The following is a 57,671-nucleotide window of genomic DNA, read 5'->3' on the forward strand; positions in this document are numbered from 1 at the left end:
ATTGGAGCGGACCCGGAGGTTGGCCACCGGGTGGGAGGGGACGTGGTGGGGTGTCCCCGCAAGTGGTGGCGACGAGTATGTACAGGCAGCCGAAAAGCCGACCCGCACTTGTCGCCGCCCGAGGAGACACCCCGGCACGGCACCGACCCCCACCAGCAGGCAGCCGAAAAACCGACCCGCACTTGTCGCCGCCCGAGGAGACACCCCGGCACGGCACCGACCCCCACCACACACCAACCCCACAACCACCGGCACAAACCAACAACCACGCGGCGCCAGCCGCGAACTACCGGTCCATACGCCGCGCCGAAGCCACCGGCCCGCACCCGAAGAACGGCGCCAAGCCACCCCCCTGCGTGCAACGGCACAAAAATCAGCGCGGGACCCTACGGCACCCACCACACCGGCCAACCGTCCCGCGCAACACCCCCGACGAAGGGGGCTCGCCCGAAAGACCCCCCACACAACCCATTGACGCGGCTCGCGCGCGCTCAATAGATTCACGCCAGCATTTCGAACGTGTGACGAAATATCGAACATCGTAAGGGGTCAACTGCCGTGCGCATCACCGGAATCAGTACCCACGTCGTCGGGACACCATGGCGCAACCTGACCTACGTACAGGTGCACACGGACGAGGGGCTCACGGGGGTGGGCGAGACCCGGATGCTCGGGCACACCGACGCGTTGGTGGGCTATCTGCGGGAGGCCGAGGCCAACCACATCGCCGGGTCCGACCCGTTCGCGGTCGAGGACCTGGTGCGCCGCATGAAGTACGGCGACTACGGCCGCGCGGGCGAGATCGTGATGTCCGGCATCGCGTGCGTGGAGATGGCCTGCTGGGACATCAAGGGCAAGGCACTGGGCGTGCCGGTCTGGCAGCTTCTCGGCGGCAAGGTGACCGACAAGGTCAAGGCGTACGCGAACGGCTGGTACACCACTGAGCGCACGCCGGACGCCTACCACAAGGCCGCCACCGCCGTGGTGGAGCGCGGTTACCGCGCGCTGAAGATCGACCCCTTCGGTACAGGACACTTCGAGCTGGACCACGAGGAGACCGCCTACGCGGTGTCCCTGATCGAGGCCGTAAGGGACGCGATAGGCCCCGGTACCGAGCTGATGCTGGAGATGCACGGGCGCTTCAGCCCGTCGACCGCCGTGCGGCTCGCCAAGGAGATGGCGCCGTTCCGCCCGGCCTGGCTGGAGGAGCCGGTGCCGCCGGAGAACCTCAAGGCGCTGGCCAAGGTCGCCGAGAAGGTGGACCTGCCGGTGGCCACCGGCGAACGTATCCACGACCGCATCGAGTTCCGCGAGCTGTTCGAGTCGCAGGCGGCCGACATCATCCAGCCCGACGTCGGCCACATCGGCGGCATTCTGGAGACCCGCAAGCTGGCCGCGACGGCCGAGACCCACTACACGCTGATCGCCCCGCACAACGTCGGCGGCCCGGTCCTCACGGCCGCATCGCTCCAGGTCGCGGGCTGTACGCCCAATTTCAAGATCCTGGAGCACTTCAACGACTTCGCCGACGCGGAGATCAAGAAGGTCGTCAAGGGAGCCCCGCAGGTCGTCGACGGCTACTTCGAACTGTCCGATGCCCCGGGTCTCGGGGTCGAACTGGATACCGAAGCGGCGGCAGAATTCCCCCAGCAGCAGGCCCGGTTCGATCTGTGGGCCGAGGGCTGGGAGAAACGGGACCCCAAGGGCGGCGAGCGGTGAGGGAAACGGCGCTCGGGCCCGTACGGTCCTTCGGACCGGCGGGCCAGGAGGCCCGCCCGGCGAAGGGAGCACCGGTGGAGACGACTTCGGCCGACGCGCACGACCCCGACGCACACGAACCCGGCACGCCACCCCCGGGCGGCGCACGCGCTCTCGTCATCGACAAGCCGGGCACCCACCGGCTGGTGAGCGGGCCACGCCCCTCCCCCGGGCCCGGTGAGGTGCGGATCGCCGTCCACGCGGCGGGCATCTGCGCCAGCGACCGCGAGGTGTACGACGGCACCAGGGCGGCGGGCTATGTCCGCTACCCCGTCACCCCCGGGCACGAGTGGGCCGGGACCGTGGACGCGGTCGGCGAGGGTGTGGACCCGGCGCTCGTCGGGCGCAAGACCGTCGCGGAGGGCTTCCGTGCCTGTCTGCGCTGCGGGCGTTGCCGCGAGGGCGAGACGAGCCTGTGCGAGAGCGGCTACGACGAGACCGGCTTCACCCGCCCCGGCGCCTTCGCCGACGCGCTGGTGATCCCGGCCCGGCTGCTGCACCCGCTGTCCGACGACGCCGATCTGAGCGCGGCGGCCCTGCTGGAGCCGGCGGCCGTGGTCGCCGCAGCGGTGCTCGCGGGCGGGCCGCTGCCCGGCGACCGCGTGGCGGTGGTGGGCGCGGGGACGCTGGGGCTGCTGGCGGTGCAGATGCTGGCCGCGTACTCGCCGGGCGAACTGGTCGCCGTCGACCCACGGGTGCGGCGGGCCGAGCAGGGGCTCGGCATGGGCGCGACGCGCGCGGTGACCCCCACGGAGGCGGCCGGTGAGGCGGGGCGCTACGACCTCGTCGTGGAGACAGCGGGCGCGCCCAGCACCGCGGACGACGCGTGTCTGCTGGCGCGGCGCGGCGGACGGGTCGTGCTCACGGGGATGTTCGAGCCGGGCGCCCGGGGCATCGATCCCGTGCATCTCGCCGTCAGCCAGCTCACGGTGCGCTCGGTCTTCGGCGCCCCGTCGTCGGCCTGGTCGCACGCCGTGCGGGCCTTCGACGCGGGGGTCATCGACCCGGCTCCGCTGATCACGCACGAGCTGCCGCTGACCCGGTTCGCCGAGGCGATCGGGCTGGTGGGCAGCGGGGATCCCGGCGTCGGGAAGGTCCTGCTGCGGCCCTGACGGACCACGGCGCCCCGGGCCTCGCCTGGTTCCGGGACCTCCGGTTCCGGGCCCCTCCTCCCGGACCCGGGGCGCCGCCCGTCCGCACCGCCTCGTTCCGGCCCCGCAGCGGCGGGACCGGAACCGGAACGGAACCCTCAACCGAATAGCGTCCGAAGTACCGAACAGTCATGATGCGCGGCCCTTCCGGGTGCCGCGCCTCCGAACAACCTCTCAGGAGCACTGTGACCACCGCCCCCTCCGGCCCCCGTCAGCCCGGCGCCGCCGCGCTCGCCGCACTCGGCGTCGCCGCGCCCGGGCCCGAGCCCGCCGACGCCTCCCCGCACGCCTTCCCCGACGGCGGCACCTGGCGCACCGAGATCCCGTCCTGCGAGGGCCCGGAGGCGCTGGCCACCGTGCTCAAGGAGGCGGCCTCCCTCGATGTGCCGGTCCACCGCATCAGCCAGGGCAGCGGCGTGTGGATGCTGACCGACGCCGAGATCTCCGAGATGGTCGACGCCTGCGCGCAGCGCGACATCGAGCTGTGCCTGTTCACGGGCCCGCGCGGCACCTGGGACATCGGCGCGGCGACCCGCAGCGACTCGCGCGGCGGCGGCCTGCGCGCCCGTGGGCACGACGCCGTCGCGGGCTGCGTCGAGGACGCGCTGCGCGCCACGGAACTCGGCGTGCGCTGCCTGCTGGTGGCCGACGAGGGCGTGCTGTGGACGCTGCACCAGATGCGCGAGCGGGGCCTGCTGCCCGCCGACACCACGCTGAAGGTGTCGGCGCTGATCGGCCCCGTCAACCCGACCGCGTTCAGCGTCCACGAGGGCCTGGGCGCCGACTCCATCAACATCCCCTCGGACCTGACGCTCCAGCACCTCACGGAGATCCGCCGGGTCAGCAGGGCACCGATGGACTTCTATCTGGAGGCGCCCGACGACCTCGGCGGCTACGTGCGGATGTACGAGGCGGCCGAGCTGATCCGGCGCGGCGCCCCCATCTACCTCAAGTTCGGCCTCAGCAAGGCCCCCGGCATCTACCCCTACGGCGCCCACCTGCGCGACGTCACCCTCGACACGGCCCGCGAACGCGTGCGCAGGGGCAGGCTCGCGCTCGATCTGCTGGCCAGGCTCGGCGCCGACGGCGGGATGTCGCCGCTGGGTTCGCGGCTCCCTGGCGAGCTGCGGCGCTTCCCGCTCCCCGAGAGGAACTGACGACATGGGCACCCGCACACGTACCACCCCAGGACGCTCCCGCGCCCGCACCGGCACCCGTACTCGTACCCGGTCCCGCACGGCCCCGGTCGCCGCCGTCGCCGTTGCAGGGCTGCTCGTCGCGTCGCTCGCGGCCTGCGGCCAGGAGGCGAAGGGCGGCAGCCGCTACAAGTCGGAGAAGACGGGCAAGGGCGGCACCATCGGCCTGGCCATGCCCACCAAGTCCTCCGAGCGGTGGATAGCCGACGGCAAGAACATGGCCAAGCAGTTCCAGGCGGCCGGCTACAAGGCCGACCTCCAGTACGGCGACGACAAGGTGGAGAACCAGGTCGCACAGCTGGAGAACATGATCGCCAAGGGCCACCGGCTCCTGGTCGTCGCCGCCATCGACGGCTCCGCGCTGACGGACGTGCTCCGCCGCGCCAAGGAGGCGGACATCCCCGTCATCTCCTACGACCGCCTCATCCTCGGCACGCCCAACATCGACTACTACGCGTCCTTCGACAACGAGCGCGTCGGCGAGCTGCAAGGGCAGTACATCGTCGACAAGCTCAAGCTGGACGAGGAGTCGAACAAGGACGAGGAGTTCAACGTCGAGCTGTTCGCCGGGTCGCCCGACGACAACAACACCAAGTTCTTCTGGGACGGCGCGATGAAGGTGCTGCGCCCGTACATGAAGAAGGGGCAGCTCAACGTCCTCAGCAAGCAGACGAAGATGAACCAGACGACGACCCTGCGCTGGGACGGCGGCACCGCGCAGAAGCGGATGGACGACCTGCTCAGCAAGAACTACGGCTCCGAGGACGTGGACGCGGTCCTCTCGCCGTACGACGGGATCTCCATCGGCGTCATCTCGGCCCTCAAGAGCGCGGGCTACGGCTCGGGCGACAAGCCGTTCCCCGTCGTCACCGGGCAGGACGCGGAGCTGGCCTCCATCAAGTCGATCCTCAAGGACCAGCAGACGCAGACCGTCTACAAGGACACCCGCAAGCTGGCCAAGCAGGCCGTCGCGATGGGCGACGCCGTGCTGACCGGCAAGAAGCCCGAGGTCAACGACACCAAGACCTACGACAACGGCAAGAAGATCGTGCCCGCCTACCTCCTCAAGCCCGTCAGCATCGACAAGACCAACACCGACCGTCTCGTGGAGGACGGCTACTACAAGGCGGGGCAGCTCAAGTGAGGCGGCCCGTACTGGAGATGCGCGGCATCACCAAGACGTTCCCCGGGGTCAAGGCGCTCTCTGACGTCAACCTGACCGTCGGGAAGGGCGAGATCCACGCCGTCTGCGGGGAGAACGGCGCGGGCAAGTCCACGCTGATGAAGGTCCTCAGCGGGGTGCACCCGCACGGGACGTACGAGGGCGAGATCCTCTTCGAGGGGAAGCCCGTCGCCTTCAAGGACATCCGGGCCAGCGAGCGGCACGGCATCGTCATCATCCACCAGGAGCTGGCCCTCGTCCCCTACCTGTCCATCGCGGAGAACATCTTCCTGGGCAACGAGCACGCCACCCGCGGTGTCATCAGCTGGAACGAGACCCTCCGGCACGCCGACAAGCTGCTGAAGCGGATCGGGCTGCCCGAGAAGCCGCAGACGCGCGTCGCGGACATCGGCGTGGGCAAGCAGCAGCTGGTCGAGATCGCCAAGGCGCTCTCGAAGGAGGTGAAGCTGCTCATCCTCGACGAGCCGACGGCGGCGCTCAACGACGAGGACAGCCGCAAGCTCCTCGACCTCATCCTGGAGCTGCGCGCGCAGGGCATCTCCTGCATCGTCATCTCGCACAAGCTCAACGAGATCCGGCAGGTGGCCGACTCCGTCACCATCCTGCGCGACGGGCGGACCATCGAGACCCTGACGGTGCGCGAGACCGAGGAAGCGGCGGCCGAGGTCTCCGAGGACCGCATCATCCGCGGCATGGTGGGCCGCGATCTGGACCACCGCTTCCCCGAGCGCACCCGCTACGAGGGCGAGGACGCCGGGCGCACGGCGCTGTCCGTCTCGGGCTGGACGGTGCACCACCCCATCGACCACCAGCGCAAGGTCGTGGACGACGTGTCCCTGGAGGTGCGGCGCGGGGAGATCGTGGGCATCGCGGGGCTGATGGGCGCGGGCCGCACCGAGCTGGCGATGAGCGTCTTCGGGCGCAGCTACGGCCAGTACGCGGGCGGCACGGTGCACGTCGACGGGCGCGAGGTTTCGACCCGTACGGTGCCGGAGGCGGTGGCGCACGGCATCGCGTACGTCACCGAGGACCGCAAGACCTACGGCCTCAACCTCATCGACGACATCAACCGCAACATCTCGCTCGCCTCCCTGCGCGGGCTCACCCGGCGCGGCGTGGTGGACGACCACGAGGAGCGGCGGGTCTCCGAGCGCTACCGGCGCTCGATGAACATCAAGGCGCCCACCGTCCACGAGCAGGTCCAGCGGCTGAGCGGCGGCAACCAGCAGAAGGTCGTCCTCAGCAAGTGGATCCACGCCGATCCCGAGGTACTGATCCTGGACGAGCCGACGCGGGGCATCGACGTCGGCGCGAAGTTCGAGATCTACACGGTCGTCGACCAGCTCGCCGCGCAGGGCAAGGCGATCGTCTTCATCTCCTCCGAGCTGCCGGAGCTGCTGGGGATGTGCGACCGCGTCTACACGATGGCGGCGGGACGGCTCACGGGCGAGGTCTCCCGCGAGGACGCCTCGCAGGAAGTGCTGATGCGCCTGATGACCAAGGACAAGCCGGAACCGGGCACGACGAGCGACAAGAGCTGAGGCCGACCCATGACGACCGTGACCTCCGAGAAGCCGGAGCAGACGCCCGGGGGCCCGAACCCCGGCGGCGGGGACAACAGAGAGAGCGCGGGTTCGCTGCTGCTGCGGACCGTGCGGAACAACATGCGCCAGTACGGCATGCTCGTCGCGCTCGCGCTCATCGTCGTGCTGTTCCAGATATGGACCGACGGCGCGCTGCTGCTGCCGAACAACGTCTCCAACATCGTCCAGCAGAACAGCTACATCCTGATCCTCGCCATGGGCATGATGATCGTCATCATCGCCGGGCACATCGACCTGTCCGTCGGCTCGCTGGCCGCCTTCGTGGGCGCCGCTGCCGCCGTGATGATGGTCAAGCACGACATGCCGTGGGTGCTGGCCCTGGTGGTCTCGCTGCTGATCGGTGCGGCGGCCGGTGCCTGGCAGGGGTTCTGGATCGCGTACGTCGGCATCCCGTCCTTCATCGTGACGCTGGCGGGCATGCTGCTCTTCCGGGGTGCGACGCAGATCCTGCTGGAGGGCCAGTCCGTCGCGCCCTTCCCCAAGAGCTTCCAGGACATCGCCCAGGGCTTCATCCCGGAGATGGGCCCGTACACGCAGTACCACAACCCGACGCTGCTGATCGGCCTCGTCGTGATCGCCTTCGTCCTCTTCCAGGAGTGGCGCGACCGGCGGCGGCAGCTCGCCTACGAGCTGGACGTGCTGCCGTTCAAGCTGTGGCTCCTCAAGTGCGCGGCGATCGTCGCGGCCGTGGTGGCCTTCACGCTCACCCTGGCCAGCTACCACGGCGTCCCCGTCGTGCTGCTGATCATGTGCGCGCTGCTGATCGGCATGGGCTTCGTGATGCGCAACGCGGTCATCGGCCGCCATGTGTACGCGCTGGGCGGCAACAAGGCGGCGGCCAAGCTGTCGGGCGTGCGGGACAAGCGGGTCACCTTCCTTGTCTTCGTCAACATGGGCGTACTGGCGGCCCTCGCGGGCTGTGTGTACGCGGCACGGCTGAACGCGGGCACGCCGCAGGCGGGCATCAACTTCGAGCTGGAGGCCATCGCGGCGGCGTTCATCGGCGGCGCCTCGATGAGCGGCGGCGTCGGCACGGTGCTCGGCGCGGTCATCGGCGGGCTCGTCCTCGGCGTGCTGAACAACGGCATGTCGCTGGTCGGCATCGGCACGGACTACCAGCAGGTCATCAAGGGGCTGGTGCTGCTGGCGGCGGTGGGCTTCGACGTCTGGAACAAGCGGAAGGTCGGTTCCTGACGGCCGCTTCCTGACCGAGCCCGGAGGGGGTGCGGCCCGGGGGCCCGGGCCGCACCCCCCTCGCAGCGAAGCAGCGAAGTGAAGTAGCGAAACCTTGGTCGGACCCCGTGCCAACACGCGCCGGACGCGAAAGAGTTGGCTCACCCACTTCCGAACAGAAGGGCGCTCTATCCACCATGACCACAAGAAGACGCACAGTTCTGGCAGCCGCGGGCGCCGCGGCTGCGGCGGGCGCGACGGGCGCCGCCGGTACGGCACACGCGGCGCCTCGGCGCGGCGCCGAGGGGCAGGGGAACGGTCCGGTGAACGCGGCGAAGGCGAAGGAGCACTTCGGCACCCTTGAGGACGGCACCGAGGTACACCGCTGGACCATCGAGAACGGCGGCACCCGGCTGCGCGTCATCAGCTTCGGCGGCGCCGTCCAGTCGCTGGAGATACCGGACCGCCACGGCCGCCGCGCCAACATCTCCCTCGGGTTCGACAACCTGGAGGGGTACGTCAAGGACACCTCCCACTTCGGCGCCCTCATCGGCCGGTACGGCAACCGCATCGCCAAGGGCCGCTTCACCCTCGACGGGAAGACGTACCAGCTCCCGCTGAACGACGGCCCGAACAGCCTGCACGGCGGCGACAAGGGCTTCGACCGCAGGGTGTGGGACGTCGAGCCGTTCGAGAAGGGCTCGGACGTCGGGCTGACGCTGCGCTACACCAGCGCCGACGGCGAGATGGGCTACCCGGGCAAGCTGAAGGTGCGCGTCGACTACACGCTCGCCTCCGGCGGCGAGTTCCGCATCGACTACGAGGCCGTCACCGACAAGGCCACCGTCGTCAACCTCACCAACCACACCTACTTCAACCTCGCCGGAGAGGGCAGCGGCGACGTCTACGGCCACAGGCTGGAGCTGGACGCCTCCCGCTACACGCCCGTCGACTCCACCCTCATCCCCACGGGCGAGCTGGCGAAGGTCGCCCGCACGCCCTTCGACTTCCGCCGCGCCAAGGCCATCGGGCAGGACATCCGCGTCCCGCACGAGCAAGTGCTGTTCGGCAAGGGCATCGACCACAACTTCGTGCTGGACAAGGGCATCACGCCCCGTCCCGAGCGCTTCGTGACCGTGACCGAGCCCACCTCGGGCCGCGTGATGCGCATCGCCACCACCGAGCCTGGGGTGCAGTTCTACACGGGCAACTTCCTGGACGGCTCGGCCGTCGGCACCTCCGGCGCGGTCTACCGCCAGGGCGACGGCTTCTGCCTGGAGACCCAGCACTTCCCCGACTCCCCCAACCAGCCCGGCTTCCCCTCCACGGTGCTGCGTCCGGGCGAGACGTACCGCAGCAGCACGCTGCACTACTTCGGCATCCGCTGAGCCGGATCCGGCCACCCGCGACGGGCCGCCCGCCCCCACGGCGGGCGGCCCGTCGCCGCGTGTCAGCCCAGCCGGATCACGTTCCAGGACAGCGGCTCCAGGCTCGCCCGCAGCACCCCGTCCCGCAGCTCGGTGCCCTCGCGGGCGTGCGGGGTGACGCGCTCGGGCTCCGCGAGGGTGTTGCGGGCCTCCGGGTCGGCGTCGGCGAGGGCCGTGTGCTCCAGTACACGGGTGAGCCCCAGCCCGTGCAGCGCCGCCTCCAGGGGGAGTTCGGCGTGCTGGTCGCGGTTGACGGCGAAGACGGTGACCTCGCCGCTCGCCTCGTCCCGTACGGCCGTGACCTGCAGCAGCGGCACCTCCCCGTACCGCTCCGTCGGGTACGTCGGCGAGTCGGCCCGCACCTCGAGCACCGTGCCGCGCCCGTGCCTGGACGCCTGCGCGAAGGGGAAGAAGGTGGTCTGCCGCCAGGCCGGGCCGCCGGGCTCGGTCATGATCGGCGCGATGACGTTGACGAGCTGCGCGAGGCAGGCGACGGTGACCCGGTCCGCGTGCCGCAGCAGGGCGATGAGCAGCGAGCCGAACACGACCGCGTCGGTGACGGTGTAGACGTCCTCCAGCAGCCTCGGCGCCTCCTGCCAGTCCTCGACGGGGTGGGGGTTGGGCCGGGACTGGTACCACACGTTCCACTCGTCGAAGGAGAGGTTGATCCGCTTCTTCGACTTGAGCCGGGCGCCGACGTGGTCGCAGGTGGCGATGACGTTCTCGATGAAGGACTCGGTGTCCACGGCCGAGGCGAGGAAGGAGCCCCGGTCGCCGTCCTTCTCCTCGTAGTAGGCGTGCAGCGAGATGAAGTCCACGTGCTCGTAGCACTCGGCGAGGACCTCGGCCTCCCAGGCGGCGAAGGTCTCCATGGCCTGGTTCGAGCTGCCGCAGGCGACCAGCTCCAGATCCGGGTCGATCTGCCGCATGGCCCGCGCGGTCTCGGCCGCGACGCGCCCGTACTCGGCGGCCGTCTTGTGCCCCGTCTGCCAGGGCCCGTCCATCTCGTTGCCCAGGCACCACAGGCGGATGTTGTACGGGTCCTTGTCGCCGTGCGCTATCCGGCGGTCGGACAGCTCGGTTCCCGAGGGGTGGTTGGCGTACTCCTGGAGCTGGATGGCCTCCGCCACCCCCCGGGTGCCGAGGTTGACGGCCAGCATCGGTTCGCCGGACACCTTGCGCACGAAGTCGGTGAACTCGGCGAGCCCGAAGCGGTTGCTCTCCGTCGAGCGCCAGGCCAGATCGAGACGGCGCGGGCGCTCCTCCCGCGGTCCCACGCTGTCCTCCCATCGGTAGCCCGAGACGAAGTTGCCGCCCGGATAGCGCAGGGTGGTGACCCCCAGCTCCCGCACCAGCTCCAGGACGTCGGTGCGCAGTCCTTCGGCGTCGGCCGTGGGGTGGCCGGGCTCGTAGACGCCCGTGTACACACAGCGGCCCAGGTGCTCGACGAACGACCCGAACAGGCGCGGGTCCACGTCGCCGACGGTGAACGCGGGGTCGAGGGTGAAGCGTGCGGTGGCGCTCATGGGGTCCCTTCGGTGCGGGGTGTGCGGGGGTACGTGGGGTGTGCGGGAGGAGCGTGATCCGGCGAGACAGGGAGGGCTCAGTAGACGGTGGGCCAGCCTCCGGACCAGCTCATGAGGTTGACGCCCAGCTTCGGCGCGCCGTTGTCGTTGCCGTCGTAGTAGTGGTAGACGAGCAGGTCACCGTCCGAGTCGTGGAGGACGTCCTGGCCGCCGGGGCCGATGATCCTGTCGTGCGTCTCCAGCACGGGCGTGCCGCCGCCGGACGTCAGCGCCTTGCCCGAGCGGTCGGTGAAGGGCCCCGTGGGCTTGGTGGAGCGGCCGACGCGGATGCTGTACGTGCTGGACGTGCCCGCGCAGCACTTCCCGTAGGAGCTGAACAGGTAGTAGTAGCCGCCGTTCTTGACCATGGTGGGACCCTCGATGCCGCCACTGGCCGAGGCGACGCCCGCCATCGAGGAGTTGAGGCGCTTGCCCGTGGCCGGGTTCAGCTCCATGACCTTGATGCCCGTCCACCAGGAGCCGAACGTCATCCACCAGCGGCCGTCGCTGTCCACGAGGAGGTCGGGGTCGATGGCGTTGTGGTCGCTGCTCGTGCTCGTCGAGTAGACGATGCCCTTGTCGGAGAAGCTGCCGGGCGCCCCGGTGGAGCTGGTGGCCAGCCCGATGGCGGACTTGTTGGAGCCGAAGCTGGAGACGGCGTAGTACATGTAGTAGGTGCTGCCGACCTTGGTGATGTCGGGCGCCCAGGGGCTCCGCTCGGGCGAGTAGGCGCCCCACCAGCTCAGCGGCTGCGAGAAGGCGGAGCCCGCGTTCTTGAAGGCGGTGCGGTCGGGGGAGGTGCGCGCGTCGAGACGGTTGTTGGAGCCGTAGAGCACATAGCCGCTGCCCACCTTGGCCATGGACGGGTCGTGGATGCCGATGTCGCCCGTCACCACGCCGGGGCCCGGGTAGGCGGCCGACGCTGTGCCGGGGACGAGGGCGATGACGGTGCCCAGGACGGCGGCTGCCAGCGGGGCGCCGACGAGCGTGGCGCGTCTGCGGCGGCGGGAGCGGCCGGAGGGACCTGAGGGGTTCGAGGTGCGTCGTCGTGCGCTGAGGGTTCGCATGGGGTGCACTCCTTCGTGCGGACGGGGTTCCTCGCTTGGTGGTTCCTCGCTAGGTCGCCGCCGCGCGGCCCGGAGTTGCCGCGTCGCGGTGACCCGGTGATGACTACCGGCCCGGCGGCTACTGGCCCGCGAGGCCCGTGTGCGCGACCCCGCGGACGATCTGGCGCTGGAAGAGGGCGAACACGACGAGCAGCGGCAGGCCCGCGATCACCAGCGAGGCCATGACCTGCGAGTAGCGGACGCCGTAGCTGGACTGCACGTTGACGAGTCCGACGGGGAGCGTCATGCCGTTCGGGTCGGTGGTCACCAGGAACGGCCAGAGGAAGTTGTTCCACGTCTGGATGAAGGTGAAGATCGCGACGGCGGCCAGGATGGGCCTGGACAGCGGCATCACGATCGTCCAGAAGACCCGCCAGCGCCCGGCACCGTCGCAGAACGCGGCCTCCTCCAGCTCGCGCGGCACGCCCTCGAAGAACTTGACGAGGATGAAGACCATCGCGGGCACGGCCACCTGCGGCAGGATCACGCCCCAGTACGTGTCCACCAGGCCGAGCGCCAGCATCTCCGCGAAGAGCGGCGCCATCAGCACCTGCGGCGGCACCATGATCCCGGCCAGTACCAGCCCGTACAGCACCCGCCGGCCGCGGAACTCGGTGCGCGAGAAGCCGTAAGCGGCCATCGAGCACAGCAGTACGGTCAGCACGGTCGTCATCGCGGAGACGTAGAAGGTGTTGAACATCCACTGCGGCAGGTCACCGGCCTCCCACACCTTCTGGTACGCCTCGAAGGTGACCGTCGAGCCGATCCACTGGAGCGGGGTCTTCACCTCCTCGCCCGCGGGCTTCAGCGAGGTGGCCACCCCGTAGGCGAGCGGCAGCACCCACGCGACGGCCAGCACCACCGCCACGCACAGCATGGCGAGGCGGCCCGGGGTCCAGCGGGCGCGCCTGCCCCGCTCGGCGAGCCGTGTCGTCCGGCGCTCGGCGAGAAGTGTCATGCGGCGTTCTCCTCACGGGACCTGCGGGCAAGGCGGAGCTGGATCAGCGAGACGAGCACGATCAGGGCGAAGAAGATGTACGAGACGGCCGAGGCGTAGCCGATCCGGTAGCCCGTGAAGCCCTGCTGGAAGACGTACTGGAGGATCGGGCGGGTGGAGTCGTCGGGGCCGCCCTGGGTCATGATGTAGACCTGATCGAAGATCTTGAGCGAGGCGAGCAGCTGGAGGATGACGACGACGCCCGTCGTGCGGCGCAGCATCGGCAGCGTGATGTGCCAGAGCTGCTGCCTGCCGGTGGCCCCGTCCAGGTCGGCGGCCTCGTAGAGGTGCTGCGGGATGGCCTGGAGCGCGGCGAGGTAGAGCAGGAAGTTGAAGCCGACGGTCCACCAGACGGTGGTCAGCACGATGGAGAGCATCGCGTAGCGCGCGTCCGTCAGCCAGCCGATGCCGGGGTGCAGCCCGGCCGAGGCGAGGAGCTGGTCGGCGAAGCCGAAGTCGGACGGGTAGATGATCCACAGCCACAGCAGTCCGACGACGCCCGAGGGCAGCAGGAAGGGCGCGAACCAGCTCAGCCGCCACAGCCAGCTCACCACCCGCAGATGGTGCGCCAGCAGCGCGAGGACCATGCCCATCACGACCAGCGGCACGGTGGACAGCACCGTGAACCAGACCGTGTTCCACAGCGAGGACCACACGTCGGGGTCGGCGAGGGCCTCGGCGTAGTTGTCGAGGCCGACGAACGAGCCGCCGGTGCCGGTGATGTTGTCGTCGCTGAAGCTCATCTTCACGCCGAGCAGCAGCGGCCAGACCAGGAAGAGCCCGTAGACGAGGAGGAAGGGCGCGGTGAAGGTGAGACCGTGCTCGGTCCAGCGGCGGCGTATCCCCTGGGGGCGTGCGGCGGCGGGGGGCCGCCCGGGGCCGCCCGGCACCGGGTCGGGGAGTCCGTCCGGCATCGCCGCGGTGGGCGTGGGAGCGGTCATGCAGTCTCACCTCCGCGGGAGCGGCCTGCGCCGGGGGCGCCGAGCGGGCTGGGGGTGTCGAGGAGTTCGCGCAGCCGGGACTTCGCCTCGTCCAGCGCCTCGCGCGGGGTACGGGAGCCAGTCAGCACGCCGGAGAAGACGGCGCCCAGCGCCAGCCACATGGAAGAGGCGGAGCCCGCGAACCAGGCGGGCGGGTCGAGCGCGACGTCCTCGATCACGGAGCGGTAGGCGGACTGCGGCTCCAGCTTCAGATAGGCCGGTTCCTTCAGCGTCGGCAGATACGCGGGCACGTGCCCGCCCTTGGCCCAGTCGGTGCTGTGCCGCATCATCCAGCCGACGAAGGCGTGCGCGGCCTCGTTCGGCGGGCCGCCCCTGTCCTTCTGGTGGGGCAGCACGAACGCGTGCGCGTCGGCCTGCACGGTGGGGCGGCCGAAGAGGTTGGGGACGCGAGTCATGGAGAAGGGCAGCTTGCTCTCGGTGAAGGTGGTGACCTCCCACTCGCCGTTGAGGTAGAAGCCGGTCTCCCCCGCGTTGAAGACGGCGACCCCGCCGTTGTAGTCGACGCGCCGCACGGCCAGGCCCTCGTGGGTGAGGGTGCGCATGAACTCCAGTGCCCGGAGCGCCTTCTCGTCGTCGATGGTCATGCGGGTGCCGGTGGGGTCGAGGAGGGTGCCGCCGGTCTGCGAGTAGAAGGTGGCGAAGATCCGCCAGGGGCCGACGACATCGGGCCCGAGGGTCTCGGTGACCAGCGCGGGCCGCTTGGTGACCTTGGTGATCGCGCGCAGCGCCTCGGTGAACTCCTCGGTGCCGCGCAGGGTCTTCAGCTTGCCTGAGCCGTCGAGCAGCCCGGCCTTCTCGCAGATCTTGGTGTTGTAGAACAGGACGATCGGGTGGGTGTCGAGCGGTACGGCGTACTGCTTGCCGTCCACGGCGCCCCGGCGCCAGATCTGCTCGGGGAAGTTCCCCGGTTCGACGCCGTGTTCGGCGAGCAGGTCCAGGTCGAAGGGGTCGAGGAGACGGCCTGGCCCGAACCCGGGGAGCCGCGCGAGATGCAGCGCCGCGACCTCGGGCGCCCGCCCGCCCGCGCCCGCCATGCCGAGCTTCGTGTAGTAGGGGGCGCCCCACTGGAGCTGGGCGACCTCCAGGTCGAATTCGGGGTGCTCCTTGCGGAAGACGTCGAGCATGGCGCTCATGTTGACGCCGTCGCCACCGCCGAAGAGGTGCCAGTAGCGAAGCTGGGTCTTCCCTGCGGCGACGGAGGCGGGCGCGGCGCAGCCCGCCGTGCCCAGGGCCCCGGCGGCCCCGAAGGCGCCGAGCCCGGCGAGTCCCGCGGCCTTGGCTGCGGTTCCGAGCAGACGCCGACGGCTGGGCGCCTGACGGGGAGTTGAAGTCATGCGGCTCTTCCCCGGAGTGGTGGACAGGTCTCGGTGGTGCGGGGTGCTGCGGGGTGCTGCGGCGTGCGGATGTTGCGGTGCGCGCGGGGTGTGGCGGCGTGCAAGGTGTCGCGGCGTGCGGGCATGCGGGGGTACGCGATCAGAGATACGGTGCGTTCGATATCCCGTACGTCGATCGGTTTTCCGAACGGGAACGTAGAATCGAAGCGCTCCTACGTCAATGCTTTGCGCAGAAACGGGGTCGCGAGGGCGTCAGAGGGAAGGCGGCCGGGCCCAGTTGAGGGTCGCCATGCTCATCGCCGGGCCCGCAGGTGGCGGGTGACGAGCCCCGCCACGCACAGCGTGGTGACCGCCCCGAAGACGAGGTGGATCTGTGTGGAGGCGGCGGCGAACGAGGCCACCATGTTGCCGACGGTGCTGACGACGAGCACCAGCCACAGTGCCGCCCGGACGACGCCGCCCCCGGTGACACTGTCGCGCGGTGCGCTCGGGCCGGCCGGGCGCGGGTTCTGGGCTCCGCCGTCGAGGCGGTGGGGGTCCGTGCTGGTCATCGCTGTCCCTCTCCTGAGTCCCGAATCGTCGGGTCCTGCTCTGGTCCTGCTGGTCCTGCTGTCGTGCCGCCAAAACTACGGACCGGGACCCGGCCGGCCGAGCCCGCCAGCCGCCCGACTGGGGGTACAGCAGGCGGTACCTCTACGCTCCTCCTCTACGGCGAACCGGCCGCCCCGAAGGGGCTGTCGGTGACAGGTACGGAGAGGGGAGCGGGTGCGGATGCCGCCATCCATCCGGGCCGCCACGGTCCGGGCCACCCTGGTCCGGGCGGCGGGCGCGGCCGTCGCCGCGCTCGGGGAACTCGTCGGCGGACTCCGTACGGCATTCCTCGCGCTCCTCGTCCTCGTCTGGGTGGCCGTGACCGCCGTGACGTCCCTGGTGGGCGTCGGACTGCTCATGGCTCCAGTCGTGTTGCGCGCGCTGCACGCGCTCGCCGGACGCGAACGCCGACGGCTCGGCCGCCGGGGCCCCGAGGTCATCGGCCCTGACCCGGCGCCCAACCGGCTGCGGCTCGCGCTCGTCGACCCGACCACCCGGCGCGAGCTGCGCTGGCTGGTCCGCCACGCCTCGCTGGGTCTCCTCCTCGGCCTGTGCGGCGCGCTGCTCCCGGTGCTGGCCGTGCGCGACGTGGCCTTCCCGCTGTACTGGCGCCTGCTGCCGGAGGGCTCGACCAGTACCTCCCTCGGCATCGGGGTCGCCGAGACCTGGGCCGACGCGCTCGCCGCCGCCCTCGTCGGGCTCGGCTGGACCGCCATCATCCTGGGCCTCACCTCCGGCATGGCACGGCTCCAGGCGCGGCCGGGGCGCACCCTCCTCGCGGCCAGGCCCGGCACGGACCTGTTGCTGCGCGTCGCGGAGCTGACCGCCACCCGGGCTGCTGCCCTGGACGCCCACGCCACCGAGCTGCGGCGCATCGAACGCTCGCTGCACGACGGCACCCAGAACCGGCTCGTCACGGTCACCGTGCTGCTCGGCGCCGCGCGCCGTATGGTGGCCCGCGACCCGGCGGGCGCCGAGGAACTCCTCGAACGGGCCCAGAGCGCCGCCGAGCAGGCCCTGTCAGAACTGCGTTCGGTCGCCCGGGGCATCCTGCCGCCCGTGCTGGCCGACCGTGGGCTGGCCGGGGCGCTCACCGGGCTCGCGGCGAGCTGCCCGGTGCCCTGCCGGATCGACGTCGAGGTGCCCGAGCGGTGCGCGGCCTCCGTGGAGGCGACCGCCTACTTCGTGGTGGCCGAGGCCCTGACGAACATCGCCAAGCACAGCGGTGCACGGCAGGCGTCGGTCACGGTCCGCGGCCGGGGCGACCGGCTGCACCTGGACGTCACCGACGACGGCCGGGGCGGTGCCGACGAAGAGGGCGGCTCCGGGCTCGCCGGCATCCGCAACCGGATCGCCGCCCACGACGGCGCTCTCGAACTGGCCAGCCCGCCCGGCGGCCCGACGACTCTCAAGGTGGAACTGCCATGCGGATTGTGATCGCCGAGGACGACCCGCTGCTGCGGGAGGGGCTCGCGTTGCTGCTGCGCGCCGAGGGCATCGACGTGGTGGCCACGGCCGGTAGCGTCGACGGCGTTCTCGACGCCATCGACACCCACAAGCCGGATGTCGCCATCCTCGATGTGCGGATGCCGCCGACGCACACCGACGAGGGGATCGTCGCGGCGGTCGAGGCCCGGCGGCGACGGCCCGATCTGGCGGTCCTCGTCCTGTCGGCGTACGTCGAGCAGTCCTTCGCCACCGATCTGCTCTCGGGCGGCATCACCGGGCTCGGCTATCTGCTCAAGGAGCGGGTCGGGCGGGTCGAGGAGTTCCTGGACGCGCTGGGCCGGGTCGCGGACGGCGGCACGGCCATCGACCCGGAGGTGGTCGCGCAGCTCTTCACCCGCAGCCGCCAGGACACCCGCCTGGAGCAGCTCAGCCCGCGTGAGCGCGACGTGCTCGGACTCATGGCGGAGGGCCTGGGCAACAGCGCCATCGCGAAACGGCTCGTGGTCACCGAGGGCGCCGTCCACAAGCACATCCGCAGCATCTTCGCCAAGCTCGGCCTGTCGCCCGCCGACCAGGTGGACCGGCGGGTCGCGGCGGTCCTGCGTTACCTCGACGACGCGCGACGCCGCTCCTGACGCCCCGTCACGCTACGGCTCCGCTGACTCTTCCGCCCGCGCCTCGCGGGTAGTGCCTGCACTACCCGCAGGTGGGCAGCAGTTGGGTTGGTGACGCACTCCGCGTACACGGGAATCTGGAGGCATGAAGCGACGTACGGCAGTGCTCATTCCCTCGGTCCTCTGCTCCCTCGGCGCGCTGGCGCTCACCACGCCTGCCATCGGGTCCACCACACACACTTCGTCGGCCACCGTCTCGCGGGCATCGGCCTCGCGGCAGCACCACGGGAGTGTGGTCGACGCCATAGACCGCAGCGCCCACACACTCAGGACCACACGGCCCACGGGTTCTCTGCGGGACCTGGACGCGCTCGGCCGCATGATCAAGGACGCCGACGTGGTGGGACTGGGCGAAGCCACCCACGGTTCACAGGACTTCTTCCGTATGAAGCACCGCGTCTTCCGCTACCTGGTGGAGAAGAAGGGCTTCCGGACCTTCTCACTGGAACTGCCCTGGAGCAGCGGCGTGCGGCTCAACGAGTACGTGGTGGACGGGAAGGGCGATCTCGACGAGATAGTCCGGGAGGAGTTCCAGGGCACCTACCGGAGCTGGAACAACCAGGACTACCGCGACCTCCTCACCTGGATGCGCGACTACAACCGCCACCACCCCGACGACCCGGTGCGGTTCATGGGCAACGACATGGGCTACGCCGGCCCGGAACTGTACGGGCGCGTCACCGACTATGTGTCCCGCAGATACCCGCGGCTGCTCGAACAGGTCACCGAGCTCTACCGCGGTCTGGCCCCGACCACCGACGCCGCCACCTACAGCGAGGCATACCTCAAGCTGCCGCTCGACGAACGCCAGGAGCGGGCCGAACGGACCAGGAAGGTCTACGACCTCCTGCGCACACAGCCCTCCGGCAACGGTGACGGACAGGAGCACCTGTGGATGGTGCAGCACGCCCTGGCGATCCACCAGATGGCCAGGGGCATGTCCTTCGACCTCGATGATGACGCCGAGATCGCGAAGATGATGAAGCTCCGCGACCAGGTGATGGCCGACAACGTGCGATGGTGGCACCAGCACACCGCGGACCGGATGCTGTTGTCGGCCCACAACACCCATGTGTCCTACGACTCGTTCGACGCGCGCTACCCCAAGACCCAGGGTTCCTTCCTCCACGACGCACTGGGCAGCGAGTACGTCAGCGTCGGCTTCAGTTTCTACGAGGGCGCCTTCAAGGCGTTCGGCACCGACGACAACGTGATGCGCACCTACCGCGTGCCCGGAGCCCCGCAGGGCTCCAACGAAGAGACCCTGGACAGGTCCCGCCGGGAGGACTACATCCTGGACATGCGCACAGCCCCCAAGGCGGCGCGCGCGTGGCTGGACGAGGAACGCGCCACGTGGAACATAGGCGCCGGGTGGCCCGACCCTGTGCGGTACACGGCCGCGCCCGGCCGGGCCCACGACATCCTCATCCACCTCCACGACATCGAAGCCACCACCTACTTGGGCACTCCCTGACCTCCCGCCCGCTCCAAAGGGCCGACGCGTAAAGGGCCACCCCGGCCGGATGGCGGGGTGGCCCTTCGGGACGTGAGGCGGAGGGTCAGGCGACGTCGAGGGTGACCTCGATGTTGCCGCGGGTGGCGTTGGAGTACGGGCAGACCTGGTGCGCCTGCTCGACCAGTTCCTTGGCCTTGGCCGCGTCCACGTTCGGGATGTTCGCCTCAATGGCCACCTTGAGACCGAACCCGCCCTCGGGGGTGCTGCCGATGCTGACCTTGGCCGTCACCGTCGAGCCGGAGATGTCCGTCTTCTCCTTGCGCGCGACGACACCGAGCGCGCCCTGGAAGCAGGCGCTGTACCCGGCGGCGAAGAGCTGCTCGGGGTTGGTGCCCGCACCGCTGCCGCCCATCTCCTTGGGCGGGTTGACCACGACATCGAGCTGTCCGTCATCGGTGGAGACGCGGCCGTCGCGGCCGTTCTCCGCCGTGGCGACAGCGGTGTACTTGACGTCGATGGACTGGATGGACATGAATCCTCCTGTTGGATGGCGTGACCAGGGGCCTCGCGCCCACGACTCCACTGGCCGCTGCCGAGCCTAGCCGCCCCTCGGCACTCGCCCGGGGGCCGCCCCTCGCGGACGAGCCGGAGAGGCGGACCCGTGTGGTCACTCGCCCAGGGAGACGACCATCTTGCCGGTGTTCTCGCCCTTGAGCAGGCCGAGGAAGGCGTCCACGCCGTTCTCCACGCCCTCGACGACCGTCTCGCGGTACTTCAGCTCGCCGGAGCGCACCCAGGCGGAGACCTCTTCGACGAACCTCGGCTGGAGGTCCTCGTGGTCACCGACGAGGAAGCCCTCGATGCGCAGCCGCTTGCCGATGAGCATGGCGAGGTTGCGCGGGGCCGGAGTCGGCTCGGTGGCGTTGTACTGCGAGATCATCCCGCACACGGCGATCCGGCCGTGCAGGTTCAGACGGCCGATGGCCGCCTCCAGGTGGTCACCGCCCACGTTGTCGAAGTAGACATCGATACCGTCCGGGGCCGCGGCCTTGAGCTGATCCTTGACGGGGCCGTTCTTGTAGTTGAAGGCGGCGTCAAAGCCGTACTCCTCGGTGAGGACCCTGACCTTCTCGTCCGAACCGGCCGAGCCGATGACGCGCGAGGCGCCCTTGAGCTTGGCGATCTGGCCGACCTGGCTGCCGACGGCACCGGCGGCGCCGGAGACGAAGACCGCGTCGCCCTCCTTGAAATCGGCCACGCGCAGCAGCCCCGCGTACGCGGTGAGGCCCGGCATGCCGAGCACCCCGAGGTAGGCGGAGAGGGGCGCCGCGTCCGGGTCCACCTTCGTCGCGTGCTTGGCGGGGAACGTGGCGTACTCCCGCCAGCCCGCGAAGTGCAGCACGTGATCGCCGGGCGCGATGCCCTCGGCCCCGGACGCGAGCACGACGCCGACCGCGCCGCCCTGCATCGGCCGGTCCAGCTCGAAGGGCGGCACGTACGACTTCACGTCGTTCATACGCCCGCGCATGTACGGGTCGACGGAGAAATACAGGTTCCGCACCAGGACCTCGCCCTCGCCGGGCGCGGCCACGGGCGCCTCGCGCAGGGCGAAGTCGGCGGGCGTGGGCCAGCCCTGCGGCCGGGCGACCAGGTGCCACTCACGGCCGGTGGCGGGCAGGGATGCAGTGTCGGGCGAGGTGTCGGTCGAGGTCATGGGGCTGCCTCCAGAATAATGCTTCAGATACTGAAACAACCATGCTCCTCGATATTTCATGTTGTCAAGCAAACGGGTACCCTGGGTGTCATGGCTCGCAGTACCCGCTCACGGAGCACCGACCCGCTCACCCGTGAGGTCGTGGACCTCATAGGTTCGGTCGTCGCGCGCTATTACGCGGAGTACGAGCTGGCGGCGGCCCACCACTCCCTCACCGGCGCCCAGGCCCGCGTCCTCGCGCTCCTCTCCCGGGAGCCCACGCCCATGCGCAAGGTGGCCCAGCAGCTCAAGTGCGAGCCGTCGAACGTGACGGGGATAGTGGACCGCCTCGAAGTGCGCGGGCTCGTCGAGCGCCGTCCGGACCCCGCTGACCGCCGCGTCAAGGTCGCCGCCGCCACGGACGAGGGCCGCGCCACCGCCGACCGCCTGCGCGAATCCCTCGATTTCGCCCGCGAACCCCTCGGCGAGCTGACGAACGCGGAGCGGACGGTGCTGCGGGATCTGCTGAAGCGGATGCTGGGCGAGGACGCGGAGGACTGAGAGCCGACCGGATCACGCCTCGGCCCCGGGAAGCCGCGCCCCGGCGTTGTCCGGTAAGGCTGCCCCCGGAAGCTTCCGCAGGGCACCCGCGAGGGCGATGGGGCCGGGGAGGCTCCTGGGCCGGTCCCCGCCTCCCGTATGCGCGTGCATGAGCTGCGCAAGAGCATGGCCTCGGCCATCTTGCCGCGGGACCAAAACTGTTGGTGACGGCCAGTGATCGCATTCCTACGATGAGTGCCGGTGCGTGCGATCTTGACGGGCCCCACCTCCGGGCCCGGCGCACCGGACTCCCAGGGCCGGCTGGCCGGAGTGAGGTTCACCGGGACCACAGCCGACGCGCCGCTGGACGGGCGGGAGTTCACACTGGGCACCGTCACCATCGACAACTACGTGCGCGAAGGTCTGATGAGCTTCGAGCGCATTCCGCTGCGCCTGGACATCCAACTGGAGGTCGAGGGCGGCCCGACGCAGACGTTCAAGCCGTACGCGGAGTACCACGCCGTCAACGACCAGGACCAGGACAGCGCCGACACGCTCGCGCTGCACCGCTATCCCACCTCGGAGAGCTTCACACTCGACGGCGTGCCCTACGCCCTCGTCCTGGCCGGCTTCGCCGCCGAGGAGGACCGGCCGCTGCCCGACGCGCTCCATGTGCCCGAGGGCCGGAGCAGCACGGCCGAGCTGCGCGGCATGCTGGTGCGGGCCGACCGGCTCGACGTCGCGATCCGCACCGTGCGCTTCAAGGGAGAGGTCGCCGGTTCGCAGGCGGACGAGTACATCGAGATCGTCAACCGTTCCGCGATCATGGCCCCGGCTGACGGCTGGGTGGTCAACGCGGGCGACTTCGGCCAGGAGTTCACCTTTCCCAGCGGCACCGGCGCCCTGCTCCCCGGTGTGCCGCTGCGGATCTACACCAACGAGGTCCACCCCGAATGGGGCGGCCACAGTTTCGCCAGCAAGAGCGCCATCTGGAACGACAAGGGCGACACCGCCGAGATCCGCAACACCAAGAACACCGTCATAGCCCGCTACGCCTACGGCGCCGCCGCCGACTGACACCCGCGCCCACGCACCCCTGCACCGAAAGGATTTCACGTGGCTGGAACCGTCGTCGACGTGACAGACAGCGACTTCGAGACGAAGGTGGTCAAGTCCTCCGGCCCTGTGCTCGCGGTCTTCCGCGCCGAGTGGAGCGCGGTGTGCCGGGCCCTGGACCCGGTACTGGCGGACGTGGCCCAGGAGTTCTCGGGTCGTCTGACCGTGGCCCGCCTCGACATCGACCAGAGCCCACAGACGCCCCCGCGCTACGACGTCACGGCCATCCCGGCCCTGTACGTGTTCAAGGGCGGGAAGATGGTCGCCACGCGCATCGGCCCCTCCACCAAGAACAACGTGGTCGAGCTGGTCACTCCGCACCTGTGAACCGGCACCGGCACGTCCCGCGCGGCCACGGGACGTGCCGGCCGTCGTCCGCTCCGGCCCTGCTAGCCCGCGAACACGGGCTGCGGCAGGCCCTGCCCCGCGTCCGGCAGCACCAGCAGGGAGCCCGCCAGCGGCTGCCGCGCCGGGTCGGCGCCCGTCAGCGCCGTCGTGACGTACAGATCGCGCAGCCCGGGGCCGCCGAACGCGCAGGCCGTGGGCCGCCGCACCGGCAGCGGAACGGTGCGGTCCAGGGCGCCGTCCGGCGTGTAGCGCCGCAGCGCGGCCCCGTCCCACAGCGCGACCCAGACGCACCCTTCGGCGTCGACGGTCAGGCCGTCGGGGTAGCCCGCGCTCTCCTCGATCTCGGCCAGCGGGCGGCGGCGCGCGACGTCCACGTCGTGGCCGTCGAAGGGAAGGACGTCGATGCGTCCTGTGGGGGTGTCGATGTAGTACATCAGCCGCCCGTCCGGGCTCCAGCCCGTGCCGTTGCTGATGGTGACGTCGGGCAGCACGGTGCGGACCGTGCCGTCCCCCGTCACACGGGCGAGGACGCCGCCGCCCGCCGCCTCGTCGTAGCGCATGCTCCCCGCCCACAGCGCGCCGTCGGGCGCGACCGCCGCGTCGTTGCCACGGCGCCCGGGGACGGGGTCCCTGTGCAGCCAGGAGAACGCGCGACGGGGCACGGCCCCCGCGTCGGCGCCCGTGCCCGCGTCCGCGTCCTCCGGGCCGAACAGCCCGATGCCGTCGCGGAGGTTGACGACGAGGCCGCCGCCCTCGCGGGGCTTGGCCGCGCCCACGTGCTGCTCCGTCACCAGGACCGTACGGGCGCCGGTGGCCGGATCGAAGGTGTGCACCCGCGAGGTGAGGATGTCCACCCAGATCAGCCGCGCACGCGCGGCGTCCCAGGTCGGCCCCTCCCCCAGCTTCGCGTGCGCCCGCACGGCGACGTCCAGTGCGCGGGGTGTGCGGGGTGGGTGTGTGCCGCTCATGCGCTCTCCGTAAGTCGTCAGGCGGCCCGAGGGCCGGAGGTGTTCAGGGGCGGCGACGGTGCCCGAGCCGCTCGGACAGCTCGCTCGCCCCCTTCACCGCCAGCTCCTCCAGCTCGGCCAGCCGCTCGTCGCTCCACCGGATCATGGGCACGGAGATGCTGAGCGCCGCGACGACCTGGCCCGCCGAGTTCCGTACGGGCGCCGCCACGCAGCTGACGTCCGGGTTCGACTCGCGCTGCTCCACGGCGACTCCGCGCCCCCTGATCTCCGTGAGCGCCTCGCGCAGCGCCTCGGGCGAGGTGATGGAGTTCGGCGTCATCGCCGCCAGGGGCTCGCCCGCGGGCAGCCGCGCCTCCAACTCGTCCTCGGGGAGCGACGCGAGGAGCATCTTCCCGACGGAGGTGCAGTGCGCGGGCAGCCGCCGCCCGGCGGCGGAGACCATGCGGACGGCGTGCGTACTGTCCACCTTCGCGATGTAGATGACGTCCATGCCCTCCAAAAGGGCGACGTGGACCGTCTCGTCACAGGTCTCGGCGACGGTACGGGCCACTTGCTGGCCCTCGGCTGCGAGGTCGAGCTGTTCCGCGTAGCGGCTGCCGAGCTGGTACGTGCGGACGCCCAGGCGGTAGCGGCCCGGCTGGTCGGGCAGCGGGACGAGGTAGTGACGGGCCGCGAGCGTCGTGACCAGCTCGTGCACGGTGGTGCGTGGGAGCTGGAGCTTACGGGTGATTTCGGGCGCGGAGAGGGTTCCGTCGCCGTCGAGAAACAGCTCCAATATGTCCAGAGCCCTGGTTACGGCTGGTACGAGACGTCCCATGTTCCGCGTCTCCCCTTGTAGCTGATGGCAACTGGCGGCAGTTCGATATCCCGACACCTGATCGGTATCGCGAACGTACCCTAACGCGGTTTCGGTTGGAAGAAACGGGGGTTCTGGTTGTCGGGGGGTGTTGCGCGGGACGGTCGGCCGGTGTGGTGCGCGCCGTAGGGTCCCGCGCTGATTTTTGTGCCGTCGCACGCAGGGGGGTGGCTTGGCGCCGTTCTTCGGGTGCGGGCCGGTGGCTTCGGCGCGGCGTATGGACCGGTAGTTCGCGGCTTGCGCCGCGTGGTTCTTGGCTTGTGCCGGTGGTTTGTGGGGTTGCTGTGTGGTGGGGGTCGGTGCCGCGGTGGGGTGTCTCCTCGGGCGGCGACAAGTGCGGGTCGGCTTTTCGGCTGCCTGTACATGTCGCCACCACTTGCGGGGACACCCCACCACGTCCCCTCCCACCCGGTGGCCGACTGCACGCCGGTGCCCCCTGCGGTCGTTCCCATGCTGTGGACGGCACGCCATTGTTGTGGGCAAGCGTCCCGCTCGGCGAGGGGGCACCTCCCAGCGGTAGCTGGGGGAGGGTGGGCACAACCCGTGCCACCGGCCCGCAGCACGCCAACGAAACCCCAGGGGGCACCGGGCTACGCACCCCCGACAGGGGGTGTTGCGCGGGACGGTTGCCCTGTGAAGGGGGGGACCGGAGGTCCCGCGCTGGGGGCGTGCCGCAGCACGCCGAGGAGCCGACCCCAGCCGACCCGGGGTGGAGGTGGGCCACCGGCGGGACGGGGACGGGGTGGGGTGTCCCCGCAGGTCGAGAAAGTCACCGGCCTAAAGCCGACAACGAAACCTTCACGCCGAGGAGACACCCCACCCCGGCACCGGACACCCCCCACCCACGCACCCACAACCACGGTCGCAACCCAGAATCACGCGGCGCCAGCCGCAAAGCACCGCACCACACGCCGCGCCGAAGCCACACAGCCGCACCCGAACACGGCGCCCAGCCACATGACGGCACCCCGCCAGGCGACGGCACGCCAAAGTTGTGGGCAATCGTCCCGCTGGCGAGGGGGCACCTCCCAGCGGTAGCTGGGGGAGGGTGGGCACAACCCGTGCCACCGGCCCGCCACACGCGAACGAACCCCCAAAGGGGCACCCACACCAGGCGCACCCCGACCAGAAACACGCACCCCCTGTGGCCTTCACCCCGCACCCCGTGAGGGGGCACAGCCCGGTGAAGGGGCAACCCTTCGTTTCCTTGCGCCCCGCGAAGGGGTTACGTGCGGAGATGGTCCAGGCGGCGGAGGATGACGCCCTCGCGGAGCGCCCAGGGGCAGATCTCCACCTGCGGCACCCGGAACAGATCCATCGCGCCCTCGGCCACCAGCGCCCCGGCGAGCAACTGCCGGGCGCGCCCTTCGGAAACCCCGGGCAACTCGGCCCGCTCCCCCGCCGGCATCTCGGCCAGCTTCGGCACCCACTCGTCCAGCGCCTTGCGGTCCAGTTCCCGCTGCACGTAGAGCCCTTCCGTGGAGCGGGCGGCCCCGGAGAGCCGGGCGAGCTGCTTGAAGGTCTTGGAGGTGGCCACGACGTGGTCCGGCGGGTTGAAGCGGCTGAACTCGCCCACCACGCGGGCGATTTCGGCCCGCACGTGACGGCGCAGCGCCCGTACGTCCGACGGATCGGGCGGGTCGCCCGGCAGCCACGCGGTGGTGAGGCGGCCCGCGCCGAGGGGGAGGGAGGCCGCCGCGTCGGGTTCCTCGTCCAGCCCGTACGCGACCTCCAGCGAGCCGCCCCCGATGTCCAGCACCAGCAGCCGCCCCGCCGACCAGCCGAACCAGCGCCGTGCCGCGAGGAAGGTGAGGCGGGCTTCTTCCTCGCCGGAGAGGACCTCCAGCTTCACGCCCGTGGCGTCGGTGACACCGGCGAGGACGTGGTCGGCGTTGCTGGCCTCGCGTACGGCGGAGGTCGCGAAGGGGAGCAGGTCCTCGACGCCCATGTCCTCGGAGACGCCGAGCGCCTCGTTGACGGTGGCCGAGAGACGGTCGATGCCTTCGGGGCTGATCGCGCCGTCGTCGTCGAGGAGTTCGGCGAGTTTCAGTTCCGCCTTGTGCGAGTAGGCGGGCAGGGGTCGCGCACCGGGGTGCGCGTCCACGACGAGAAGGTGGACCGTGTTCGAGCCCACGTCCAGGACACCGAGTCTCATGTACAGCACGCTATCCGGCTTTGCGCGTACGGGCCGAGGCGGTTCCGCACAGAGCCCGCCGGTCCGGTACCCGGCGACGCACCCCGCTCCCCGCGTTCTCCTCGCCCTCTTCCGTCTCGTGGCGGATCCCCGTACCGTGCGCCCTCTTTGGCGCGGCAGCGTCGCGGTACCGTCGCGGCGCGTCGGCCCGGCGCGAGGGCTCGACGCGGCGGCCCGGCGCTTACGCTGGGGGCGTGGGTAAGACGAAAGCGGCGAAGCGTAAGAAGCAGGACGGTTCGAAGGCCGTACGGACCGTGGAGGCAGTGCGGGGCCCGGGCACGCCGGAGCCCCGTAGCGAGGAGACGGGGCTGGACTTCACGAGGGCCTGGGTGGAGTTCCCCGATCCCTCGGACGACGAGCAGGTCTTCCGCTGCGACCTGACCTGGCTGACCTCGCGCTGGAACTGCATCTTCGGCCAGGGCTGCCAGGGCATTCGTCCGGGCCGGGCCTCGGACGGCTGCTGCACGCTCGGCGCGCACTTCTCCGACGAGGACGACGAGCGGCGCGTCGCGGAACACGTCGCCAGGCTCACGCCGGACACCTGGCAGTTCCACGAGGTGGGCACGTCGACGGGGTGGGTCGAGGAGGACGAGGACGGCGACCGTCAGACGCGCCGCTGGGAGGGTGCCTGCATCTTCCACAACCGTCCTGGTTTCTCGGGCGGCTACGGCTGCGCCCTGCACACCCTCGCCCTCGGTGAGGGCCGTGAGCCGCTGGAGACGAAGCCGGACGTGTGCTGGCAGTTGCCGATCCGGCGTACGTACGAGTGGGTCGAGCAGCCGGACGGCGAGCAGGTGCTGATCGTGTCGATCGGTGAGTACGACCGCAGGGGCTGGGGTTCCGGCGGGCACGATCTGCACTGGTGGTGCACGTCGGCGCCGTCGGCGCACGGTGCGGGCAAGCCGGTGTACGAGTCGTACAGGCCGGAGCTGATCGAGCTGATGGGCGAGGCCGGTTACGGGCAGCTCGCGGAGCTGTGCGAGCAGCGGATCGCGTCCGCCGAGGCCGTCGCCTCGGCCATGCACGTGGCGCCGGGCTCGCGCACGAGCCTGCCCCTGCTGGCCCCGCACCCCGCCGACCCGCCGCCCGCGACACACGCCACCGGGACCGAGGCCGGAGCCGGGACCGGCACCGGGGCCTGATCCTCGCGCTTCGCGCCCGCCGCCGTCAGCCCGACGAGGGGGAACCGCCCGGATCGCCGGGGCCCGTGCTCGGGTCGTCGGCGGGCGGATCCGAAGGGGACGGGTCCTCGGACGAGGGCGGGTCCGTGGGCGACGGATCGCCGGACGGGGGCGGCGAGGGGTCACCGCTCGGTGGCGGCGAGCCCTGGCCCCGCCCCTCCAGCGTGACGACGGCGCCTGACGGCGCGAAGCGGATACCGGCCGACCAGGCACGGGAGGGCTCGCGGGACCTGTCGACCGAGACGCGGAGCGTCGTGGACTCGCCGGGCCGCAGCACCCCGCTCGTACGGCTCAGCACCAGCCAGGGCGCCTCGGCGGAGGCCGACCAGCGCACCGGGGAGCCGCCGCGCGCCGTGAGCGTGATGAGGGTGCTGCGCCCGGCGGAACGTGCGTCCACCGCGAGCTGCGCCGTGCCGCCGCGTGTACCGGTGCTCGTGCCGCTCGCGGACGGCGTGCCCGAGGCGCTTCCCGAACGGCCCCGGTCCGCGCCCTCGGCCTTGGCGGCGGCGCCGGAGGTGCCCTTGCCGTGCTGCGGGGGCGTGCCGTCACGCCCGCCGTGTGCGCCGCGCTCGGTGCCGCCCTGTGCCGCGTTCTCGTACGGATAGCCGTCCAGGCCCGCGCGGTCCTCGCGCTCGCTCGCGGAGACGCTGGCGCCGTCCGACTCGCCCGTGAGGGGCGCGCCCCGGTAGGCGGCCCACAGGGCGAGGACGGGCGCTGCGAGGACCGTCGCGACGACGGTGGTAGTGACGGCGCGGCTGCGGATGCGGTCCCGGCGCGCGCTGCGGTCCTTGACCTCGACGGGGAACCCGTGCCGGTCGAAGCGCGGCCCGTGCTGGAAGCGGGCGCGCCGCACCGCGACCATGGCGGCGCGCACGGCGGGGCGCGGGGCCTCCAGGACGGCGAGGGTGCCGGTGCCCACGGGGGCTGTGCCGGGCCAGGAGACGCCCGCCATGGCGCGCTCGGCGGCGCGCCGGCAGTCCCCGCACTCGTCCACGTGCCGGACCAGCTCGCGCCGCAGCGCCGTGCTGAGCAGCAGGTGGTCGTCCCCGGCGAGCCGCTCGACGGCGGAGCAGCTTTTCGACTTGACGACGGCGAGCGCTGCGCGGGTGCGCTCGACCTCGCAGGCGGCGTTGGAGAGCAGGGCGCTGGCCGCGTCCAGGCCGAGCGACAGCACGGCGGCGACCTCCTTGGGCGGCAGCCCGTGCCGGACGGCCAGCTCCAGGGCCTCGCGCTGCTCGGGTGCCGTGCCCGCCGCCTCGGGCCAGGCCAGCGCGGCCAGTTCGCGGCGGCGCTGGGTGGCGGCGGGCCCTGAGAGGTGGGATCCGGGGGTGGCGCCCGCGTGTTCCGGCCGCTCCGAGCGCTCGGTCTGCTGGCGCTGCTCGGTGAGGCGGCGCAGGCAGGCCCAGCGCGCGAGCGCGTACAGCCAGGGGCGGTGCAGGGCGTGGTCGGACGGCGTACGGCCGCGTTCGTGCTGGCGCTCGGCGAGGGCCAGGGCCTCACCGAGCGCGGCGGTCGCGGTGTCGTGCTCGCACATGACCGACAGGCAGTACGTGAACAGGCCGTCCAGATACGGTTCATAGCGCTCGGGGCCGCCCGCGTCCTGCCCCTCGCCGCCGTCCCGCGCGCCGCCCGCGCCGGTCCCGGCCGCCACGCCGTCGGTGGGCGGCGCCGTGGGCCCCACGGACGGCCCCGTCGGCCCCGTGGGTCCGCCGGGTCCGACGGACCCGGCGCCGGTCCTGGCGGTCCCAGCGGCCCCGGCCGCACCGGGGCGCCCGGACCCCTCGGATCGCTCCGGCCGCTCCTGATGGCCCACGCGGGAGGGCTCGGCGAAGTGGCCGGGGCGCCCGGTGCGCTCGTGCTGCCTCGGCCGGCGCACTGGATGCGCCCGGTGTGCGCCGGTGATGTCCGTGGGGTGCTCGCGCCTGCTGTTCATCACTCGGCGACGGTAGGCGGATGATGGCGCTTCACCGGACCCGCTTGCACAGGTTTAATCCTTACGGGTGACTATCTCCCTCGAAAGGGGACAGGACAGGCGCGTTCCGTGGATTCGCCCCCATCTGGGCCTCCGCGCCCCGGGCCTCACGCGGGTGCCAGGGCCGCGCTGTCGGTGCGGGCGGCTACGGTGACGCGCATGGCCACCCGTAAGCCGTCCGCCAAGGACCGCCCCACGTACCGCTGCACCGAGTGCGGCTGGCAGACCGCGAAGTGGCTCGGCCGCTGCCCCGAGTGCCACGCCTGGGGGACGGTCGAGGAGGCGGGCGGCGCCCCGGCCGTGCGGACGACCGCGCCGGGCCGCGTCTCCGCCGCCGCGCTGCCCATCGGCCAGGTGGACGGCAGACAGGCCACGGCCAGGGACACGGGCGTGCCCGAGCTGGACCGCGTGCTCGGCGGCGGCCTCGTGCCGGGCGCCGTGATCCTCCTCGCGGGCGAGCCCGGCGTCGGCAAGTCCACGCTGCTCCTGGACGTCGCGGCGAAGGCGAGCAGCGAGTCGCTGCGCACCCTGTATGTGACGGGCGAGGAGTCGGCGAGCCAGGTGCGGCTGCGCGCCGACCGCATCGGGGCCATAAGCGACCACCTGTACCTCGCCGCCGAGACCGATCTGTCCGCCGTGCTGGGCCATCTGGACGAGGTCAAACCCTCCCTGCTGGTCCTGGACTCGGTGCAGACGGTGGCCTCGCCCGAGATCGACGGCGCGCCCGGCGGCGTCGCCCAGGTGCGCGAGGTGGCGGGCGCGCTCATCCGCGCGTCGAAGGAGCGCGGCATGTCCACGCTGCTCGTCGGCCACGTCACCAAGGACGGCTCCATCGCGGGTCCCCGGCTGCTGGAGCATCTCGTCGATGTCGTCCTCCAGTTCGAGGGCGACAGGCACGCGCGGCTGCGGCTGGTGCGCGGCGTCAAGAACCGCTACGGGACGACGGACGAGGTCGGCTGCTTCGAGCTGCACGACGAGGGCATCACCGGGCTCGCCGATCCGTCGGGCCTCTTCCTCACCCGGCGCGACGAGCCGGTGCCCGGCACCTGTCTGACGGTCACGCTGGAGGGCCGCCGTCCGCTCGTCGCGGAGGTGCAGGCGCTGACGGTCGACACGCAGATCCCCTCCCCCCGGCGCACGACCTCCGGGCTGGAGAACTCGCGGGTCTCGATGATGCTCGCGGTGCTGGAGCAGCGCGGCCGGATCAGCGCGCTCGGCAAGCGCGACATCTACACCGCCACGGTCGGCGGCGTGCGCCTGACCGAACCGGCCGCCGATCTGGCCGTCGCGCTGGCCCTCGCGAGCGCCGCCAGCGACACTCCGCTGCCGCAGAACCTCGTGGCGATCGGCGAGGTGGGTCTCGCGGGCGAGGTGCGCAGGGTCACCGGTGTGCAGCGCAGACTGGCGGAGGCGGCGCGCCTCGGTTTCACGCACGCGCTCGTCCCGTCGGACCCGGGAAAGGTGCCCCCGGGGATGCGGGTGAAGGAAGTGGCCGACATGGGAGAAGCGCTGCGGGTGCTCCCCGGACGCGCCCCGCGCGGTGCGCCGAAGGGTGCCTCCAAGGGCGCCCCGAGGAGTGCCCCGGAGGACGGCGCCGGGGCGGAAGGGGCGCGACCCGAGCGAAGCGCCGCGCAGGGGGCGTAGGGCCGCCGGTAGACTTTGCCCTGGTCTCGCCCGTACGTACGCACGACCGAAGGAGTGCAGTGGCAGCCAACGACCGGGCAGCAGCTCCCGGCAGGGCCGGTGGGAGTTCCGGTGCGAGTTCCGGTGCCGATGGCCTGATGCGCGCCACACTGAGCGCGGTCGCGCCTGGTACGGCCCTGCGCGACGGCCTTGAGCGCGTCCTGCGCGGCAACACCGGCGGGCTCATCCTCCTCGGCATGGACAAGAACGTCGAACCGCTGTGCACCGGCGGTTTCATCCTGGACGTGGACTTCACCGCCACGCGCCTGCGCGAGCTGTGCAAGCTGGACGGCGCCCTGATCCTGGACCGGGACATCACCAAGATCGTGCGCGCTGGCGTGCAGCTCGTGCCGGACGCGTCGATCCCGACGGAGGAGACGGGCACCCGGCACCGCACCGCGCAGCGGGTGTCCATCCAGACGGGCTATCCCGTGGTCTCCGTCAGCCAGTCCATGCGCCTCATCGCGCTCTACGTGGACGGTCAGCGCAGAGTCCTGGAGGACTCGGCGGCGATCCTCTCCCGCGCGAACCAGGCCCTCGCCACCCTTGAGCGCTACAAGCTGCGTCTCGACGAGGTCGCCGGGACCCTCTCCGCGCTGGAGATCGAGGACCTGGTGACGGTCCGGGACGTCTCGGCCGTCGCGCAGCGCCTGGAGATGGTGCGCCGCATCGCGACGGAGATCGCGGAGTACGTGGTGGAGCTGGGCACGGACGGCCGGCTGCTCTCCCTCCAGCTCGACGAACTCATCGCGGGCGTGGAGCCGGAGCGCGAGCTGGTCGCCCGCGACTATGTGCCGCAGCCCACGGGGCGCCGCTCCCGCACGGTGCCCGAGGCGCTGACGGAGCTGGACCGGCTCACCCACTCCGAGCTGCTCGAACTCCCCACGGTGGCCCGTGCGCTGGGGTACAGCGGTTCGCCGGAGACCCTCGATTCGGCGGTCTCGCCGCGCGGGTTCCGGCTGCTGGCGAAGGTGCCGAGGCTGCCGGGTGCGGTCATCGAGCGGCTGGTGGAGCACTTCGGAGGGCTCCAGAAGCTGCTCGCCGCGAGCGTCGACGACCTCCAGACGGTGGACGGCGTCGGCGAGGCCCGCGCCCGCTCGGTGCGCGAGGGGCTGTCGCGGCTGGCGGAGTCCTCGATCCTCGAACGCTACGTCTGACGGCTGGTTACTGCTGAACGGGTGAGGGGCTGAGGAACCGGATACTTCCGGTTCCTCAGCCCCTCACCCGTTCAGCGGCCCGTCGGCCGTCGGTCCGTCAGCCCTTCAGCTTGAACTCGGTGCGGACCGTCTTGAGGCCGTTCACCTCGACCTTCACCTTGTACGTGCCGGGCTTCGCCGACTCCGGGCTCGGCGTGCCGCAGCCCTCGGTGCTGGCCTTGCGGAGCCAGGTGAGGGTGCGCATCGACTCGCCGTCGCCGGGGACCTCGGCGAGGAACGGTGCGGCGGTGCCCGGGCAGTCGTCCGAGGCCCAGAACTTCTTGTCGTCGGGCCCGGTGATGGTGACGACGGAGGCCGTGCGACCGAGGTCGATCTTGCAGGTGTCGCCGCTCTCGTTCTTGGCGACCAACTGGAACTGCGGCTTCTCGTCCGACGCGTAGGTCTTCTTGACGGTGCGCAGCGTCACCTCGACGTTGGAGGGCCCGCAGTCCGGCACCTTCGTGTCGGCCGGGAGCACGCCCGCGCGAACGGAGCCGCCACCCGAGCCGCCCGAACCGCCCGAGCCACCGGAGCCGTCGGCGATGTCGCCGCCGGAACCGGCGCTGCCGCCGGTGCCACCGGCCCCGTCCGCGCCGGTGGAGCCGCCGTCGCCGCTTCCGGAGCCGTCGCCCGCGACCCAGCCCGAACTGCCGTTGCCGCCGGAACCTGCGGTGCCGTCGCCACCTCCGTCCGAGCCGCCGCCGGAGCCCTCGGAGCCGCCGCCGTCCTCTCCGCCCTCGCCCACCTCGTCGCGCCCGCCTGGGCGCTCGCTGATGGCCGGGCCCGAGTCGGTGGGTCCGGGAGTGATGGAACTGGCCGGTCCGTTGCCGCCGCTGCCCTTGCCCTGGTCGTCCTTGCCGCTGTCTCCGTCGCCCAGGCTCAACGCCCAGACGACGAGCAGGACCAGCAGCGCGAGGACGGCAAGGGCGACGGCCCTCCGTCGCCAGTAGATGGAGGAGGGAAGCGGCCCGATCGGATTGCGCAGAGATCCCACGGCGAAAACCTTACGAGACATCGCCCTCCCGAAAGCGCCGTACCCGCCGCAGGAGGCGGCAACTTTTGTGATGAGCGGGCGAGATGTGACCCGGATGGCCCAGCCCGTGGTCGGAAACGCCCCTCGGATGGCCCCTTGATGACCGTCGGTGACCCGATGTGACGGTACGGGCGGGCTTCGCCCCCGGCCCTGCCCGTCAGCCTGACAGGCCCGCCTCATAGGCGACGATCGCCGCCTGGACGCGGTTGACGGCCCCCAAGCGGTCGAGGATGGCGCTCACATGGCCCTTGACCGTGCCCTCGACGAGGTGGAGGCGACGGGCTATCTCCGCGTTGGAGAGGCCGGAGCCCACGAGCGCGAGCACCTCGCGCTCGCGCGCGGTGAGCGGCTCCGTACGGGCGCGGGCCGCCGCCGCGCGGGCGAGGCGGCCCCCGGGCCCGCCGCCCAGCTCGGTGATGACGTGCCGCGCGACTTTCGGGGAGAGGTAGGCGCCGCCGTCCGCGACAGCCCGTACGCCCGTGAGCAGTTCGTGCGGGTCCCCGGACTTGAGCAGGAAGCCACCGGCGCCGCCGCCGAGGGCACGGGCGATGTAGGCGTCCTCGGCGAACGTCGTGAGCATGGCGACGGCGGTGCCTCTCCCCTCCGGGGTCCGGGCCTGTGTCCGGACGATCTCCTCGCAGGCGGTGAGGCCGTCCAGGCGCGGCATCCGGATGTCGAGCAGCGCCACGTCCGGGCGGTGGGCGGCCACCAGCTCGACGGCCTCCCGCCCGTCGGCCGCCTCCGCGACGACCTCCACCTGTGCGTCGGCGGCGAGAATCGCCCGCACCCCGGCTCGCACCAGGGCCTCGTCGTCCGCGAGCAGCACCCTGATCCGACGCGGTGCCTGGGACTGGCCCGGCGGGTCCGCCGGGTCCGGCGCGTCCTGTGGTGGTGGGGTCATTTCGGCACGCTTCCTGGAGAGGTGGCTGGGGCGTCAAGGGCACGGTTCAGGGCGTCACGTATGAGGGCCTTGTCGACGAGGCGGCCGTCGCGGAAGCAGAGGCGGTAGTCGTCGACGCCGACGAAGAGAGCGCCGGACACGCGGTAGTACGCACACCGTGCGCCCTGCGGCCTGGCCGGGCCGCGTTCGGTGGGTGCGTCGGTGACCTCCCGGGCGGGCAGCACGGCGCGGACGTCGGTCTCCGTCGCGCCGAGGCGCAGCCGTTCGTAGGCGGCGGGCTCCAGGACGGAGTGCGTCGCCGTGTACGCGTACCAGGCGAGGACGGCCGCCACGACCACGGCGGCCACCGCGCCAGCGCCGCTGACGGAGAGGGCGACGGCGCGCCGCACCGCCCGCCGCTGCCGCGCGTACTGGTGGGCCGCCGCGCTCTGTCCGTGCCCCCACCGCCGCTCCTCCGGCCGTGGTGCGTGGGCCGCGCGGACCGGCACGAGCACGGGCACGGTGGGGGGCGCGTCGGCTCTCGCGGGCCGCCGCCCATGCCCTGCGGCGTCGGCACCTGCTGCGTCGGCCGGTATGCGGGCCTCGACGCGGAAGCCGCCGTCGGCACGCGGCCCCGCCCCGTCCCCGTACTCCTCCCTGTCCGCCTCCCCGTACTCCTCAGTCGGATCGCGGAGGACGCCGATGATCTCGTGGAGCCGGTCCGTGGCCTCCGCCGCCGCCCCGCGCAGGCGCGCAGCCGACGCGCTGTGCTCGGCGGAGAGGCCAGGTGCCACCTGGAGCGCCCCGGCCCGCAGCGCGATCAGGCTCAGTTCGTGGCCGAGCGCGTCGTGCATGTCCTGGGCTATACGGGCGCGTTCGCGCAGCCGCGCCCGCTCCGCCGCGGCGCGCTGCTCGCGCTCCAGGCGCTCGGCCCGCTCCCAGCCCGCGGCGACCAGCGCCCGGTGCTGACGCCGGTACCGCCCCACCACCCAGGGGAAGACCGCGCCGAAGACGAGAGCGGCCAGCATCACCAGGCAGCCCAGCAGCGGGTCGTCGGGCGGCGCCGCGTCGTCCTCCGTACGGAGGAGCACACCCGCCACCCCAGCGCCCGCCGTACCGGCGAAGGCGAGCAGCGCGGGACGCGCCTCCTCCGCGCGGCTGCCCAGCACACAGCTCAGTGCGGCCAGCGCGGGACCGTAGGAGACGGTGAACAGTCCGGGCGAGGCGGCCAGGCCCAGCGCGGCCGTCACCAGCCACCCCGCGAGGGGCCACCGGCGCGCGAGGCCGACGGCGAGGGCCAGCGCGGCGGTTCCCGCGGCCGTCAGCCACCAGGGCGCGGGCGCGTCAGACACGTCAGCGGCGAGACGATCGCCGTACACGACGCACGCCGCGAGCAGCCCCCACAGCCCGACGTCCCACGCCACGCCCCCGCGCCACGCGCCCCACATATCCCCCGCGCTCCCTCTGTCCCCCGTATAGCGATCCCCCGCACGGCGATTTCCCCCCACCACCGCTCACCCGTACGAAAGTACCGACCGCCACTGACAATCGCCCCTGACGAAGGTCAGGCCCCTGTCCGGCCTGGGCCGGAGGTCAGGCGCGAGGCCCGTGCCCGGCCCACAGGCCGCCCGGTTGCGCGCGCGTGGACGTTTCTCCGGCGGGCGCGTCCGTGCCAGGATCGTGCGTGCCATGACTGCGACCACCGAGACCCCCCACGCCGCGACCGCCGCCACCGCCACCGCTGCCGCCACCGACGCCGACGCCGCGCACGCCGAGTCCGCCGAGCAGACGAAGCAGACGGAACAGACGGACCGCGCCGACTCCATCGAGAAGATCGCCCGCGACCTGCACTCCCCCGTCGTCGACTGGTTCGGCACGCACGCCCGCGACCTCCCGTGGCGCCGCCCCGAGGCCGGGGCCTGGGGAGTCATGGTCAGCGAGTTCATGCTCCAGCAGACCCCCGTGAACCGGGTGCTGCCGGTCTACGAGCAGTGGCTGGAGCGCTGGCCCCGCCCCGCCGACCTGGCCGCCGAGCCGCCCGGCGAGGCGGTACGCGCCTGGGGCAGGCTGGGCTACCCGCGCCGCGCGCTGCGCCTGCACGGGGCCGCCGCCGCCATAGCTGAGCGGCACGGCGGCGACGTACCGCGCGGGCACGCGCAGTTGCTGGCGCTGCCCGGCGTCGGCGAGTACACGGCGGCGGCCGTGGCCTCCTTCGCCTACGGGCAGCGGCACCCCGTCCTCGACACCAACGTCCGACGGGTCTTCGCGCGGGCCGTGAGCGGGCGGCAGTACCCGCCGAACGCGACGACGGCGGCCGAGCGCAAGCTCGCCCGCGCGCTGCTGCCCGCCGACGAGGCGACGGCGGCACGCTGGGCCGCCGCGACCATGGAGCTGGGCGCGCTGGTGTGCACGGCCCGCTCGCCCGAGTGCGGACGCTGCCCGATCGCGCAGCAGTGCGCCTGGCAGCTCGCGGGCGCCCCGGCGCACGAGGGCCCCGCGCGGCGTACGCAGACCTACGCGGGCACCGACCGCCAGGTGCGCGGCAAGCTGCTCGCCGTGCTGCGCGAAGCGGTGAATCCGGTTCCGCAGGCGACGCTCGACCGCGTGTGGAACGACCCCGTACAGCGCGCACGCGCCCTGGACGGGCTGGTCTCGGACGGCCTCGTCGAGCCGCTGGCGGGCGGCGTCTACCGGCTGCCGTTGAGCTGAACTGAACTGAACTGAGCTGAACTGAGCTGAGCTGAACCGGCCCGGACACCGGCCGAACGGAGCGGTCCGGGGCCCGCCAACCCCGTCGGCCCCGCTCAGCGGCCTGACAGCCGTTACACAACCGATGGACAGCCGAGGGCTGTCCGTGCGCTCGCGGTACGCGGGTCCGCAACACCGCCTCCCTAGGTTCTTGTGCGTAAGACGAGCAGTCCCACGTCACAAGAGTCTGGAGGCGGGCATGGCAGCGGAGGTACTGGACTTTGAGGAGTACGTGCGGACACGGCAGGAGGCTCTGTTGCGCAGTGCCCGCCGTCTGATCGCGGACCCCGTCGAGGCACAGGACCTGCTCCAGACCGCGCTGGCCCGGACGTACGGACACTGGGACGGCATCGCGGACAAGTCGCTCGCCGACGCCTACCTCCGGCGGGTGATGATCAACACCCGTACGGAGTGGTGGCGCGCCCGCCGTCTCCAGGAGGTGCCGACGGGCCAGCTCCCCGACGTCCGTACGGTCGACGACAGCACGGAGCAGCATGCCGACCGTGCCCTGCTCATGGAGGTGCTGATGGTGCTGGCGCCCAAGCAGCGGAGCGTGGTCGTGCTGCGGCACTGGGAGCAGATGAGCACCGAGGAGACGGCCGAGGCGCTGGGCATGTCGGCCGGGACCGTCAAGAGCACGCTGCACCGCGCGCTGGCGCGGCTGCGCGAGGAGCTGGAACGGAGGGCCGAGAGGTGCCCCGCCACACGGGCGGCCTGACGGGCGCCGCGGCCCTGCTGCTCGTCGTGGGCGCCGCGGCCGGGGTCACGGGGATCGCCGGGTGCGGAGTGGCGGAGAACGGGGTGCGCGTCGAGGGCTCGCCCGCCGTCTCGGAGGGCCCGCGCGCCTCGGCCTCGCTCGTCTCGACGCCCCCTCCCAGCGCGCCGTCGGGCCGTTCCGGGGACAGTGGGGAGAGCGGAGAGAGCGGGGAGAGCGAGGCGGAGAAGGCCGAGAACTCCGAGAAGGCGCAGAAAGCGGAAGGAGAGGACGGCAAGGTGGACGTCCTGGCGCTGTTGCGTGCCGATCCGAAGGTCAGCTCGGACGTGAAGCGGAACCTCCGGAAGCCGTGTACGGGGCACGTGTGGCCCGTCGACGTCGCCTACGGGCACCTCACGGGCGCCGGCACCCAGGACATGGTGGTCAACGTGACCTCGTGCGACACCGGCTTCGGCCAGGGCAGCTACGTGTACCGCCACGCCTCCGACGGCTCCTACGACCACGTCTTCACCAAGGAGGAGCCCCCGGTCTACGCGGAGGTCTCCGGGCGCGTCCTCAAGGTCGTCAAGGACGTCTACGTGGGCGACGAGCCGACGTGCTGTCCTACGGGGAGGTACACGACGACGTACGTGTGGCGCGACGGGTCCTTCAAGGTGAAGGCACGCGCGTACGACGACACGGGCGACACCGGCGCGAGCCCGTCCCCGGCACCGGGCGCCGGTGCGGGCGCGGGCTCCGCCGCCGGAGGCTGACCCCCCCCGGCCCCGCACCCGCACCCGCACCCGCAGCCCACGTCCACAACACACCGCAGAAGGACCGCACCACAGAAGGGGTGAGAGGCCGAGAGGCCGGACCGACCGATGGCGGACACTCATGTGCTCTTCGTCGAGGACGACGATGTCATCCGCGAGGCGACCCAGCTCACCCTGGAGCGCGACGGCTTCACCGTCACGGCCGTGGCCGACGGGCTGGCCGGGCTGGCCGCCTTCCGCGCCGACCGGCCCGACATCGCGCTGCTCGACGTGATGGTCCCCGAGCTGGACGGCGTGAGCCTGTGCCAGCGCATCCGGAGCGAGTCGACCGTGCCCGTGATCATGCTCTCGGCCCGCGCCGACTCGATCGACGTGGTCCTCGGCCTGGAGGCGGGCGCCGACGACTACGTCACCAAGCCCTTCGACAGCGCGGTGCTGATCGCCCGCATCCGCGCGGTGCTCCGCCGCTTCGTGCACTCGGGCGCGAGCACGGGTACGGGCACGGGCGCGGGCCCGGGCGGCACCGGCACGGGCCCGTCCTCCTCCTCGTCCCCTGCACCGGTCGTCGGCGCGGGCGCCGAGGAAGCACTGCGCTTCGGCGACCTGGAGATCGACACCGAGGGCATGGAGGTCCGCAAGGGCGGTGCGCACGTGGCGCTCACACCCACCGAGATGCGGCTGCTCCTGGAGTTCTCCGCGGCCCCCGGGACCGTGCTCTCCCGCGACCGGCTCCTGGAGCGGGTGTGGGACTACGGCTGGGGCGGCGACACGCGTGTCGTGGACGTCCACGTCCAGCGGCTGCGCGGCAAGATCGGCCAGGACCGCATCGAGACGGTCCGCGGCTTCGGCTACAAGCTGAAGGGCTAGGGGCGGGGGATGTCGTGGTGAAGCGCCCCACGGACCGCACCACAGGCCGCCGCACGACCGGCCGTCGCACCACAGGCCGCCGCACCACAGGCCGCCGCGCCACCGGCCCCGGCCTGCGCTGGAAGCTGACGGCGTCCATCGCGCTCGTCGGAGCCCTGATCGCGCTCGTGCTGAGCCTCGTCGTCCACAACGCGACGCGCTCCTCGATGCTGGACAACAGCCGCGACGTCCAGGACGAGCGGCTCCAGTTCGCGCAGCGCATCTACGACACGACAGCGCGCGTCCCCTTCGGCGCGAAGATCGACGATCCGCGGCTGCCGGAACCCCTCCAGGAGGCCGCCCGCGCGGGCAAGCGGGCCACCTACCTCCAGCCCGCGCCCGACGGCGGCGCCCCCTTCGTCTGGGCCGCCAGCCCTCTGGACGACGACGGCGACGGCAAGGGCGACGGCAAGGTGCTCTCGCTGCGCACCCGCTTCGTGGACCGCTACGCCGTGCTCTCCGACCTCGACCGGACCCTGCTCATCGGCTCCTTCTCCGTGGTACTGGGCGGCTGCGCGCTCGGCGTGCTGTTCGCCGGGCGCCTCTCGCGTCGGCTGCGCAAGGCCGCCGACGCGGCGGGCGCGGTGGCGGGAGGGGCCACGGACGTACGGGTCAGCGACGCCATCGGGAAGCGGGTGCGCGACGAGACGGACGAGCTGGCCCGCGCCATCGACGGCATGGCCGACGCGCTCCAGGGCCGCCTGGAGGCCGAGCGCCGGGTCACGGCGGACATCGCGCACGAGCTGCGCACGCCGGTCACCGGGCTGCTGACGGCGGCCGAGCTGCTGCCGCCCGGCCGCCCCACCGAGCTGGTACGGGACAGGGCGCAGGCGCTGCGCCAGCTCGTGGAGGACATCCTGGAGGTCGCCCGGCTCGACGGCTTCGCCGAGCGCGCCGACCTCCAGGAGATCGCGCTGTCGTCGTTCGTGGCACGCCGAGTGCGGTCCGCGGCGCCGGAGGCGCGGGTCCGTACGGTCGACGACGCGGTCGTCGTCACCGATCCGCGGCGGCTGGAGCGCATCCTGACCAACCTCCTCGGCAACGCGGCGCGCCACGGGCGTCCGCCCGTCGAGGTCACCGTGGACGGCCGGATGATCCGCGTGCGCGACAACGGGCCCGGCTTCCCCGCCGAGCTGCTGGCCGAGGGCCCGAGCCGCTTCCGTACGGGCAACCGCGACCGCGCGGGCCGGGGGCACGGCCTCGGTCTGACCATCGCGGCGGGCCAGGCGAGGGTGCTGGGCGCGGAGCTGACCCTCCGCAACGGCGGCCCGGAGGAGTCCGGCACCGCCGGTCCCCGCGACGTTCCTCCCGACGCTCAGGGCGAGGGCGAGGGCGGCGGCGCTGTGGCGGTGCTGTGGCTGCCGCGTGCCGCGCCGAGCGAGCCCCAGGGCACCCCGCCGCGCGGGGTCCCCGCGATCACGGAGGCGGAGTTGCGGGCGGGCGCGGAGGCGTCGGCGGAGTCGGGCCGACGGAACGGACCGGCGTAGCCCGCCGAGGCGCCGCCTCCCCGGCCCCCGCTCAGGCGCCGTCCCCGCCCCCGCTCACTCCCCGGCCCAGGGCTTGTCCATGTCCAGGCCGCCCGCACGGGGCTCGGTCAGGGCGAACCAGGTGCCGTTGTCGTCGCGGAGGAGCGCTTCCGTGCCGTACGGGCGCTCCTGCGGCTCCTGGAGGAACTCGACGCCCCTGGCCTTGAGCCGTTCGTACTCGGCACGGCAGTCGTCGGTACGCAGCACGCCCCCGCCGATGGCGCCCTTGGTGACCAGCTTCGTCAGCGCCTCGGCCGACTCCGCGTCGAGGCCGTGGCCGTCGGTCCGCATGACCGCCATCTCGACGTCGGGCTGGCCTGGGATGCCCACGGTGACCCAGCGTGCGTCGCCCATGGGCACGTCCGTACGGATCTCGAAGCCGAGCTTCTCCGTGTAGAAGGCGACGGTGCGGTCCTGGTCCGTCGACCAGATGGTGGTGATGGCGAGGCCCTTGATCATGGTCAGCTCCGTGACGGTGGGACGGGCGCACGGCGGGGCGGGGCGGAGCCGGGCGGGGCGGCACGAGCCGCTGCCCCCGCCCGCTCCCCGGGCTCGCCGGACCCCGCCGCGCCCGGAGTGGTCATGCCCCGATACTGGCACGCCCCTCTGACACCGGCCGCTCGTCGGGCCCGGACCCCGGGCGGTCACCCGGAGCGTCATCCGGACCGCCCCCCTCCGAGCCCGAGCCCGCACCGGAGTCCGCGCCCGGCCCGGCGCCCGGGTCCGGGTCCGGCTCCGCACCCGGCTCCGTGTCCGCACCCGGCTCCGTGTCCGCACCCGGCTCCGCGCCCCTGAGCGGCACCTCCTTGATGAACCAGGCCGCGACGAAGCCGATCAGCGCGGCCGAGGCGGCGATGAGGAACACGGTGTGCGTACCGTCGGCCACCGCGTGCTCGTACGCCACCCGTACCGCCTCCGGCAGCTTGGCCAGCGAGGCCGCGTCGAGCTGCGCGCCGCCCTCGGTGAGCTGCGCCGCGCCCCCGCCGGAGCCGCCCGCTCCGGGAGCGCCCCCGGCGGCCCCCGCCGCGGCCTGCTCCGCCATGGAGTCGCTCACGCGGTCGGCGAAGAAGGTGCCCATCAGGGCGACGCCGAAGGAGCCGCCGATCGTGCGGAAGAGCGTGGACGTGGACGAGGCGACGCCCATGTCCTTCGACTCGACGCTGTTCTGCGCGATCAGCATCGTGAGCTGCATCAGGAAGCCCATGCCGGTGCCCAGCACCGCCATGTAGAGGCCGGAGGTGAGCCTGCTGGTGCCGACGTCCATCTGCGCGAGCAGGAAGAGGCCGACGGGGATCAGCGCGCCGCCGATGAGCGGGTACGCGCGGTACTTGCCCGTCTTGGTGGTGGCCCGGCCCGTGACGACCGAGACGACCATCATCGGCAGCAGCACGGGCAGGAGCAGCAGCCCGGAGTTGGTCGCCGAGGCGCCCTGCACAGTCTGCTGGAACAGCGGCAGGAACGTCATCGAGCCGAACATCACGAAGCCCAGCAGGAAGCCGATGACCGTGACGAGGGAGAAGTTGCCGCTACGGAAGACCCCCAGCGGCAGCACCGGCTCCGCCACGCGCCGCTCCACGAACAGGAAGACGGCGAGCGCGACGACGGCCAGGGCGCCCAGGCCCAGGATCATGCCGGAGTCCCAGTCGTACTCCGTACCGCCCCAGCTCGTCAGCAGCACGGCCGCCGTGATGCCGGTGGCGAGCAGCAGGGCGCCGCCGTAGTCGATGCGGCCCTGTGCGCGCTTCTTGGGCAGGTGCAGCAGCGTGGTGACCATGACGAGGGCGAGCGCGCCCAGCGGCAGGTTGATGTAGAAGGCCCAGCGCCAGCCCAGGTGGTCGGTGAGGGTGCCCCCGACCAGCGGTCCGCCGATCATGGCGAACGACATCACCCCGGCCATCATGCCCATGTACTTGCCGCGCTGCCGCGGCGGCACCAGGTCACCCATGATCGCCATGGCGCCGACCATCAGTCCGCCGGCGCCCAGGCCCTGGAGGGCGCGGAAGCCGATGAGCTGGCTCATCGACTGCGCGGCTCCGGAGGTCACGGACCCGGCCAGGAACACGATGATCGAGGTCAGGAAGACGCCCTTGCGCCCGTACATGTCGCCGATCTTGCCCCAGAGCGGGGTCGAGGCGGCGGTCGTGAGGGCGTAGGCGGTGACGACCCAGGAGAGGTGCTCCAGGCCGCCCAGCTCTCCGACGATCGTGGGCATCGCGGTGCCGATGATCATGTTGTCCAGCATCGCGAGCATGATCGCGATCATCAGCGCGAAGACCGCGAGGCCCACGCTGCGCGGCTGTTTGCCGCCGTCCCCGTCCACCTTCGCTCCCCCGTCCGAGACCGGTCCCCCGTTCGGCTCTTCCCCCGTGTCCGTGGCGGGCCCCCGCCGGGGCGCCGCCCCGGATATCCCGCTCGCCTCGGTGCTCCCCGAAGTCATTCCTCTCCCCGCTCCCTTACTTGCCGCCCGGCTAGTGAGTACGATGGGCAACGTAGAGCGAGCGCTAGCCGGTCGTCAAGTAAGTTTCTGAAGACTTGGGAGAGTAAGGCCATGAGCAGGGGCAACACCCGGCAAAAGATTCAGGAAGTCGCCCTGGAGCTCTTCGCGGAACACGGGTACGAGAAGACCTCGCTGCGCGAGATCGCCGAGCGTCTCGACGTCACCAAAGCGGCCCTCTACTACCACTTCAAGACCAAGGAAGACATCGTCGTCAGCCTCTTCCAGGAGCTGACCAGGCCCATCGACGAGCTGATCGACTGGGCCCAGGAGCAGCCGCGCACCCTGGACACCAAGCTGGAGATCCTGCGGCGCTACAGCGACGCGCTCGACGCCGCGACGCCCCTCTTCCGCTTCATGCAGGAGAACCAGGCGACGGTGCGCGAGCTGAGCATCGGCGCGACGTTCAAGGAGCGCCTGCTGAAGCTGCTGAGCCTCATCAAGGAGGACGACGCGCCCATGACCGACCAGGTGCGCTACTCCTCCGCCCTGTTCACCATGCACGCGGGCATGTTCACGATGCAGAGCCTGGAGGGCGACGTCGAGGAGAAGCGGAAGGCCGTCCTCGAAGTCGCCCAGGAGCTGGTCACGACAGCGCACCGCCACCAGGGCTGACCCCGGGGGCGGCGCGAAGGTCTACGGGATGCCGGGCGTCACCCTCACAGGTGGACGCCGTGCTCCTTCAGGATCTTGACGGGCTCGACGGCGGAACCGTAGTTCGCGGAGTGCCGGATCTCGAAGTGGAGGTGCGGGCCCGAGGAGTTGCCGGTGTCACCGGACTTGGCGATCTCCTGGCCCGTCTTCACCGTCTGACCCGGCTTGACGTTCACCTTGGACAGGTGCGCGTACTGCGAGTACGTGCCGTTGCCGTGCTTGATCACGATGGCGTTGCCGTACGCGGGACCGTCGCCCGCGCCATTGCCGCCCGCCTTGACGACGGTGCCGCCGTGGACGGACTCCACCGAGGTGCCGGTCGGCACCGCGAAGTCCTGGCCGGAGTGCTTGTGGGCCCAGCGGTCGCCGCTGTTGCCGAAGTCGGCGCTCAGCTTGGCCCCCTCGGAGACCGGCGACTGCCAGGACTTGGCCTTGCGCTCGGCGTCGCGGGACGCCTTCGCCTTGGCCTCGGCGGCGCGCTCATCGGCCTTCTTCTTGGCCGCGGCCTCCTTGCCCTGGTGGTCGGCCTGCTGGCGGGTCGCGTGGGCGAGGTCGCTCGCCGCGCTCGCCGCGAAGACGTCGGCATCGTCCGCACCCGAGTCGGCTGCGATCGCCACGCCGGCCCCCAGGGCCATCGACGCGCCGAATCCGGCCGCGAGGACCCCGGCCTTCACGCGGTTGCGGCCGATGGTCTTGGTGATGCGGTTCGTGGTGGTCTTCGACATGCGGGTGTTACCTCCGGAAGGTGTGGGGGACGTTCTCCCCGGTTTCCGGCCCGAGGAGCGAAATCCTTGGTAACCCGACACTTCTGGCGCATCAAGGGTGTCCATTACTAAAAGCCCCCGTAGCGACATCGGCCCACTTGACTTACTTTTCGGACTTTTCGGGGCGTCCCTCTCGGTGGCACCGGTTCCCGCGCTCCTATTCCGCGTCGTAGAGCGGTGCGGGCTGTGGGTGACGTCACCGGTCGCGCCCCCGCCTCTGTGGCCCCGCTCACCACCAAAAACCGCTTCCCTGTGGCACCGGTCACTCCTTCGGGGCCGCGCGCCGTACGCTGGGGAAAGGTCTCGTATGCACGGCGCGCCGCACGGCCAACGCGCAGGGGGGACGGGGGACATGGCACTCATCTCGTACGTCGGTGGCGCGTACTTCGGCGGCACGTACGCCGGCAGCGCGCACGTAGGCGCCGCGGTGGCCGAGAGCCCCGACGGCTTCTCCCGCGTCGTCCTCGCCCTCGTGCTCGGCGCGAGCGGCGTGCTGGTCGGCGTCAGCGGCTGGCTCGGGGCCGGGGAGCGGCTGCGGCGCAATCCGGTGGTCGGCATACGCACCCGGCGCTCGCTGGCCAGCGACGAGGCGTGGCGCACTGTGCACCGCTTCGCGGCGCCCTGGTTCTACGCGTCGGGCGCGGCCCTCGTGCTCGGCGGCGTCGGCGCGGCCGTCGTGGGCAACGGCGGTGCCTTCCTCACCCTCGCGCTCGCCACGACGACCGTCTCCGTCGCGCTCGCGCTGCTGGCCATCTGGCGGGGCCACCGTGCGCTCGACCGCAGCCACCACCCATGACCCGCCCATGGCCCACCCGTGAATCACCGTGAACGGACCCCGCTCCTCCGCCAGTTGGGTGTCCTACGATCACGCCCATGGAGCCCGCAACCCTCGCCACGCGCCTCGCCTCCAGTGCCGTAGCGCCCCTGGTCAAGAAGCTGTTCGCGAAGGACGGGCCCGGTGCGGGACTGGTCGACAGGCCGGTACGGATATCGGGGCTGGTCTCCTTCAAGGGCGAGAAGCGCACCCTCACCGAAGCGGACCTCCACAAGCTCGCGGGCGAACTCGTGCGCCGCGCCGCCGAAGCCGCGGGCCCCCACGACGCGCCCTCCCCCGAAGAGCGCCGCGAACTCACGGAGGCGCTGGCCGTCGCGCTGCACAGCCTCGGCGATCTCGACATGGACGACGTCCAGGCCGTACGCCTCGGTCCCGAGGGCCTGGCCCAGCGCCTCGCCCGCCCGCGCGGCCTCTCGGAGAGCACGGAGGCGCAGCTCGGGCCGCTGCTGCACACCGCCTGCCTGCACATCCTGGACTTCTTCAGCCGCCGCTCCACCTTCATCCCGCGCGCCCTCACCGAGCAGACCCAGCAGATCGACCACCTCGTCGCCGCGACGGACCTGCTGATCGCGCGCGTCCCCTCCCAGCGCGCCGAGGACGCCCGCTTCGAGCAGCAGTACGTGGAGCACATCGCCCGTAAACACGGCGAGCTGACCATTTACGGGCTCGACCTCAACCACGCCCGCGAGTGGCGTCTCGACTCCGCCTACATCTCGCTGGAGGCGACGCACGGCCACGGCGCTGGCGTGCCGCTCGCCGCCGAGCGCGCGCTGTCCGGGCACGACCGCGTGCTGCTGCGCGGCGCCGCCGGCTCTGGCAAGACCACCCTCGTCCAGTGGCTCGCGGTGACGACGGCACGGCAGGTCTACGACGCGCATCTGCCCCACCTCATCGGCCGCGTGCCCTTCGTGCTGCCGTTGCGCCGCGTCGTACGGGAGGGGCTGCCGCCCACCCCTGACCGGTTCCTGCACGCGGTGCGCAGCGCCGTCGCCGGGGCGCAGCCCGACGGGTGGGCGGACCGGGTGCTGCGGGCCGGGCGGGCGCTGCTGCTGGTCGACGGCATCGACGAGATCCCCGAGAACGAGCGCGAGTCCGTGCGCCGCTGGGCCCGGGAGCTGATGGGCGACTTCCCGGGCAACCTCTGGCTGATCACCTCGCGCCCGTCAGCCGTACGGGACGACTGGCTCACCCGCGAGGGCTTCGCGGAGCTGACGCTCTCGCCCATGTCCCGCGCCGACGTGGGCGCCTTCGTGCGCCGCTGGCACGGCGCGGCCGAGGCGGACCCGTCGCTGGGCGAGACCCTGCTCGCGTCGATCCGCACCAACGCGGACCTGGGGCGGCTCGCCGTGAACCCGCTGATGTGCGGGCTGCTGTGCGCGCTGCACCGGGAGCGCAACGGGTTCCTGCCGCACGGCAGGAAGGACCTCTACGACGCGGCGCTCAGCATGCTCCTGGAGCGGCGCGACGTGGAACGCGACGTGATCGTGGACATCTCCGCCGACCGGAGTTTCCGGCCCTCCAAGGAGACCCAGATCCAGCTCCTCCAGAAGCTGGCCCACTGGATGATCCGCAACGACCGCGCGGAGATGGAGCAGAGCGACGCGGTCGCGCAGATCGAGCGCGCCCTCGTGTCCATGGCGCACGTCAGCGAACCGGCGGAGCGCGTCTTCCGGTGGCTGCTGGAACGCTCGGGGCTGCTGCGCGAACCGGCAGCCGGACGGGTGGACTTCGTCCACCGCACGTTTCAGGACTACCTGGGCGCGAAGGCGGCCGTCGAGGAGGGCGACTTCCCCCTCGTCATCGACAACGCGCACCGGGACCAGTGGGAGGACGTCGTCCGCATGGCGGTGGCCCACGCGAGGCCGCACGAGCGGGCGCGCATCCTGGAGGGGCTGGTGGCGCCGGTGCCCCGCGAAGGGCTGACGAACGCGGGCCGCGCGCACTACCGCAACGGCGACCACGACGCGTCCGAGGCCATCCCCGTGGGCAACATCCTGCTGGCCGCGGTGTGTCTGGAGCAGGCGACGGAACTGGCGCCCGAGGTCCGCGAGAAGGTCATCGGCCTCACCTCCGGGCTGCTCCCGCCCGAGGACGCGTTCATGGCCGACCTGCTGACCGAGGGCGGCGCGGCGGTGCTGGGGCTGCTGCCCGGGCCCGACGAGCTGCCGCCAGGGGCTGAGCCGCAGTACGTCGTCATGGCGGCCACCCGCATCGCCGGTGAAGCAGCGCTCCCCCTCCTCGTCCGCTACCGCGACGAACCGTCACTGGCCGTGCGCCGTCAACTGGCCTGGGCGTGGCACCGGTTCGAGACGGAGGAGTACGCGACGGAGATCCTGGCCCACCTGGATGAGACGGACCTCTACTTCTGCGCCCACAACACCGACCACCTCCGCGCCCTGCGCGCACTGGGCGGCCGTCCCCGCGTCCAGATCGTCGGCCCCTACCGCCCCGCCGACCTCACCACCCACCTCGCCCCCGACCGCCTCACCCACCTCTGGCTCCGCGACGGCTACGTGGGCACGGGCGAACCCTGGCTCACCGCCTTCCCCCACCTCCACACCCTGGTCCTCCCGTCCCCACCTCGCGACGCGGCGGCGGCGACGATCCCGGAGGGGGTCGAGATCGTGAACGAGGCGGACGTGGCGGAGGAGGGTGCGGACGAGGAGGCGGACGTCTCCTGACCGGGGGGCGGGGCGGGCGGCGACGGCTCGTCAGGTCGTCGGACCGCTGGTTCGCCGCGCCGCACGGAAACGGCCCCTCCGCCCTGGCCAGGGGGCGGAGGGGCCGTCAGGTGACGGTTCCGGCGCCGGAACGTCATGTGTGGGTCCGTGTTCCGGTCCGCTGCCGCGCGCGCTCGGCAGCGGAAGCCGTGGAGCCGGTGGAGGCGGTGGCCTCAACACCGGATGCCGCACATCACCTCACCGGCATCACGCGTCGTGCCAGTGGACAATCATGGTGTCGGCGCTGGGGGCCTGCGTGCAGCGGTCGACGACGACAGGACCGCCGTTGCCCATCTCCAGCTCCTTCGCGAGCTGCTCCTTGTTGCAGTCCGTCTTGTAGTTGCCCGGCGTCTCCGACGTGTGGTCGGCCGCCTGGGAAACTCCGGCAGCGGCCCCGGAGAAGGCCAGGATGGTGGCGCCGAGGACTGCGGCCCGCTTGAACTTGCGCATTCTTGCTCTCCCTTGCCGTACGTATGCGGTGCGCGCACCGGAAGGCGCGCTGCCACCGCCTTCCGTGGGACGCGGTAGGACGACCTGCCTGTGGCCGTTCCGTCGCTTCGTCGCTCCGCGCGCGGTCGGTGCCGCGGCAGAACCGGAACGCCGGGGCTCCGGCGAAGCGCCGACCGGCCCCACGGGCGGCCGAATGTCTTCGACCGCGTGCGACCGACGTCTGCTCGTGCAGACCTCGATCATGTCGTCAGTCGATCACACGGACAGTGGCGTCCCCAAAGGGCGGAGCCCCCTTGTTACGAGCCCCTGACAAGGGATGATGCTTCGCACCTACGAAGCGCGAGTTGACGCCCATCTGGGTTCTTCACCAGCGATACGAGCGATAACGGACACCGGCATGAATCGACGCGTTCCGTGCGCCGTGTCCGCTTGGTTCCGGATCACGATCCGCGCCTGTGCGACTAACGCGCCGTGAACTCGTACCGCAACTCGTAGAGGTGCCCCGCCTTCGCCATGACCGTGGCTTCGATCGGAACGTCATCGTCGGTGAACACGACGCGCAAGGTGCGGAGCACCGGGAGGTCGCTGGGGAGCCGCAACACGCGGAACTCCTCCTGGGTGGGCACTCGGGCGGAGACCCTGTCGACGCTCAGCCGTGGCGGATACCCCAGGTCGGCGAGGAGCGTCGGCGTACCGCCCTTGATCCTGCGACGGGACATCACCTCCGTCCCCCGCGCGATCTCCAGCGGATAGAACGACTTGACCAGTTCCACCGGCTCGTCGTCGATCATCAAGAGTTGGGCACGCAAGAGAGCGGCCCCGGACTCCGGGAGCCCCAGTGCCGCCGCCACATCGGCCGGAGGCCGTGCCTCGCCCACGTCCAGCAGCTTGCTGCGCGCCCGTCCGCCGAGCTTCTCGGCCTCGGAGAGCCAGCGGTACGGCTCGCCCGAGGCCGCAGGGGCCATGTATGAAGCAGGTCGCATGGTGCGTTGCCGGTGCTCCCTCACGGTGACGGCCGCACCGGCGCGGCCCAGCACCAACCGCTCGTCCTTGAGGAGCTGCAATGCCTTCTGAACGGTGGCGTTCGACGCGCCGAACCTCTCCTTGAGCTGCGCCGTCGAGGGAAGTTTCGCTCCGGGCGCCAGATCTCCGCTCATGATCTCGTCGCGCAGATCAGCGGCGATCCGCTGGTGCAGCGACCGCCGGTCGCCCTCGTATGCCTCTGTGCCGGACACGGTCATTCGATCCTCAACTCGTAGCGCAGTCGCTGCCGCTGAGACGGCATGACCATCCTGTCCACCTGGAAGGGCCGGTCGTCGGCGTCAAGGGTGAGCCGGGTCAACTGGAGCACGGGTTCGTCGGCGCCGACCTCCAGCATGTCCGCCTCGGCCGTCTCCGGCATACGGGCGATCACGTCCTCCACGACTCGCACGCCCACGTACCCCAGCTCGGCCAGCAACGTCACAGCCCCGCCCGGGATCTTCGCCGTGCCCGCGAGCCGGGTGCCCCGCGCGATGTGGAGGGGGTAGTACGTATCGGTCAGCTCGGTCGGCTGATCGTCGAGGTACATCACGCGCCGCCTCACGACGACCTCTTGCCCCACGGGGACCCCCAGGAACTCGGCGATGTCCTCCGGAGCGGGCATCTCCCCGGCACTCGCGACGCGCTGACGACCGCGCCGCCCCGCCGCAGCGGTCTCCGCGCCCCACGCGTCACCGGACCCCTCGCCCCGAGGGCGGAGGTACGGCGTCGAGGTGCTCACCCATCCACTGGCACTCACGGTGTCCTCCCGTACGAGCGGCCGCCTGCCCAACCTTGCCGCTTTACACGGTAAGCGACACACAGGCTGTGAGCCCCACGGCAAACCTTGCCGCTTTTCGCGAATAGCAGTAATTTCGATGCGAGCGTACACCCACGAGCAAGGTGGTGCCCCGTGCCCTTGTCACGTCGACAACCAGCCCCCTCCATCGGGAGCGCAGGACATACACGGCTGAGGGACCGGGCCACCGCCCGCTTCCGCCTACTGCGAGGCGCGATGGAGTCGCTTCTCCGGCCAGGAACTGGACGCCATCGCCCCCACAATCTCCAGCAGGCGTCCGCTGCACACGGCACGGAACAGCCAGTACCCTCACGTCGCCCCGCGCACGGTCCCCGACGACAGGTACCGGAACAGCCCCGTGGGCCCCACACCGCGTTCCTCGACGGCGATGCCGTGCCCCTCGTCCGCCCCTATCTCGTGGCCCACGAGCAACGGGAGCGGAGGGCCCGGTGGACCACGCTGGCACCGGACTTGGCCGGGGACGAGGCCGTTGCGGGCCCCTACGTCCTTCGCCGGGCCGTGGGAACCATCTGATGATGACGATCAAGGTGTACCGCGTGCGGAGCGACGGAACCCGTGTCCCGGTCTCGTCAAGGACGGTCCGCCCGCCCCGCAAGGGCGCTCCCCCGCCCGTCACGGTGGCGTTCCCACCCTGCCAGTGCCCGTGCTGCCGCGCGGCAACGCGGTGACGTGCACGCCCCGGCCCGGCCCCGGACCCCCGCCCCAAGGCCGACGAGGCCGACGAGGCCGACGAGGCCGGGACACCGTCGACGCCGCCCCGCGACCCCGCCTACGCTGCTGCCCCCAGCCCGCCACCCCCTCTGCCGCGTCCCCCGGGGAGCCATGGAACCCGCAGCCATCGCCGCGAAGCTCGCGTCCAGTGCCGTCGCGCCCCTGGTCAAGAAGCTGTTCGTGCCCAGAGCAGCCGGTGCGGGGCTGGTGGAGAAGCCCGTGCGGATTTCCGCGCTCGTCTCGTTCAAGGGCGAGAAGACCAGGCTCAGCGACGACGACCTGCGCAAGCTGGCCCGCAAGCTCGTGCGCCGGGCCGTCCAGCGCGGCGGCCCCCACCAGGCGTTACCGGAGGGCGAGCTGGACGCGGTCGGCGACGCGCTCGCCCGCACGCTCCAGGCGCTCGGCGAGTGCGGGGTCACCGACGCGGCAGCGGTGCAGATGGGTCACCGCTGGCTGGGCGACGAGTTGTACGAGCAGGCCGACGGCCGGCGCCTCACCCGCGATCTCGGCGAGGACGCGACCCGCCTCTACCGCGACGTCCTGGAGGCCGCCTGCCTCCACATCGTGCACTTCTTCACCCAGCGCTCCACTTTCATCGCCCGCAGCCTCTACGAGCAGAGCCAGCAGCTCGCCGACCTCATCACCCGCACCGACCTCCTCATCAAACGCGTCCCCTCCCGCTCCGCCGAGGACGCCGGGTTCGAGGAGCGCTACGCGGGCTACATCGCCAAGCGCCACAGCCACCTCACCATCTACGGCATCGACCTCAACCAAGCCCGCGAATGGCCCCTGGACACCGCCTACCTCAGCCTGGAGGCGACGGCGAAGGACCGCTCCCTCGGCGGCTCCCCCGGCGGCCCGCACGGCGACCAGGGCGAATGGGCCGCAACGCCGCCGCCCCCGCAACCCGCCGAACAGGCCCTCGCCGGACACGAACGCGTGCTGCTGCGCGGCGTCGCGGGCTCCGGCAAGACGACCCTCGTCCAGTGGCTCGCCGTCACCACGGCCCGCCAGAACCGGCTGACCGGACGGCTCGCGCACCTCATCGGCCGCGTCCCGTTCGTCCTGCCCCTGCGCACCCTCACCCGGCGCGGCGCCGCGCTCCCCACCCCCGCCCGTTTCCTCGAAGCGGTCGGCTGCCCCCTCTCCGGCTCGCAGCCGCAGGGCTGGACGGACCGCGTGCTGTCGGCGGGCCGCGGGCTGGTGCTGGTCGACGGCATCGACGAGGTGCCCGAGGACGAGCGCGAACGCACCCGCCGCTGGCTCTGCGACCTCCTCACCGCCTTCCCCGGCAACCTGTGGATGGTCACCTCGCGCCCCTCCGCCGTACGCGAGGACTGGCTCGGCACCGACGACTTCACCGAGCTGTCCCTCTCCCGCATGAGCCGCGACGACATCGCCGTCTTCATCAACCGCTGGCACGAGGCGGCCGAGGCGGACCCGGAGCTGAAGCTGGAGAGCGCGCTGCTCACTGCCGTACGGACCAAGCCGGACCTGGAACGCCTCGCCACCAACCCCCTCATGTGCGGCCTCATCTGCGCCCTGCACCGCGAACGCCGGGGCTTCCTTCCGCGCGGGCGCAAGGCCCTCTACGACGCGGCCCTCAACATGCTGCTGGAGCGGCGCGACCGCGAGCGCGACATGTACGGGGAGGGCGCGCGGGAGCTGGACGAGGAGTCGCAGATCGAGCTGCTGCAACGGCTCGCGTACTGGCTCATCCGCAACGGCCGCTCGGAACTGGACCGCGCCGACGCGATCGGACTGCTGGAGCGCGCCCTGCCCTCCATGCCGTACGTGGCGGAACAGGGCACGGCCGAGCAGATCTTCCGCTATCTGCTGGACCGCTCAGGGCTGCTGCGCGAGCCCGCCAACGGCGCCGTCGACTTCGTCCACCGCACCTTCCAGGACTACCTGGGCGCGAAGGCCGCCGTCGAGGAGCGCGACTTCGATCTGCTGGCGAGCAACGCGCACAAGGACCAGTGGGAGGACGTCGTCCGCATGGCCGTCGCCCACGCACGCCCCGACGAGCGCGCCCGGCTGCTGCGCGCGCTGGTGGCGCGGGGCGACGCGGAGGAGGAGCACCGCAGCAGGCTGCATCTGCTGGCCATGGCGTGCCTGGAGCACGCGACGAAGCTGGACTCTGCGGTGCGGGCCGAGGTCGAGCGGCGTGCGGCGGTGCTGATCCCTCCACGCGATATCTTCGATACTGAGGAGCTGGCGGTCATCGGGCCCGCCGTGTTGGAGCTGTTGCCGGGCCCCGAGGAGATGGACGACGAGGAAGCCAGCATCGTCGTCTACACGGCAGCACGGATCGGCACGGACGCCGGGCTGGCCACTCTGCTCCGCTTCCGGAACAGCGAGGACCTCGAGGTACGCGCTCAGTTGGCCCTTCATTGGAGCCGGTTCGACACCGCCACGTACGCGCGGGAGGTCATCGCCCACCTCATCGAGGGGCCGCCCCACGTATCGATCACTGTCCGCTCGCCGGAGGAGCTGGCCGCGCTGCGCGATCTCGGTGGCCATGACCGCGTGGAGCTCCAGGGCGACTTCACCGAGCAACAGATCGCCGAGTTGCTTCCGGCCGGAGAGATGAGGGAGCTGAGTCTCGACGGCAACTCCGTGATCGGCAGCCTGGGCTTTCTGACCGGCTACCAGAGGCTGGAGAGTCTCCAGCTCACCAACTGTCGCGAGATCTCCGACCTGACGCCCCTGCGCGAGCTGCCGTTGGCGAACCTTACCCTCCAGGGTCTCTCCTCACTGAAGCAACTGTGGGGGCTACGGACGCTGACGCGGCTACGGCACCTCCACCTCCGCCAGCGTCTGGACTGGCCCGGCCCCTCCGCACTCCCGGACGGGGCCCCTCTCGAATACGTGGAGGCGCCGCCCGACCTACGTGACCTGCACTGGATGAGCAACTACCCCACGCTGCGGGACGTGGGTCTGTGGAACGCTCACCCCACCGTCGGGTTCCGCGACTGGACCGCGTTCGTCCATCACCCCAGGCTGGTCACAGCCGCCCTGCACGACACGCACATCGCGGAGCTGGTGGACACGGGTGCCCGTATGGAGCGGATGGAAAAGATGCACTTCGTCCTCTATCACAAGGGCGACCTGCAACAGGTGGTCGGCCTCTTCCCACACCTTGACCACCTCACCATCAACCATGCTCAGGATGTGGACCTCGCGCCGCTGGCTAGGCTGCCCCGGCTGAAGACCGTGGCCTTGAATCGGGTGACCACCGTCCACAACGCCGAAGCGCTCCCCGACTCCGTCGAGCTGACCGTCACCCCCCGCCCCCGCCCCACTCCGGCGTGAACACCCCGTACCCCTCTCCCCAAAGCTCCGCATAGGCTTGGCGGTTCACCAGCGAAGGCCAAGCGAAGGCCAACCAAGGCCCACGGGGAGCCCTGAAAGCTCATGGAACCCGCCGTACGTCTCGCGTCAGCCGTTGTCGATCCGCTCGTCCGTCCCCTCTTCCGGCCGGAAGAGCCGCATCAGGGCGAAGCCCTGCTGGCCTCGCTGGTCACCTTCCGGGGGGTGGCACCCGCGCTCGGGTACGAGGATCTGCTGCGCACCGCACGCGAACTCGTACGGCTCGCCCCGGACACCGCCAGGAGCCACGACGAGGACGAAGCGACCGCCACCGTCCTCGCCCGCACCCTCTGGACCATCGGCGAAGTCGACGTCACCGACGCCCAAGCCGTACGCCTCGGCCCCCAGGACTTCGCGCGCCGCCTCCGCTCGGCCGTGCCCGGCGCGGACAGGGAGCTGTCGTCGGAGGCGGCCTGGTTCCACGACAGCCTGCTGGTGACGGTCTGCCTGCACATACTGCACCTGCTCATCCGCCGCTCCCCCGCGCTCGCGGAACGCATGGCCGAACGGAGTCACCGCATCAGGCAGCTCGTGGACCTCAACGACGTGGAGGCGCTGCGCGGTCGCCCCGCGCCCTCCGCCGCCGACGCGGAGTTCGAGGAACGCTATCTGCGCACGGTGGTCGAGCAGTTCAACCGCGTCACGATCTACGGCATCGATCTCCCCAACCCGAACACCCCCGACAACTGGCCACTCGACGCGACGTACCTCAGCCTCACCGCCGAGTTCGACGCCGCGACGACGCCCAGGCCACCCGGCACGGCCCCGGCAACGGCCACCCCCACCCCACGCACCCCCGAAGAACCCGTCACCACCGCCGACCGCGCCCTCTCCGGCCACGAACGCGTCCTCCTGCGCGGCGTCGCGGGCTCCGGCAAGACCACCCTCGTCCAGTGGCTCGCCGTCACCACGGCCCGCGACGAACTCCCCGCCGAGCTGAGCGGTCTACGGGGCCGCATCCCCCTCGTCCTCCCCGTACGCCGCTTCGCCCGCGAGGGCTTCCCCGCCCCCGACGACTTCCTCACCGCCGTCCGCCACCCCCTCGCGCACGAAGCGCCCGAGGGCTGGGCCGTGCGCGTCCTCGCCGAGGAGCGCGGGCTGCTGCTCGTCGACGGGATAGACGAGGCGCCCGAGGACCAGCGCCCCCACCTGCGCGACCAGCTCCGCCGCCTGCTCCGCATCTACAGCGGCAACGTCTGCCTGGTCACCTCCCGTCCCCCCGCCGTCGACGCGGACTGGCTCGCCGACGAGGGGTTCAGCGAGCTGACCCTCGCCCCGATGAACCGCGATCAGGTCGCCGCCTTCATCACCGCCTGGCACACGGCGGCCCGCACCGACGAGGGCAAGGACCACGCGAGCCTCGACGCGTACATGGACCGGCTGCTCCAGACCATCCCCCTCTACCGCGAGCTGCGCGTCCTCGCCACCAACCCCCTCATGTGCGGGCTGATCTGCGCCCTCAACCGCGACCGCTCCGGCTCTCTCCCCCAGGGCCGCAAAGAGCTGTACGAGGCGGCGATGGAGATGCTTCTCCAGCGCCGTGACACGGAACGCCATGTCCTGTACGCCGACGCCGTCAACCTCCAGCGCGCCCCCCGCGAACGCCTGCTGCGCAAGCTCGCCTACCGCATGCTCCTGGAGCAGCGCGCCGAACTCGACCGCGCCACGGCCGTCGAGGAGATATCCCGCCGCCTCCCCGCGATCCCGGCCACGGCGGGCCAGGGCGGGCCGGAGGAGATCTTCCATCACCTCCTCCTCCGTACGGGTCTGCTGCGCGAACAGCCGGACGGCTCCGTCGAGTTCGTCCACCGCACGGTGCAGGACTACCTGGCCGCCAAGGAGGCCGTCGAGCAGCGCAA

Annotated in this window: 47 protein-coding genes (1 of these 47 running past the window's edge); 26 read left to right on the plus strand and 21 right to left on the minus strand. The window is 71.7% G+C overall.

The window, feature by feature from the left end; genetic code table 11:
• The first annotated feature begins 558 nt into the window (after window positions 1-558).
• The 7 genes from ACYVOO_RS34035 to ACYVOO_RS34065 all read left to right on the plus strand — a co-directional run bounded on the left by ACYVOO_RS34035 (window position 559) and on the right by ACYVOO_RS34065 (window position 9,453).
• Entirely contained in the window at window positions 559-1,719 is a 1,161-nt protein-coding gene (locus ACYVOO_RS34035) for a mandelate racemase/muconate lactonizing enzyme family protein (RefSeq protein ID WP_461019576.1), read from the plus strand.
• Window positions 1,720-1,877: 158 nt separating this feature from the next.
• On the plus strand, window positions 1,878-2,870 hold the full coding sequence (locus tag ACYVOO_RS34040) for a zinc-dependent alcohol dehydrogenase (protein WP_453350382.1): 993 nt from the start codon (window positions 1,878-1,880) through the stop codon (window positions 2,868-2,870).
• A 173-nt stretch (window positions 2,871-3,043) separates the two neighbouring features.
• Window positions 3,044-4,066 carry a hypothetical protein gene (locus ACYVOO_RS34045; RefSeq protein WP_461019660.1) on the plus strand — a complete coding sequence of 341 codons (1,023 nt, stop codon included), beginning with the start codon at window positions 3,044-3,046 and terminating at the stop codon, window positions 4,064-4,066.
• Between the two features lie 4 nt (window positions 4,067-4,070).
• Window positions 4,071-5,249 (plus strand): multiple monosaccharide ABC transporter substrate-binding protein, encoded by a 1,179-nt coding sequence (gene chvE / locus ACYVOO_RS34050; protein WP_461019577.1) that lies wholly within the window; start codon window positions 4,071-4,073, stop codon window positions 5,247-5,249.
• 17 nt (window positions 5,250-5,266) lie between these two features.
• On the plus strand, window positions 5,267-6,829 hold the full coding sequence (gene mmsA / locus ACYVOO_RS34055; protein ID WP_461019661.1) for a multiple monosaccharide ABC transporter ATP-binding protein: 1,563 nt from the start codon (window positions 5,267-5,269) through the stop codon (window positions 6,827-6,829).
• Between the two features lie 9 nt (window positions 6,830-6,838).
• Window positions 6,839-8,086 (plus strand): multiple monosaccharide ABC transporter permease, encoded by a 1,248-nt coding sequence (mmsB, locus tag ACYVOO_RS34060; RefSeq protein WP_461019578.1) that lies wholly within the window; start codon window positions 6,839-6,841, stop codon window positions 8,084-8,086.
• 176 nt (window positions 8,087-8,262) lie between these two features.
• Entirely contained in the window at window positions 8,263-9,453 is a 1,191-nt protein-coding gene (locus tag ACYVOO_RS34065; protein WP_461019579.1) for an aldose epimerase family protein, read from the plus strand.
• 62 nt (window positions 9,454-9,515) lie between these two features.
• Here the strand turns inward: ACYVOO_RS34065 and arfA are convergent, their stop codons facing one another.
• The 6 genes from arfA to ACYVOO_RS34095 form a co-directional block, all read right to left on the minus strand.
• Window positions 9,516-11,018 (minus strand): arabinosylfuranosidase ArfA, encoded by a 1,503-nt coding sequence (gene arfA / locus ACYVOO_RS34070; protein WP_461019580.1) that lies wholly within the window; start codon window positions 11,016-11,018, stop codon window positions 9,516-9,518.
• Between the two features lie 77 nt (window positions 11,019-11,095).
• Window positions 11,096-12,124, minus strand: coding sequence for an arabinan endo-1,5-alpha-L-arabinosidase (locus ACYVOO_RS34075; protein WP_461019581.1), 1,029 nt, complete (start codon window positions 12,122-12,124; stop codon window positions 11,096-11,098).
• A 118-nt stretch (window positions 12,125-12,242) separates the two neighbouring features.
• A complete protein-coding gene (locus tag ACYVOO_RS34080; RefSeq protein WP_461019582.1) occupies window positions 12,243-13,121 on the minus strand; it encodes a carbohydrate ABC transporter permease in 879 nt (292 codons plus the stop codon).
• Window positions 13,118-14,101, minus strand: a complete 984-nt coding sequence (locus ACYVOO_RS34085; protein WP_461019583.1) for a carbohydrate ABC transporter permease — start codon at window positions 14,099-14,101, stop codon at window positions 13,118-13,120. The genes ACYVOO_RS34080 and ACYVOO_RS34085 overlap by 4 nt, the downstream gene beginning before the upstream one ends.
• Window positions 14,098-15,495 carry an extracellular solute-binding protein gene (locus tag ACYVOO_RS34090; RefSeq protein ID WP_461019584.1) on the minus strand — a complete coding sequence of 466 codons (1,398 nt, stop codon included), beginning with the start codon at window positions 15,493-15,495 and terminating at the stop codon, window positions 14,098-14,100. Before ACYVOO_RS34090 ends, ACYVOO_RS34085 begins: the two co-directional genes overlap by 4 nt.
• 293 nt (window positions 15,496-15,788) lie before the next feature.
• The gene (locus ACYVOO_RS34095; protein ID WP_461019585.1) at window positions 15,789-16,046 is read right to left on the minus strand and encodes a hypothetical protein; all 258 of its coding nucleotides are present in this window, start codon (window positions 16,044-16,046) and stop codon (window positions 15,789-15,791) included.
• Window positions 16,047-16,266: 220 nt separating this feature from the next.
• On the opposite strand from ACYVOO_RS34095, the gene ACYVOO_RS34100 reads away from it, so the two are divergent.
• From ACYVOO_RS34100 to ACYVOO_RS34110, 3 genes are all read left to right on the plus strand, one after another.
• Window positions 16,267-17,523, plus strand: coding sequence for a sensor histidine kinase (locus ACYVOO_RS34100; RefSeq protein WP_461019586.1), 1,257 nt, complete (start codon window positions 16,267-16,269; stop codon window positions 17,521-17,523).
• On the plus strand, window positions 17,511-18,170 hold the full coding sequence (locus tag ACYVOO_RS34105; RefSeq protein WP_461019587.1) for a response regulator: 660 nt from the start codon (window positions 17,511-17,513) through the stop codon (window positions 18,168-18,170). The genes ACYVOO_RS34100 and ACYVOO_RS34105 overlap by 13 nt, the downstream gene beginning before the upstream one ends.
• 124 nt (window positions 18,171-18,294) lie before the next feature.
• The gene (locus ACYVOO_RS34110; RefSeq protein ID WP_461019588.1) at window positions 18,295-19,683 is read left to right on the plus strand and encodes an erythromycin esterase family protein; all 1,389 of its coding nucleotides are present in this window, start codon (window positions 18,295-18,297) and stop codon (window positions 19,681-19,683) included.
• Between the two features lie 85 nt (window positions 19,684-19,768).
• On the opposite strand, the gene ACYVOO_RS34115 is transcribed toward ACYVOO_RS34110, so the two are convergent.
• A complete protein-coding gene (locus tag ACYVOO_RS34115) occupies window positions 19,769-20,197 on the minus strand; it encodes an organic hydroperoxide resistance protein (protein WP_461019589.1) in 429 nt (142 codons plus the stop codon).
• A 135-nt stretch (window positions 20,198-20,332) separates the two neighbouring features.
• A complete protein-coding gene (locus ACYVOO_RS34120) occupies window positions 20,333-21,379 on the minus strand; it encodes an NADP-dependent oxidoreductase (protein ID WP_461019590.1) in 1,047 nt (348 codons plus the stop codon).
• Between the two features lie 90 nt (window positions 21,380-21,469).
• Between ACYVOO_RS34120 and ACYVOO_RS34125 the strand changes: the two genes are divergently transcribed.
• The 3 genes from ACYVOO_RS34125 (at window position 21,470) to ACYVOO_RS34135 (ending at window position 23,341) form a co-directional block, all read left to right on the plus strand.
• On the plus strand, window positions 21,470-21,919 hold the full coding sequence (locus ACYVOO_RS34125; protein ID WP_461019591.1) for a MarR family winged helix-turn-helix transcriptional regulator: 450 nt from the start codon (window positions 21,470-21,472) through the stop codon (window positions 21,917-21,919).
• A 240-nt stretch (window positions 21,920-22,159) separates the two neighbouring features.
• Window positions 22,160-22,975 (plus strand): choice-of-anchor K domain-containing protein, encoded by an 816-nt coding sequence (locus ACYVOO_RS34130; protein WP_461019592.1) that lies wholly within the window; start codon window positions 22,160-22,162, stop codon window positions 22,973-22,975.
• 39 nt (window positions 22,976-23,014) lie between these two features.
• Entirely contained in the window at window positions 23,015-23,341 is a 327-nt protein-coding gene (locus tag ACYVOO_RS34135; protein WP_461019593.1) for a thioredoxin family protein, read from the plus strand.
• Between the two features lie 62 nt (window positions 23,342-23,403).
• On the opposite strand, the gene ACYVOO_RS34140 is transcribed toward ACYVOO_RS34135, so the two are convergent.
• From ACYVOO_RS34140 to ACYVOO_RS34150, 3 genes are all read right to left on the minus strand, one after another.
• Window positions 23,404-24,330: an SMP-30/gluconolactonase/LRE family protein gene (locus tag ACYVOO_RS34140; protein WP_461019594.1), complete on the minus strand. Its 927-nt coding sequence runs from the start codon at window positions 24,328-24,330 to the stop codon at window positions 23,404-23,406.
• Window positions 24,331-24,373: 43 nt separating this feature from the next.
• Entirely contained in the window at window positions 24,374-25,147 is a 774-nt protein-coding gene (locus ACYVOO_RS34145; RefSeq protein WP_453350348.1) for an IclR family transcriptional regulator, read from the minus strand.
• 1,264 nt (window positions 25,148-26,411) lie between these two features.
• Complete coding sequence (locus ACYVOO_RS34150) at window positions 26,412-27,341, minus strand: Ppx/GppA family phosphatase (RefSeq protein ID WP_453351299.1); 930 nt, start codon at window positions 27,339-27,341, stop codon at window positions 26,412-26,414.
• Window positions 27,342-27,634: 293 nt separating this feature from the next.
• Between ACYVOO_RS34150 and ACYVOO_RS34155 the strand changes: the two genes are divergently transcribed.
• Window positions 27,635-28,522 carry a hypothetical protein gene (locus ACYVOO_RS34155; protein ID WP_461019662.1) on the plus strand — a complete coding sequence of 296 codons (888 nt, stop codon included), beginning with the start codon at window positions 27,635-27,637 and terminating at the stop codon, window positions 28,520-28,522.
• Window positions 28,523-28,547: 25 nt separating this feature from the next.
• Here ACYVOO_RS34155 and ACYVOO_RS34160 read toward each other — a convergent pair whose 3' ends face one another.
• The gene (locus tag ACYVOO_RS34160) at window positions 28,548-30,494 is read right to left on the minus strand and encodes a BACON domain-containing protein (RefSeq protein WP_461019595.1); all 1,947 of its coding nucleotides are present in this window, start codon (window positions 30,492-30,494) and stop codon (window positions 28,548-28,550) included.
• 198 nt (window positions 30,495-30,692) lie between these two features.
• Between ACYVOO_RS34160 and radA the strand changes: the two genes are divergently transcribed.
• Window positions 30,693-32,177: a DNA repair protein RadA gene (radA, locus tag ACYVOO_RS34165; RefSeq protein ID WP_461019596.1), complete on the plus strand. Its 1,485-nt coding sequence runs from the start codon at window positions 30,693-30,695 to the stop codon at window positions 32,175-32,177.
• 59 nt (window positions 32,178-32,236) lie between these two features.
• Window positions 32,237-33,373, plus strand: a complete 1,137-nt coding sequence (gene disA, locus ACYVOO_RS34170) for a DNA integrity scanning diadenylate cyclase DisA (protein WP_453351296.1) — start codon at window positions 32,237-32,239, stop codon at window positions 33,371-33,373.
• A 97-nt stretch (window positions 33,374-33,470) separates the two neighbouring features.
• Here disA and ACYVOO_RS34175 read toward each other — a convergent pair whose 3' ends face one another.
• The 3 genes from ACYVOO_RS34175 to ACYVOO_RS34185 all read right to left on the minus strand — a co-directional run bounded on the left by ACYVOO_RS34175 (window position 33,471) and on the right by ACYVOO_RS34185 (window position 36,749).
• Entirely contained in the window at window positions 33,471-34,406 is a 936-nt protein-coding gene (locus ACYVOO_RS34175; RefSeq protein ID WP_461019597.1) for a hypothetical protein, read from the minus strand.
• Between the two features lie 196 nt (window positions 34,407-34,602).
• Complete coding sequence (locus tag ACYVOO_RS34180; protein WP_461019598.1) at window positions 34,603-35,346, minus strand: response regulator transcription factor; 744 nt, start codon at window positions 35,344-35,346, stop codon at window positions 34,603-34,605.
• On the minus strand, window positions 35,343-36,749 hold the full coding sequence (locus tag ACYVOO_RS34185; RefSeq protein WP_461019599.1) for a histidine kinase: 1,407 nt from the start codon (window positions 36,747-36,749) through the stop codon (window positions 35,343-35,345). The genes ACYVOO_RS34180 and ACYVOO_RS34185 overlap by 4 nt, the downstream gene beginning before the upstream one ends.
• 265 nt (window positions 36,750-37,014) lie before the next feature.
• Here ACYVOO_RS34185 and ACYVOO_RS34190 point away from each other — a divergent pair, with 265 nt between their 5' ends.
• From ACYVOO_RS34190 to ACYVOO_RS34210, 5 genes are all read left to right on the plus strand, one after another.
• Window positions 37,015-38,034 carry an HhH-GPD family protein gene (locus ACYVOO_RS34190; RefSeq protein ID WP_461019600.1) on the plus strand — a complete coding sequence of 340 codons (1,020 nt, stop codon included), beginning with the start codon at window positions 37,015-37,017 and terminating at the stop codon, window positions 38,032-38,034.
• Between the two features lie 238 nt (window positions 38,035-38,272).
• Complete coding sequence (locus ACYVOO_RS34195) at window positions 38,273-38,791, plus strand: SigE family RNA polymerase sigma factor (RefSeq protein ID WP_461019601.1); 519 nt, start codon at window positions 38,273-38,275, stop codon at window positions 38,789-38,791.
• Complete coding sequence (locus tag ACYVOO_RS34200) at window positions 38,767-39,540, plus strand: hypothetical protein (protein ID WP_461019602.1); 774 nt, start codon at window positions 38,767-38,769, stop codon at window positions 39,538-39,540. The genes ACYVOO_RS34195 and ACYVOO_RS34200 overlap by 25 nt, the downstream gene beginning before the upstream one ends.
• Window positions 39,541-39,648: 108 nt before the next feature.
• A complete protein-coding gene (locus ACYVOO_RS34205; protein ID WP_461019603.1) occupies window positions 39,649-40,407 on the plus strand; it encodes a response regulator in 759 nt (252 codons plus the stop codon).
• A 113-nt stretch (window positions 40,408-40,520) separates the two neighbouring features.
• The gene (locus tag ACYVOO_RS34210; RefSeq protein ID WP_461019663.1) at window positions 40,521-41,933 is read left to right on the plus strand and encodes a sensor histidine kinase; all 1,413 of its coding nucleotides are present in this window, start codon (window positions 40,521-40,523) and stop codon (window positions 41,931-41,933) included.
• A 54-nt stretch (window positions 41,934-41,987) separates the two neighbouring features.
• Here ACYVOO_RS34210 and ACYVOO_RS34215 read toward each other — a convergent pair whose 3' ends face one another.
• The gene (locus ACYVOO_RS34215) at window positions 41,988-42,431 is read right to left on the minus strand and encodes a VOC family protein (protein ID WP_461019604.1); all 444 of its coding nucleotides are present in this window, start codon (window positions 42,429-42,431) and stop codon (window positions 41,988-41,990) included.
• 121 nt (window positions 42,432-42,552) lie between these two features.
• Complete coding sequence (locus ACYVOO_RS34220; RefSeq protein ID WP_461019605.1) at window positions 42,553-44,409, minus strand: MDR family MFS transporter; 1,857 nt, start codon at window positions 44,407-44,409, stop codon at window positions 42,553-42,555.
• A 111-nt stretch (window positions 44,410-44,520) separates the two neighbouring features.
• On the opposite strand from ACYVOO_RS34220, the gene ACYVOO_RS34225 reads away from it, so the two are divergent.
• Window positions 44,521-45,081: a TetR/AcrR family transcriptional regulator gene (locus ACYVOO_RS34225; protein WP_461019606.1), complete on the plus strand. Its 561-nt coding sequence runs from the start codon at window positions 44,521-44,523 to the stop codon at window positions 45,079-45,081.
• 44 nt (window positions 45,082-45,125) lie between these two features.
• Here ACYVOO_RS34225 and ACYVOO_RS34230 read toward each other — a convergent pair whose 3' ends face one another.
• A complete protein-coding gene (locus ACYVOO_RS34230; RefSeq protein WP_461019607.1) occupies window positions 45,126-45,845 on the minus strand; it encodes a M23 family metallopeptidase in 720 nt (239 codons plus the stop codon).
• Window positions 45,846-46,236: 391 nt separating this feature from the next.
• Between ACYVOO_RS34230 and ACYVOO_RS34235 the strand changes: the two genes are divergently transcribed.
• Window positions 46,237-46,680, plus strand: coding sequence for an SdpI family protein (locus ACYVOO_RS34235; RefSeq protein ID WP_461019608.1), 444 nt, complete (start codon window positions 46,237-46,239; stop codon window positions 46,678-46,680).
• A 77-nt stretch (window positions 46,681-46,757) separates the two neighbouring features.
• Entirely contained in the window at window positions 46,758-49,400 is a 2,643-nt protein-coding gene (locus ACYVOO_RS34240) for an NACHT domain-containing protein (RefSeq protein ID WP_461019609.1), read from the plus strand.
• A 246-nt stretch (window positions 49,401-49,646) separates the two neighbouring features.
• Here ACYVOO_RS34240 and ACYVOO_RS34245 read toward each other — a convergent pair whose 3' ends face one another.
• From ACYVOO_RS34245 to ACYVOO_RS34255, 3 genes are all read right to left on the minus strand, one after another.
• Window positions 49,647-49,889, minus strand: a complete 243-nt coding sequence (locus tag ACYVOO_RS34245) for a hypothetical protein (protein ID WP_461019610.1) — start codon at window positions 49,887-49,889, stop codon at window positions 49,647-49,649.
• A 461-nt stretch (window positions 49,890-50,350) separates the two neighbouring features.
• Window positions 50,351-51,130 carry a GntR family transcriptional regulator gene (locus tag ACYVOO_RS34250; RefSeq protein ID WP_461019611.1) on the minus strand — a complete coding sequence of 260 codons (780 nt, stop codon included), beginning with the start codon at window positions 51,128-51,130 and terminating at the stop codon, window positions 50,351-50,353.
• On the minus strand, window positions 51,127-51,669 hold the full coding sequence (locus ACYVOO_RS34255; protein ID WP_461019612.1) for a GntR family transcriptional regulator: 543 nt from the start codon (window positions 51,667-51,669) through the stop codon (window positions 51,127-51,129). The genes ACYVOO_RS34250 and ACYVOO_RS34255 overlap by 4 nt, the downstream gene beginning before the upstream one ends.
• A gap of 882 nt (window positions 51,670-52,551) precedes the next feature.
• Between ACYVOO_RS34255 and ACYVOO_RS34260 the strand changes: the two genes are divergently transcribed.
• Window positions 52,552-55,755, plus strand: a complete 3,204-nt coding sequence (locus ACYVOO_RS34260) for an NACHT domain-containing protein (RefSeq protein WP_461019613.1) — start codon at window positions 52,552-52,554, stop codon at window positions 55,753-55,755.
• 102 nt (window positions 55,756-55,857) lie between these two features.
• Window positions 55,858-57,671, plus strand: partial view of an NACHT domain-containing protein gene (locus ACYVOO_RS34265; RefSeq protein WP_461019614.1) — the 5' portion only. It continues 781 nt past the right edge of the window; only the first 1,814 of its 2,595 coding nucleotides appear in the window; the start codon lies at window positions 55,858-55,860; the stop codon falls past the right edge of the window.

This window comes from Streptomyces daliensis (assembly GCF_054782395.1).

Excerpts from the sequence above, each read along its gene's own strand:
- ACYVOO_RS34045 (WP_461019660.1), top strand. The coding sequence starts at position 3,044 with ATGCGCGGCCCTTCCGGGTGCCGCGCCTCCGAACAACCTCTCAGGAGC.
- chvE (WP_461019577.1), top strand. The coding sequence starts at position 4,071 with ATGGGCACCCGCACACGTACCACCCCAGGACGCTCCCGCGCCCGCACC.
- mmsA (WP_461019661.1), top strand. The coding sequence starts at position 5,267 with ATGCGCGGCATCACCAAGACGTTCCCCGGGGTCAAGGCGCTCTCTGAC.
- mmsB (WP_461019578.1), top strand. The coding sequence starts at position 6,839 with ATGACGACCGTGACCTCCGAGAAGCCGGAGCAGACGCCCGGGGGCCCG.
- ACYVOO_RS34065 (WP_461019579.1), top strand. The coding sequence starts at position 8,263 with ATGACCACAAGAAGACGCACAGTTCTGGCAGCCGCGGGCGCCGCGGCT.
- arfA (WP_461019580.1), bottom strand. The coding sequence starts at position 11,018 with ATGAGCGCCACCGCACGCTTCACCCTCGACCCCGCGTTCACCGTCGGC.
- ACYVOO_RS34075 (WP_461019581.1), bottom strand. The coding sequence starts at position 12,124 with ATGCGAACCCTCAGCGCACGACGACGCACCTCGAACCCCTCAGGTCCC.
- ACYVOO_RS34080 (WP_461019582.1), bottom strand. The coding sequence starts at position 13,121 with ATGACACTTCTCGCCGAGCGCCGGACGACACGGCTCGCCGAGCGGGGC.
- ACYVOO_RS34085 (WP_461019583.1), bottom strand. The coding sequence starts at position 14,101 with ATGACCGCTCCCACGCCCACCGCGGCGATGCCGGACGGACTCCCCGAC.
- ACYVOO_RS34090 (WP_461019584.1), bottom strand. The coding sequence starts at position 15,495 with ATGACTTCAACTCCCCGTCAGGCGCCCAGCCGTCGGCGTCTGCTCGGA.
- ACYVOO_RS34095 (WP_461019585.1), bottom strand. The coding sequence starts at position 16,046 with ATGACCAGCACGGACCCCCACCGCCTCGACGGCGGAGCCCAGAACCCG.
- ACYVOO_RS34100 (WP_461019586.1), top strand. The coding sequence starts at position 16,267 with ATGCCGCCATCCATCCGGGCCGCCACGGTCCGGGCCACCCTGGTCCGG.
- ACYVOO_RS34105 (WP_461019587.1), top strand. The coding sequence starts at position 17,511 with ATGCGGATTGTGATCGCCGAGGACGACCCGCTGCTGCGGGAGGGGCTC.
- ACYVOO_RS34110 (WP_461019588.1), top strand. The coding sequence starts at position 18,295 with ATGAAGCGACGTACGGCAGTGCTCATTCCCTCGGTCCTCTGCTCCCTC.
- ACYVOO_RS34115 (WP_461019589.1), bottom strand. The coding sequence starts at position 20,197 with ATGTCCATCCAGTCCATCGACGTCAAGTACACCGCTGTCGCCACGGCG.
- ACYVOO_RS34120 (WP_461019590.1), bottom strand. The coding sequence starts at position 21,379 with ATGACCTCGACCGACACCTCGCCCGACACTGCATCCCTGCCCGCCACC.
- ACYVOO_RS34125 (WP_461019591.1), top strand. The coding sequence starts at position 21,470 with ATGGCTCGCAGTACCCGCTCACGGAGCACCGACCCGCTCACCCGTGAG.
- ACYVOO_RS34140 (WP_461019594.1), bottom strand. The coding sequence starts at position 24,330 with ATGAGCGGCACACACCCACCCCGCACACCCCGCGCACTGGACGTCGCC.
- ACYVOO_RS34145 (WP_453350348.1), bottom strand. The coding sequence starts at position 25,147 with ATGGGACGTCTCGTACCAGCCGTAACCAGGGCTCTGGACATATTGGAG.
- ACYVOO_RS34150 (WP_453351299.1), bottom strand. The coding sequence starts at position 27,341 with ATGAGACTCGGTGTCCTGGACGTGGGCTCGAACACGGTCCACCTTCTC.
- ACYVOO_RS34160 (WP_461019595.1), bottom strand. The coding sequence starts at position 30,494 with ATGAACAGCAGGCGCGAGCACCCCACGGACATCACCGGCGCACACCGG.
- radA (WP_461019596.1), top strand. The coding sequence starts at position 30,693 with ATGGCCACCCGTAAGCCGTCCGCCAAGGACCGCCCCACGTACCGCTGC.
- ACYVOO_RS34180 (WP_461019598.1), bottom strand. The coding sequence starts at position 35,346 with ATGACCCCACCACCACAGGACGCGCCGGACCCGGCGGACCCGCCGGGC.
- ACYVOO_RS34190 (WP_461019600.1), top strand. The coding sequence starts at position 37,015 with ATGACTGCGACCACCGAGACCCCCCACGCCGCGACCGCCGCCACCGCC.
- ACYVOO_RS34195 (WP_461019601.1), top strand. The coding sequence starts at position 38,273 with ATGGCAGCGGAGGTACTGGACTTTGAGGAGTACGTGCGGACACGGCAG.
- ACYVOO_RS34205 (WP_461019603.1), top strand. The coding sequence starts at position 39,649 with ATGGCGGACACTCATGTGCTCTTCGTCGAGGACGACGATGTCATCCGC.
- ACYVOO_RS34215 (WP_461019604.1), bottom strand. The coding sequence starts at position 42,431 with ATGATCAAGGGCCTCGCCATCACCACCATCTGGTCGACGGACCAGGAC.
- ACYVOO_RS34220 (WP_461019605.1), bottom strand. The coding sequence starts at position 44,409 with ATGACTTCGGGGAGCACCGAGGCGAGCGGGATATCCGGGGCGGCGCCC.
- ACYVOO_RS34225 (WP_461019606.1), top strand. The coding sequence starts at position 44,521 with ATGAGCAGGGGCAACACCCGGCAAAAGATTCAGGAAGTCGCCCTGGAG.
- ACYVOO_RS34230 (WP_461019607.1), bottom strand. The coding sequence starts at position 45,845 with ATGTCGAAGACCACCACGAACCGCATCACCAAGACCATCGGCCGCAAC.
- ACYVOO_RS34235 (WP_461019608.1), top strand. The coding sequence starts at position 46,237 with ATGGCACTCATCTCGTACGTCGGTGGCGCGTACTTCGGCGGCACGTAC.
- ACYVOO_RS34240 (WP_461019609.1), top strand. The coding sequence starts at position 46,758 with ATGGAGCCCGCAACCCTCGCCACGCGCCTCGCCTCCAGTGCCGTAGCG.
- ACYVOO_RS34245 (WP_461019610.1), bottom strand. The coding sequence starts at position 49,889 with ATGCGCAAGTTCAAGCGGGCCGCAGTCCTCGGCGCCACCATCCTGGCC.
- ACYVOO_RS34250 (WP_461019611.1), bottom strand. The coding sequence starts at position 51,130 with ATGACCGTGTCCGGCACAGAGGCATACGAGGGCGACCGGCGGTCGCTG.
- ACYVOO_RS34260 (WP_461019613.1), top strand. The coding sequence starts at position 52,552 with ATGGAACCCGCAGCCATCGCCGCGAAGCTCGCGTCCAGTGCCGTCGCG.